This is a genomic window from Candidatus Symbiopectobacterium sp. NZEC127 (assembly GCF_025962675.1).
Taxonomy (GTDB): domain Bacteria; phylum Pseudomonadota; class Gammaproteobacteria; order Enterobacterales; family Enterobacteriaceae; genus Symbiopectobacterium.
On record NZ_JAGFPG010000004.1, the window covers coordinates 172,653 to 230,323 of the forward strand.

A 57,671-nucleotide genomic window follows, 5' to 3' on the forward strand; every position below is an offset into this window, starting at 1 on the left:
TGCGCTGTTGATTGGCTACTGTCGGAGGACACCAGTGCCGGGAGCGTTTTTTCGGTCATGATAACAATACCTTATGCTGACGCTGTTAATGGCTTCATTTGGGAAGCCTGAACGTAATGGTTTGAATCGCGTAACCCTTGATCGCGACATTGCCGCGTTTGGCCGGAATAAAGCGCCATTGCTGCACCGTCTGGACCGCGGCATTATCCAGCAGCGTTGACTGGCTGGACGCCGTGACCTGGACTTCCCCCGCTTTGCCATTTTCCAGGACCAGAATCCGCAGCGTCACGCTGCCCTCCTGGCGGCGGCGAAGTGCCAGCGTAGGATAATCCGGTGCCGGGTTTCCCAGGCTCTGCATGCCAGAAACGGCTGGCGTAACGCTTTCTCCCCCGCTGCTGCCTTGTGGGTTGCCTTTGGCCTGAGTGCTGCCCGTTGCGGTTTCTCCCGGTGTGGTGCTGGGGGCGCTGCTGTTATTGGTGCTGGCAGGCGCTGCCGTCTTGGTCACCGCACGGGGTATTGGCTTGGCTTTGACCACCGGCGTGGGTTTGGCAACGGGCGGTTTACTCACCACTTTCTGCTCGGGTTCCGGCGGAGTAACGGCGTCTTCATCGACATGAACACGCTCGGACTCCTCGGGCTCCATCGGGAGCGGTTCTGGCGCGGGTTGAGGGGTACTCTCCTGCGCCTGCGATGCGCTGGCGGTGTCAGTCAGATCCACCATGACGGATTGCTCGCCCCTGGCGGCAATCATGGGCGGGATTTCTGCCGAACGAATACCGGGCGGGTGCAGTAGCAGCCAGAGCAGCGTGCCGTGCAACAGCAGGGCGACTACCGATAGCGCCATCACCTCAGTGCGAGAGATAAATCTGTGTTGATTTTTTGCTTCCAGAAACATCACTGGCCTTCACCATTACCACAGGGCAAAAGAAGACATCAGCACAGCACCGCAGGGTTGCCGGGACGCTGCGCCAATGTCGTTTAGGAACTCAACTCATTGGAAGTGATAGCTGAAGTCCAGCCACCATTGACGTCCGTAAGGGTCGTAATTTCCTGTTGGATAATTAGGCCAACCGGCAGACTCATCTTTCTTCACTTTGTCGAGCACATTGTTGACGGTGAGGCCGACGCTGGATTGCGGTGTGGTTTTATAGCGAACGCTGGCGTTGACGACGGCCCACGGAGTGAGGCGGCCGGTCCCCGCGGCGTTGGCAACGCTACCGTACCGATTAACGAACACGGTTGAGGTAAAATCATTGATATTCCAGGTTAAACTGGCGTTGATTTTACTTCTCCAGTTCGCTGACTGGGTGTAATCGTTGCGCAGATCGAGAGTCGGTGCATCATCGGACTCTTTGTAGAAGTGAGAGAGCACCAGCGAATAGCCTATGCTTGAGCTGAAATCACCCCATTGGTTGGCATCCCAACGTGCATTCGCCTTGAAATCCAAACCGCTGGTGCGTTCGCTTGCCGCGTTGATAGCGTTGATGCGTACCCGCTGCAACTTGTTAGGATCCACCGCGCTGGTGGCGGGATTACGTATAATGCGCGACAGGACTTCCTGGCAATGACTGCCGGTATTGCCGGAGATGCGGCACTGATACTCTTCCTGCAACAGACGGTTGGCATCCACGGTAGTCAGCAGATCCTTGATCTGTACGCGCCAGAAATCCGCTGAGAAATCCAGGTTGCTGCTGGGGGACCACACCACACCATAGCTCCACGATCTACCGTGTTCTGATTCAAGATCGCTGGTGCCGCTTTGGGTGTAGTTCACCGCATTCGGATCGCACGCCCCTTCGATGCCTTGCGCACAGCCGTAGTAGTCTTTCTGTCCAGAGAAGTAACCGTTGCTGTCAGCCTGGTAGATATAGTTGAGGTCTGGGGCGCGGAAACTGGTGCTGTAGTTGCCGCGGAACAGCAAGCTTTTCACCGGACGCCACTCCAGCCCGGTATTGTAGGTAAAATCTTGCTCTGAGCGTCCGCTGAATTTGTATTGATCCCAGCGGCCTGCGGTTGATGCCAGCAGTGTATCGGTCAACGGAATGCTCAGTTCAGCACCGAGCGCGTAGCGGTCTCGATCGCCACCGGAAACCGACCCTGGGGTGGTGTTATAAAAGGTGCCGTCATTAAGACGTCGATCGGGGCGCACGGAATACGATTGCTTGCCGTATTCTGCAACGCTGGCGAACCCTACCGGACCGGCAGGTAAGTTAAACAGCTCACCGTTGGTGGTAAAGCTGTAGGTTTGCGACTCGGATTTACTTTTTTGCTTCAGCACGCCGCTGTATCGGGCCCACTCTTCGCGGGTGAGCGGCCTATCGAGGCGCGATGCATCCGGCGCATAGACGGGGTAGCCATCCTGTTCACCCAACTGTGGCCCCAGGTAGAAATCCTTAATTCCACTTAACGGGGTATAGCGCGTGCTGCGATCGCTGGTGTATTGCGAACGGGTGTAAGCGACTTCATAATTCCAGTCGCTGCTACCTATTTTATCCGCGAAACCCAGCGTGCCAGTCCAAGTGGTTTCGCGCCATTCGCTGTTATTACGCTCCCGTCCACCGATCTCCTCGGGAGAAAAAATACGCGCCCAACGTTCGATATTGCCGGTATTGGCATTGTAAAAATCGGGCGAGGTAAAGCTGGGGCCACGGGTATTGGTTTGTGTTTTGTCGAAACCAAATAACAGATTGGCAAACACTTTAGCGGTGTCGTTGAGGTGATAGGCTCCGCTCAGGTAGCCATCGTAGTTTTCTTTCTTCGACTGCACTGTCCAATAATTATTGTAGTATTGGTCAGTGGTGCAGCGCCCGTTTCTGTTCGTTACGTTGCCGCCAAACAGGCCGCCATATCCTTGACACCCAGGGCTGATATACGCGCCGGTTTCCAGATTACGTCGATATCCCACCGTAGAACCGTCGGGATAGCTGTTCATGAAATCACGCTGGCTTCCCCAGATAGGGTCGCGTTTAGTGGCTTCTAAACCGAAGAAACCATCAAAGCGATCCCAGGTTCCACCGCCGCTCAATTGTAATTGATAGTTATCGCCGCCGCCGCGTTCAGTGGTCCCTCCGCGTACATTAACATCGACACCCTGGGCTTTCTCTTTCAGGATAATATTGACCACGCCAGCGATGGCATCCGAGCCGTATATTGCCGAGGCTCCGCTGCTTAATATCTCAATGCGATCGATAATCACGCTGGGAATATTGGCGATGTTGGTAAAGTTCACCGAACCGCCATACGCATTGGGATAATCTGCCAGACGCCGCCCGTTGACCAGCACCAGCGTGTGGTTGGGGCCCAACCCACGTAAATTAAGCGCATTGGCAGCGGGCTGCCAGGTGTTGCCGTAGTCTTCCCCCTGCGTCATCCCGGTATTCTGGGTCTGTGTGGCGATAGCATCATAAACGTTGCGATAGCCGCGTGCCTTCATCTCTTCCCCGGTTATCACCGTAACCGGAGAGGGGCCTTCCGCTTGCGCTCTGGGTATGCGAGAGCCGGTAACCGTAATCTTGTTGAGGTTCTGATCCGGAATGGCGGTATCACGGGTCGCTGTATCGCTGACTGACGCCGCCGCAGGGGCGATAGGTTCTTCTTCTGCCGCCGCCGCCACCGGTTCTTCTGCGGCGTGCAGATAAAACGGTATTGGCGTCAGCAACGATATTGCCAGCGATAAATAGAGTTTATTGCGGATAATCCTTGTTGTTTTTTTTAATAACATTGCATTTAAGCCCGACATCCTCCCTCCTGATAAATTTGTCAGATATACCTAATGTGTGAGTGTTATTAGAGCGTCAGTATTCAAGGCAAAACACTGCCGAGCCGATTTTAAAAAATCAGCTGTCAGCGTTGAAAAGGCCCCATTAATTAAATAGGACAGTGTTAAGTTTTTATATTAAATACAACAACGTTTTGTTAACATAATTTCAATTTGTAAATATCCACTGAAAGTGTCGGGCATTGTGTCTTTGCTTCGTTAGCTAAGGAAGTAATTAAACTGAGTTAGTATTTCTGAATTCTGTATTTAGCGTTATTGAATTAAATAACGTGAATAATATTCATAGGCAATCAGTGAGAATGTTCTGGTCGCGTGAGCCAGGCGTGGATTTAATAAAATACGCTAAGGAAGGACATGGTTTTAAGTGAATTAGAGGGGTAATAATTTCTTGTTGGGATTATTACCTGATGTGACAGGTGATTTGCCAGCAATAAAAAAAGAACCCGATGCCACAGCACCGGGTTCTTCGGCAGAATCAAACCGCCAGTGCACAGGCGGTTAAGGAAAAATGGCCATTACAGCTTATCGGCGTTTTCCGTCAGGTATTTGGCAACGCCATCTGGCGATGCGCCCATACCGGATTTGCCTTTTTCCCACTGCGCCGGGCACACTTCGCCGTGCTCTTCGTGGAATTGCAGGGCATCAACCATGCGCAGCATTTCGTCAACGTTACGGCCCAACGGCAGATCGTTAACGACCTGATGGCGAACGACGCCTTGTTTGTCGACCAGGAAAGAGCCGCGCAGTGCCACGCCCGCATCTGGGTGCTCAATGCCGTAGGCTTTCTGGATTTCACGCTTCACGTCGGCGACCATGGCGTATTGCACCGGGCCGATACCGCCGCTTTTCACCGGCGTGTTGCGCCAGGCGTTGTGAACGAATTCGGAGTCAAAAGAGACGCCAACCACTTCCACGCCACGATCTTGAAACTCTTTGTAGCGGTGGTCAAAGGCGATCAGTTCTGACGGGCAGACGAAGGTAAAGTCCATCGGCCAGAAGAAAATCACTGCCGCTTTACCGCTGATGTGTGTTTTCAGGTTGAAGTTTTCAACGATTTCGCCGTTGCCCAATACGGCAGCAGCGGTGAAGTCAGGGGCTTGACGCGTTACCAGGACCATAATAACTCCTGTAAAAGTGATTAAGGGGAAGAGAAACCAAAAACAACAAGCAGTATAGGGTTTCTTCTTCTGTGAATACAGACTAACAGACCGATTGATGAGATAGGTTTTGTCTATTGAATTGATTGGTGATGCCCAGCATAAATCGACAGATTTACAGTTGTTGCAAGCGAGCCTGTTCCATCATGCGTGGATAGAAGCACCAAAAATAGTCTTCAAAGGCGGTGTAGTGACGCTCGATATCCTCAAACGAGCCTGCCAATGCCGCCAACCGGGGACGCCGTATTGCCATGCGTTGCAGCACATCGGCAATAAAGGGTAACTCGGCGTAGCGCTCCAGCCAGCGTTCGCGCCACAAATAGTGATTCAGGTTTTGAAAGCGTTCCGGCGTCTCTGCCAGATGCGGCTCTATCTGGGCGCGAGCCGTATCAACAAACGCTTCCAGCGATTGCTGCGGACACACGCGCGTCCAGTGACGGGCAAGAAAATGGTCCCACAGCACGTCCAGCGTGATGGGGGCCACGCGGCGGTAATCGGCGCTGAAATGGGCGGCAGCGGCTTTTACTTCGGCCTGACTATCGGTCAGCATATCGATGCGGCGGTGCAGGCGGATACCCGACACCACGTCATCGCTAAAGCCCTGCTGCGGGTTACCGCGCACAAAGTCTGCCATCAGGTTGCCGAGAAGCGAACTGTCGGCTAGCGTGGCTAAGTGAAGATGAGCAAGAAAATTCATTCTGCCAGTTTACATCAATTTCGTGCGCCGTTTGCTTATTTGTTGCAGCCGCGCGCTTACGGCTCTAGACTAGACCGCCGTTTTTTTACCTGTTCCTGTCGAACACTCTTTTATAAAAAGCACAACCAAGTGAATAGCCATGCGAGTCTCTGATTTTTCGTTTGAACTTCCCGAAACGCTTATTGCGCACTATCCGCAGGCGCAGCGTAGCGGTTGCCGATTGCTGTCGCTGGACGGTCCGACGGGAGCCCTGACCCATGGTGTTTTCACCGATCTGCTGGATAAGTTGGCACCGGGCGATCTGCTGGTGTTTAACAATACGCGGGTCATTCCGGCACGTCTGTTTGGCCAAAAGGCCAGCGGTGGCAAGATTGAGGTGCTGGTCGAGCGCGTACTGGATACGCGGCGCGTGCTGGCCCATGTCAAAGCGTCCAAGGCGCCCAAGCCGGGAACGGAACTGTTGCTGGGAGACGATGGCAGCGTCAAGGCTGTGATGGCCCTGCGCCACGATGCGCTGTTTGAGCTGCACTTTGACGATACGCGCGATGTGCTGACGATATTAAACGACATCGGCCACATGCCGCTGCCGCCTTATATTGACCGACCGGATGAAGACGCCGATCGCGAACTGTACCAAACGGTGTACAGCCAGCGTCCCGGCGCGGTTGCCGCACCGACGGCGGGCCTGCATTTTGATGATCCGCTGCTGGCTGCGCTGCGTGAGAAAGGCGTTGAAATGGCGTTTGTCACCCTGCACGTCGGCGCAGGCACTTTCCAGCCGGTGCGGGTTGATACCCTCGAAGATCACATCATGCACGCGGAATATGCTGAAGTGCCGCAGGACGTGGTCGATGCCGTGCTGGCGTGTAAGGCGCGCGGTAATCGCGTGATCGCCGTTGGTACCACCTCGGTGCGTTCATTGGAAAGTGCAGCGCAGGCGGCGCAAGACGCGCTGATTGCCCCTTTCTTCGGTGATACCCGCATTTTTATCTATCCCGGCTATCATTATCGCGTGATCGACGCGCTGGTGACCAACTTCCATCTGCCGGAATCAACGCTGATCATGCTGGTGTCTGCGTTTGCAGGCTATCAGCACACCATGGCGGCTTACCGTGCGGCGGTGAGCGAGCAGTATCGCTTTTTCAGCTACGGCGACGCCATGTTTATCACGCGCAATCCTGCTGCCGAGGCGGAGCAGGTCGTCAGTGCAGTGGACGACGGCGCTTGAGTTTTTAAAAGCAAAAGTATAACCGCGTCGCAGAGTACGATCTGTTGGCGTGTTGACTGACTTACCAATGACAACATCGGACTGTTTTTCTGGTGCTGGAGGCAAAGTGAAATACGAATTGTTGCAAACCGATGGCCGTGCGCGCCGTGGTCGTCTTGTTTTTGACCGTGGCGTAGTGGAAACCCCGGCGTTTATGCCGGTTGGCACTTACGGTACGGTAAAGGGCATGACGCCCGAAGAAGTGAAAGAGACTGGCGCACAAATCCTGTTGGGTAACACCTTCCACCTGTGGCTGCGCCCAGGACAGGAGATCATGAAATTGCACGGCGATCTGCATGATTTCATGCAGTGGCACGGCCCGATCCTGACGGATTCCGGCGGTTTTCAGGTGTTTAGCCTGGGTGACATCCGCAAGATCACCGAAGCGGGCGTGCACTTCCGTAACCCGATCAATGGCGATGCGATTTTCCTCAGTCCGGAAAAATCGATGGAAATCCAGTACGATCTCGGCTCTGATATCGTGATGATTTTCGATGAATGTACGCCTTATCCTGCTGATTGGGATTATGCCAAACGTTCGATGGAAATGTCATTGCGCTGGGCGAAACGCAGCCGCGATCGTTTTGATGAACTCAATAACAACAACGCGTTATTTGGTATCATTCAGGGAAGTGTTTACGAAGATTTACGTGATGTCTCCGTAAAAGGGCTGGTAGAGATTGGCTTTGATGGGTACGCTGTGGGCGGCCTGGCAGTCGGTGAGCCAAAGGCGGATATGCACCGCATTCTGGAGCATGTTTGCCCGCAGATCCCGGCGGATAAACCCCGTTATCTGATGGGGGTCGGCAAGCCTGAGGACTTGGTGGAAGGCGTACGGCGCGGCATCGACATGTTTGACTGTGTGATGCCAACTCGCAATGCGCGCAACGGCCACCTGTTCGTCACCGACGGTGTGGTAAAAATCCGCAATGCGGTACACAAGGATGACACTCGTCCGTTGGATGAGCACTGTGATTGCTACACGTGTCGCAATTATAGCCGCGCTTACTTGCATCATCTCGACCGTTGCAACGAAATACTCGGCGCGCGCCTCAATACCATCCACAATTTGCGGTATTATCAACGGTTGATGGCGGGTTTACGTCAGGCCATCGAAGAGGGTAAATTAGCGCACTTTGTGGCAGATTTTTACCAACGGATTGGCAAGCCAGCGCCGTCCCTTGCTGAAACGGCGGAAGGTCAACACGACTGACAACGCGGTTTCGTACCTGCTGCGCGTGATGTGTACGGTTGAAACGTTTTAGGCACATTTGGATTTCATATACTTTTGCACACGTTTGGTTTGATAACAAAGAGGATAGTTAAATGAGTTTTTTCATTTCTGATGCTGTGGCTGCAACTGGCGCTCCGGCTCAAAGTCCGTACTCTCTGGTGATTATGCTGGCTGTTTTTGGCCTGATTTTTTACTTCATGATTCTGCGTCCTCAGCAAAAGCGCGCTAAAGATCACAAGAAACTGATGGACTCCATTTCCAAAGGGGATGAAGTGCTGACGACGGGCGGTCTGGTGGGTCGTGTGACGAAAGTCTCTGATACCGGGTATATCGCCATTGCATTGAACGACACCAATGAAGTGGTTATCAAACGTGATTTTGTGGCTGCCGTATTGCCAAAGGGCACCATCAAAGCCCTGTAATTTTTGATTTTCCCGAAGGGAACTGCCGTGTTAAACCGTTATCCTTTGTGGAAGTACCTGATGCTGACCGTGGCCTTGCTCATCGGTCTGCTTTATGCACTTCCTAACCTGTATGGTGAGGATCCGGCGGTACAAATCACTGGCGCGCGAGGCATCGCCGCCAGTGAGTCAACGCTGATCCAAGTCCAGAATGTCTTACAAGAACAACAGATCGCCAGCAAATCGCTCGCGTTAGAAAGCGGCGCGATCCTTGCCCGTTTCTCCACCCCGGATATTCAGCTGCGCGCCCGTGAAGCGCTGGTGAACGCATTGGGTGAGAAGTATGTCGTGGCCTTGAACCTGGCCCCTGCTACGCCAAACTGGCTGCGCGTGCTGCGTGCAGAACCCATGAAACTGGGTCTGGACCTGCGTGGCGGCGTACACTTCCTGATGGAAGTGGATATGGAAACGGCGTTAGGTAAACTGCAAGAGCAGACCATGGATTCCCTGCGCAGCGATTTGCGTGAAAAGGGCATCCCTTACGCCACGGTGCGTAAAGCCGACGAAAATACCGTTGAGATCCGTTTCCGCGATGCGGCAACGCGTAACGAGGCTATTTCGTATCTCAGCACCCGTCATCGCGATCTGGTGTTTAACGCCAGCGGCGATAACCTGATGCGTGCGATGATGAGTGCCGAGCGCCTGCGTGAAGCGCGCGAATACGCCGTCCAGCAAAACATCAATATCCTGCGTAACCGTGTTAACCAACTGGGTGTGGCCGAACCGCTGGTACAGCGCCAGGGTGCGGATCGTATCGTGGTTGAGCTGCCCGGTATTCAAGACACCGCGCGTGCCAAGGAAATTCTGGGTGCGACAGCAACGCTGGAATTCCGTCTGGTAAACAGTTCTGCGGACGTGACAGCAGCGGCCAATGGCCGTGTTCCGGTTGATTCTGAAGTGAAAAACATGCGTGATGGCACCCCGGTGGTGCTGTACAAGCGTGTGATCCTCACCGGTGACCACATTACCGATTCCACCTCGGGTGCCGATGAATACGGTCGTCCGCAGGTGAATATCTCGCTGGACAGCGCGGGCGGCAACGCCATGTCCAATTTCACCAAGGACAGCATCGGTAAACCGATGGCAACCCTGTTTGTGGAATACAAGGACAGCGGGAAGAAAGATGCCACGTCGGGTCGTTCCATTCTGGAAAAACACGAAGAAGTGATCAACGTCGCGACCATTCAGTCGCGTCTGGGTAACAGCTTCCGTATTACCGGTATCGATAACCCGAACGAAGCGCGTCAGCTCTCCCTGTTGCTGCGTGCCGGTGCGTTGATTGCGCCGATCCAGATTGTTGAAGAGCGTACCATCGGGCCAACGCTGGGGATGCAAAACATCACCCAGGGGCTTGAAGCCTGCTTGTGGGGGCTGGTGGCATCCATCCTGTTTATGGTGGTGTTCTACAAAGGGTTTGGTGTCATTGCAACCACCGCGCTGGTGGCTAACCTGGTGCTGATCGTCGGGGTGATGTCACTGTTGCCGGGGGCGACGCTCACCATGCCGGGGATTGCCGGTATCGTGTTGACGCTGGCGGTAGCGGTGGATGCCAACGTACTGATTAACGAACGTATCAAAGAAGAATTCAGGAACGGGCGCACGGTTCAGCAAGCCATTCATGAAGGGTACAAAGGTGCGTTCTCCAGTATCGTCGATGCCAACCTGACAACGATGATCACGGCAGTGATTCTGTACGCTGTGGGGACCGGTTCAATCAAGGGCTTTGCCATTACAACGGCGATTGGGGTTGCGACCTCGATGTTTACCGCTATTGTCGGCACCCGTGCGATTGTGAACCTGGTTTACGGCGGCAAACGCGTTAACAAGCTGTCTATTTGAGGAGTGCGTCGTGGCACAGGAATATACTGTTGAACAGCTCAACTATGGTCGTAAAGTCTATGACTTTATGCGTTGGGATAACGTCGCGTTCGTCATTTCGGGCACTTTGTTAATCCTGTCACTGATTGTTATGGGTGTGCGCGGGTTTAACTGGGGGTTGGATTTCACCGGTGGTACGGTGATTGAAATCAACCTGGAAAAACCGGCCGATCTGGACTTGATTCGTGACTCGCTGGAAAAAGCCGGTTTTGCCGATCCGTTGATTCAAAACTTCGGCAGCAGCCGCGATGTGATGGTGCGCATGCCGCCGAGCGTGGGCACGTCAGGTCAGGAACTGGGCAACAAAGTGGTTAGCGTGATTAACCAGGGCACGGAACAGAGTGCAACGGTGAAACGCATCGAGTTTGTTGGGCCGAGCGTAGGTAACGATTTGGCGCAAGACGGTGCCATGGCATTGCTGTCCGCGTTGATCTGTATCTTGATCTACGTAGGATTCCGCTTTGAATGGCGTCTGGCGTTGGGGGCGGTGCTGGCATTGGCGCACGACGTGATCATCACCATGGGGGTGTTCTCGCTGTTTCAAATCGAAATCGATTTGACCATCGTGGCATCGCTGATGTCGGTTATCGGTTACTCGTTGAACGACAGCATCGTGGTATCGGACCGTATTCGTGAAAACTTCCGCAAGATTCGCCGCGGTACGCCTTACGAAATCATGAACGTGTCGCTGACGCAGACGTTGAGTCGTACCTTGATGACCTCCGGCACCACGCTGGGTGTGGTATTGATGCTCTACATTTTCGGTGGCGCGATGCTGGAAGGCTTCTCGCTGGCAATGCTGATCGGGGTGTCTATCGGTACCATCTCCTCCATCTACGTGGCCTCGGCGCTGGCGCTGAAGCTCGGGATGAAGCGCGAACACTTGCTGGTGCAGAAAGTCGAGAAGGAAGGGGCGGATCAACCCTCCATCCTGCCTTAAGCCTGTACGATAATGTTGAGAAAATCCCTGCCGCGGCAGGGATTTTTTTTGCATCAAGGACGGTTGGTTTCAACCTGATGCAGACGTATAAACCCGAGTTGCTCCGGCGTTACACCGCTCAGACGTACGCCAAATACGGCTTCGGTTTTGGGCAAGAGGGGGGCATCGAGCGCCAGCGCCTGTGTTTGGGTTTCGCTGGGCAACGGCTTGTTACTGACCGGATCGAGCTGACCCCAGTCGAGTTGCGCGTGAAACGCAGGCAGTGCTGCACCTTCCAGCAGCCGAACGTGCAGCAGCGCTTGAGTGCCATTCGCCTCTGATTCAATATTGCTCAGGGAAACGCTCAGTTTGCCAATGTTGCTTTGCAAAATTGCGCTACTTTTCGCACTGGGTAGCAGATACACGCCGTGGGTCGAGTGACTGTTTAAGCTATTTTGCTGCTCCAGGGCTATCGCCTGGGCCGTCAGAGTTTGTAACTGCCGGTTAAGCTGCCCGACTTCCCGTTGCAGCGTAGGGGTTTGCGGCGGCGCTGAACAGCCCGCCAGCACCAGTATCAAGAGGCCAGATGCACGATAACAGTTATTCATTCAGGTTTTTCCCTCATTGCATTATGCCTTTTTTCGTGTCGTCTTTACGTGGCAAGTATATAAGCGTAGTGGCGAATGAGAGTTAAATCATGCTGCGTTTATACGGGCACCTATGCAAATATTGGTCTGTAAGCGCTGGATATTTGGGTTAGTCAGTCAAATCAGGGTAAACTAGGCGCAAGAGAAGCTAATCATCGGGATATGTTATGCACTGCCCATTCTGCTCCGCTGTTGATACCAAAGTTATTGATTCTCGTCTGGTCGGCGAAGGCACGCAGGTGCGGCGCCGCCGTCAGTGTCTGGTGTGCAATGAGCGCTTTACCACGTTTGAAGTGGCGGAGCTAGTGATGCCCCGGGTGATCAAAAGCAATGACGTTCGCGAGCCCTTCAACGAAGAAAAATTGCGTAAAGGGATGCTGAAAGCGCTGGAAAAGCGGCCGGTCAGTGCGGATGACGTTGAAAACGCCCTCAATCATATCAAATCTCAACTGCGCGCCACCGGTGAGCGTGAAGTCACCGCCAAGATGATCGGCAACCTGGTGATGGATGCCCTGAAGCGCCTGGATAAAGTCGCTTATATTCGTTTTGCCTCCGTATACCGCAGCTTCGAGGATATTCGGGAGTTTGGCGAAGAGATTGCTCGGTTACAGGATTAGTCATATGGAACGGCAAGATGAATTCTGGATGGCGCGCGCGCTTGAATTAGCGCGGCGCGGGCGCTTCACGACCTCGCCAAACCCTAACGTTGGCTGTGTGATGGTGCGCGACGGTGAAATGGTCGGCGAAGGTTATCACCTGCGCGCCGGTGAACCGCATGCGGAAGTGCATGCGCTGCGCATGGCGGGTGAACGGGCTCGGGGAGCCACCGCCTATGTGACGCTGGAGCCGTGCAGCCATCATGGGCGCACGCCGCCCTGTGCGGATGCGCTGATTGCGGCGGGCGTAGTGCGCGTCGTTGCGGCGATGCAAGATCCCAACCCTCAGGTGGCCGGGCGCGGTTTACACCGTTTACAGCAGGCGGGTATTGCCGTCAGCCACGGTCTGATGATGCAAGATGCCGAGCAGGTCAATCTGGGCTTTCTGAAACGGATGCGCACCGGCGTTCCGTATGTCCGTCTTAAGGTGGCCGCTTCGCTGGACGGCCGTACGGCGATGGCGTCCGGAGAGAGCAAGTGGATTACCTCTGCCGAGGCGCGTCAGGATGTGCAACGCTTTCGCGCACAGAGCGCCGCTATCCTTAGCAGCAGCGCTACCGTGCTGGCGGACGATCCGCTGTTGACGGTGCGCTGGGAGATGTTGGATGCCGATACGCAGCAACAGCTTCCCGATGTGCCGCTGCCACAGCCCGTGCGCGTGATAGTAGACAGCCACGGCCGCGTAACCCCTCAGCACCAACTGATCCATCAACCGGGCCAAACCTGGTTGGCAAGTACCCAGCCGAACCCTAACACGGCATGGCCTGAGAGCGTGACGCACCTGACACTGCCAGAGCACGGGGGCGGTGTCGATGTGGTTGCGCTAATGATGACGCTCGGCAAGCGCCAGATTAATTCGGTTTGGGTTGAAGCCGGTGCCACGTTGGCCGGTGCGCTGTTAAATGCGGGCGTGGTCGATGAACTGATCGTGTACATGGCCCCGAAACTGTTGGGGCAAGATGCCCGGGCCCTGTGTGTGCTGCCGGGGTTGACGCAGTTGGCGCAAGCGCCTGCATTTACGCTGACGGAGGTCTGCCAGGTTGGCCCCGATCTCCGCCTGCGCTTGATACCACAATCCTGACGCCGATATCCTGCGGTTTTGGTTTGCTCTGGCCTCAATGGGGTGTGGCAGACAAAACCGGATACGCCGTCGCAAGAATGTGATAGAATCCGCCCCCCTGCGGGGTATTAGCATGCGATTATGATTATAAGGAACGCTATGAACGTCATTGAAGGTGTTGTTGCCACCCCTGATGCCCGCGTCGCGATTGCGATTGCCCGTTTCAACCATTTTATCAACGATAGCCTGCTGGAAGGCGCTATCGATGCGCTGAAGCGTATTGGTCAGGTTAAAGATGAAAACATTACCGTCGTCTGGGTGCCGGGTGCCTATGAGCTGCCGTTGACGGCGCGCAAACTGGCGAAAAGTGGCTACGACGCCGTTGTGGCGCTGGGGACGGTGATCCGTGGTGGCACTGCGCATTTTGAATATGTTGCGGGTGAATGCAGCTCCGGGCTGGCCGACGTTGCTATGAACAGCGATATCCCGGTGACGTTTGGCGTTTTGACGACAGAAAGCATTGAGCAGGCGATTGAACGCGCTGGCACCAAAGCGGGCAATAAGGGTGCAGAAGCTGCGCTGACCGCACTGGAAATGATTAACGTATTGAAAGCTATCAAATAAGTTTGATTAAGAAAGGGGTATTCCGTGAAACCTGCTGCTCGTCGCCGCGCTCGTGAATGTGCGGTTCAAGCGCTGTATTCCTGGCAATTGTCAAAGAATGACATTGCTGATATTGAACTGCAATTCCTGAGTGAGCAGGATGTCAAAGACGTCGACATCAGCTACTTTCGCGAGTTGCTGGCGGGCGTCGCCATGCAGGCAGAAAAACTGGATGCATTGATGGCACCCTACCTGTCACGTCAGCTCGAAGAGTTGGGCCAGGTGGAACGCGCCGTGCTGCGTATTGCCCTGTTTGAACTGAGCAAGCGCGACGACGTCCCTTACAAAGTTGCCATCAACGAAGCCATTGAACTGGCGAAAGTGTTCGGTGCGGAAGATAGCCACAAGTTTGTTAACGGCGTATTGGATAAAGTCGCTCCTACAGTGCGCCAAACCAAGAAGTAACGCTCAGGGCCGGAATACCGGCCCTGTTCGCGATTGTCTTTGACGGAAACGGTTATGGTTTACGGTGAGTTTGATCTGATTGCCCGCTATTTCAATCGCGCGAACGCCTACAAGGCGGGAAATCCGCGTCGCGACGTGGAATTGGGGATTGGCGACGATTGTGCGTTGCTCACAGTGGCAGAAAAGCAGCTTTTAGCCGTCAGTACGGACACGCTGGTGTCTGGCGTGCATTTCCTACCGACTATCGATCCTGCTGATTTGGGTTACAAATCGCTGGCCGTTAACTTAAGCGATCTGGCGGCCATGGGGGCCGATCCTGCCTGGCTCTCCCTGGCCATTACCTTGCCTGAAATTAACAGTGCGTGGCTGGCGGCCTACAGCGATAGCCTGTTCACGCTGCTGGATTACTATGGCATGCAACTGATTGGCGGCGATACTACACGTGGCCCGCTGAGCCTTACCTTGACCATCCATGGATTGGTGCCCGCTGGTCGTGCGCTCACCCGTGCCGGTGCCCGCATTGGCGATTGGATCTACGTGACGGGAACGCTGGGTGACAGCGCCGCCGGGCTGGCGATTTTGCAACAGCGCTTACAGGTCAGTGATAGCGCGGCGCGCCAGTCGTTGGTGCAACGCCATTTGCGTCCTCAGCCGCGTATTCTGCAAGGTCAGGCGTTGCGCACGCTCGCCAGCGCGGCTATCGATCTGTCGGATGGATTGATCTCGGATTTGCGCCATATTTTAGCCGCCAGTGATTGCGGCGCGCGCGTGCAGCTTGATGCCATCCCTTATTCATCGGCGATGATGCAACACGTTGAACCCGAGCAGGCGATGCGCTGGGCGCTGTCTGGCGGGGAAGATTATGAACTGTGCTTTACCGTGCCGGAAATTAATCGCGGGGCGATCGATATGGCGTTGGGCCAACTCGGCGTGGGCTATACCTGCATTGGTCAGATAGCTCCCTCGTCGGAGGGACTACGCTTTTTCCGTGGTGACAACGCAGTGGAACTGAACTGGAAAGGCTATGACCACTTCAGCCAATGAACGAGAAGCAAAGCGCGTTGCTAAGCAGCGCTTGCGCCTGAGCAATCCCTGGCATCTGCTGGCAACCGGGTTTGGCAGTGGACTCTCTCCCTGGATGCCGGGCACGGTAGGATCGCTGGCAGCGATCCCGGTGTGGTACCTGCTCTCTTTCCTGCCCTGGCAACTGTATTCGCTGACTATCATGCTCAGCATTTGTATCGGCGTTTACCTGTGCCATCAAACGGCCAAAGACATGGGGGTGCACGATCACGGCAGCATCGTCTGGGATGAGTTTGTCGGGATGTGGATCACGCTGATGGCCATTCCGGATGAACAGTGGCAGTGGGTGCTGGCAGGATTTGTGGTGTTTCGTATTCTGGATATTTTCAAACCCTGGCCGATACGCTGGTTCGATCGTAACGTGCACGGCGGCATGGGTATCATGATTGACGATATTGTGGCAGGGGTTATCTCCGCCGGCATTATCTACTGGATCGGGCACCACTGGCCGCTATTTTCCTAAACGGAAGACATGATGGCTGACCGGGGCTGCTGCCCCGGTCGATACAACTATTTCAGCCATTCATCAATGCGACGCTCGATGCCCGCCGCATCCAGCCCCAGATCGTGGCGTACTTCTTCCTGTGTCCCTTGTGGGATAAAGCGGTCCGGCAGCCCCAAATTTAACACCGGAATGGTCAGACGCTGCGCCATCACTACCTCATTTACGCCGCTGCCCGCACCGCCCATCAATGCGTTCTCTTCCAGCGTGACCAGCAGATCGTGGCTTTTTGCCAGTTCAGCGATCAGCGCTTCATCCAGCGGTTTGACGAAACGCATATCGACCAATGTCGCATTGCGCTTTTCGGCGACCAACTGCGCTTCCGGCAGCAGTGTGCCGAAGTTGAGGATGGCAACCTTCTCGCCCGTGCGCCGTACCACTCCTTTACCGATGGGCAGTTCCTGCAACGGTTCAAGCGTGGCACCCGTTCCGGTACCACGTGGGTAGCGCACGGCACAAGGACCGTCTTGATAACGGTAGCCAGTAAACAACATCTGACGACATTCGTTCTCATCGCTCGGCGTCATGATAACCAGATCGGGAATGCAACGCAGGAAGGACAAATCGAACGCCCCCTGGTGCGTTTGTCCGTCGGCCCCGACAATGCCACCGCGATCGATAGCAAACAGTACCGGCAGGTTCTGGATGGCGACGTCATGAATCACCTGATCGTAGGCGCGTTGCAAAAAGGTGGAGTAGATTGCCACCACCGGTTTGTACCCGCCCAGCGCCAAACCGGCGGCAAAGGTGACGGCGTGCTGCTCGGCAATGGCAACATCGAAATATTGCTGTGGGTAATCGCGCGAGAAGCGCACCATGCCTGAGCCTTCGCGCATCGCGGGTGTCACCGCCATCAGCTTGCTGTCTTTGGCGGCAATTTCACACAGCCAATCACCGAAAATGGCAGAGTAGGTGGGAAGGCTCGCCTTACTTTTAGGCAAGGTGCCGCTGGCCGGATCAAACTTGGGCACGGCATGCCAACTGATAGGATCTTGCTCTGCGGGGGCATAGCCACGGCCTTTTTTGGTCATGATATGCAGCAACTGTGGGCCTTTCAGGCTACGCATGTTTTTCAGGGTTTGTGCCAGCCCAACCACATCATGACCATCGACCGGTCCGATGTAGTTAAAGCCGAGCTCTTCAAACAGCGTTCCTGGCACCACCATGCCTTTCAGGTGTTCTTCCGTGCGTTTGACCAGCTCTTTGATCGGCGGAATACCGGACAGCACTTTTTTCCCGCCTTCGCGCAGGGTGGAGTACAGTTTTCCCGACAACAGCTGTGCCAGATGGTTATTGAGCGCGCCAACGTTCTCGGAAATGGACATCTCGTTATCGTTCAGCACCACCAGCAGATCGGAACGGATATCGCCCGCGTGGTTCATGGCTTCAAAGGCCATACCTGCCGTCAGTGCGCCGTCGCCGATAACGCACACGGTGCGGCGTCCTTTGCCTTCGCGTTCGGCGGCAACCGCCATGCCTAGCCCGGCGCTGATCGAGGTGGAGGAGTGCCCGACGCTTAACACATCATACTCACTCTCGCCGCGCCAGGGGAACGGGTGCAGGCCGCCTTTCTGGCGGATGGTGGCAATGCGATCGCGGCGACCGGTGATAATTTTGTGAGGATAGGCCTGATGGCCGACGTCCCACACCAGATGGTCAAATGGCGTGTTGTAGACATAGTGCAGCGCCACGGTGAGTTCAACGGTGCCGAGCCCAGACGCAAAGTGGCCGCTGGAGCGGCTAACGCTGTCCAGCAGATATTGACGAAGTTCATCGCACAGTTTGGGCAGGCTGTCACGCGGCAGCATGCGCAATTCGTCAGGTGTTTCCACTAAAGCCAGTGTAGGGTACTTTGCAATATCAAAACTCATTTGCGACTCATTCTGAGGTGTAATCCCCGTTCTCTTTCAAGCGGCGAATGGAGTGTCCATCCGGGCGTTGTCACCGTGCGACACGCTTGAAATCCACTGGGTGATGTTGAAATTATTTATCTCGTTCGACGATATAATTCGCCAATGCCCGTAGTACCGTGGTATCGAGCGGCGTTGCGCTGGCCGCTTGCAGTTCATCCAAAGCAGCCAGTGATTCCTGATAGAGATCCCACGCCTTTGCCCGCGCACTGTCAAGCCCGAGCAAACCGGGATAGGTGCTTTTGCCCAGTTGCTGGTCGGCCCCTTGTCGCTTGCCGGTGGTGGCGCTGTCGCCGACCACATCAAGAATGTCATCCTGCACCTGAAAGGCCAGACCGATGGCATTGGCATAGCGATCGAGGTGGGGCAGGGCCGCACGACCCGCAGTGCCAGCGCTGAGCGCGCCGAGCCTGACTGCCGTGCGAATCAATGCGCCGGTTTTGTGGCGATGAATTTGCTCCAGCTCGGCCAGATTAACCTGCTGACCTTCCGCCGCCAAATCCAGTGCTTGCCCGCCGCACATGCCCGCCACGCCGCTGGCTTGCGCCAACTCTGCAACCATTGAGAGCCGATCGCGGTCACTGACTTCCGGCATGGGCGCGTCAGCCAGAATGGAAAAAGCCAACGTTTGCAGCGCATCTCCGGCCAGAACCGCAGTGGCTTCGCCAAATTTAATGTGGCAGGTGGGTTGACCACGACGCAGGTCATCATCGTCCATGGCTGGCAAATCGTCATGGATCAGCGAATAAGCGTGGATAGATTCCACTGCGGCAGCCGGTGCATCCAGGCTGCTCAACGGAATGCCGAAAAGTTGCCCGGTAGTATAAACCAAAAAAGGCCGAAGGCGTTTGCCTCCCAGCAGCGCACCGTACGCCATGGCGTCAACCAGTGGACTGCCCTGAAACGGCAAGTCGGAAATAAAACGGTTCAATGCCTGATTCACGCGATCGGCATGGGCGCTTAACTGCTCAGCGAATTCCGTCATAGTGGCTTACTGTTCGGGTTTGTGGTGCCCGGAGTGAAAGGGGACAGCCCGGCATCCGGCTCGTCGCTTAGCAGGATCTGCACGCGTTGCTCTGCTTGTTGCAACTGCAACTGTCCCTGACGTGCCAACTGAATGCCATTTTCAAAGGCGCTCAGCGCGGCTTCCAGGGGCAAATCGCCCGACTCAAGGCGGGTGACAATCTGTTCCAACTGTTGCAGCGCATTTTCAAAACTCAGCGCTGAGTCGGCGGTGTTCAGCGTTTCGCTGTTTGCCTCTGTGTGAGGCGACGTTTTTTTTGCAGGCATGACCTATTTTACATCCTGATCGCTAAGTGATGCTGTTCTTTTAGTGTCGTTAATCGTTACTGTTCGGTACCGGCCCATCGCACAGATAAGCACATCCTTCCTGCGCGCAGCGCGCGAGAAGATGATATACTCCGCGCCCTGGATGCTATTGGTAAAATCACCCAATGGAACGAGTTTACCGATAACGTGAATGTAGCACTCGGGTTAACACATACGCCCATTTGACCAAGTAACGACAGCCATCATGAAGTTTATCATTAAATTGTTCCCGGAAATCACCATCAAGAGTCAATCTGTGCGGTTGCGCTTTATTAAGATACTTACCGGTAACATTCGTAACGTGCTTAAGCAGTATGACGACCAACTGGCCGTCGTCCGTCATTGGGATCATATCGAAGTCCGCGCCAAAGAGGAAAGCCAACGCGAAGAGATTCGCGATGCGTTAACCCGAATTCCCGGCATTCATCATATTCTGGATGTTGAAGACCACGCTTACACCGACGTACACGACATTTTTGAACAAACGCTGGCGCTTTATCGTCCGCAGCTGGAAGGGAAAAGTTTCTGTGTACGCGTGAAGCGGCGCGGTAAGCACGACTTCTCTTCGCAGGATGTTGAACGTTACGTGGGCGGTGGACTGAATCAGCACATCGACAGCGCGCGCGTTAACCTCACTACGCCGCAGGTCACGGTTCATCTGGAGATAGAACAGGATCGTTTGCTGCTGATCAAAGGGCGTTATGAAGGCATTGGTGGTTTCCCCATTGGTACGCAAGAAGATGTGCTGTCACTGATTTCCGGCGGGTTCGATTCTGGTGTGTCCAGCTATATGCTGATCCGCCGTGGCTGTCGCGTGCACTACTGCTTTTTCAATCTGGGCGGTGCCGCGCATGAAATTGGCGTTAAGCAGGTCGCACATTATTTGTGGAAGCGCTTTGGCAGCTCGCATCGCGTGCGCTTTGTCGCCATTGATTTTGAACCCGTGGTGGGCGAGATCCTGGAGAAAGTGGATGATGGCCAGATGGGGGTGGTGCTTAAACGCATGATGGTGCGTGCCGCCTCGCGTATTGCAGAGCGTTATGGCGTCCAGGCGTTGGTAACCGGGGAAGCGTTAGGGCAGGTTTCCAGCCAAACCTTGACCAACCTGCGTCTCATCGATAATGCGTCGGATACGCTGATTCTGCGCCCGCTGATTTCACACGATAAAGAGCACATCATCAAGCTGGCGCGTCATTTAGGCACGGAAGATTTTGCCAAGACCATGCCTGAGTATTGCGGGGTGATTTCCAAAAGCCCGACGGTAAAAGCGGTCAAATCCAAAATCGAAGAGGAAGAAGGCAAGTTCGACTTTGAGATCCTGGACCGTGTGGTCTTTGAAGCGCGTAATATTGATATTCGTGATATCGCCACCCAGTCTTTACAAGAGGTCGCGGAAGTTGAAACCGTGGCATCGCTTTCTGCTGACGACATTCTGCTGGATATTCGCTCTGTGGATGAGCAAGACGATCGTCCGCTTGCGCTGCCCGGCGTTGAAATCAAATCGCTGCCGTTCTACAAGCTCAGCACTCAGTTCGGCGACCTTGATCAGGGCAAGACCTATCTGCTGTACTGTGAACGCGGTGTGATGAGCCGTTTGCAGGCGTTGTATCTGCGTGAGCAGGGGTTCAGTAACGTGAAGGTCTATCGGCCTTAGCCGCTTCGCATCCTCCTCCGCATAGGCGGAGGAGTGAATCACAGAAGATTGAGAGCTTCACTCCCGGTAATCATAAATTCCCGGTGGCAGCACCAGCTGTGCAGCCACTTCTGCCGCCTTAGCGCGTCCTGACAGTAAATCAATCAGCTTTAAGGCGAAATCCATGCTGGTGCCGGGGCCCTGGCTGGTCAGCAGATTGACGCGTGGATCGAATACCACGCGCTTATCCATCCATTTTTCAGGCGCAATTTTCTCTTTTAACGTGGGGTATCCGGTCATGTTGCCGACCGGAAACAGCTGGTGGTGTTCCAGCACCAGTGCAGGAACGGCACAGATGGCGGCAATGATTTTCCCTTCCTGATGCTTTTGGCGAATACATTCCACCAGTAACGGGCTGTCGCGAAAGCATTCCGCCCCTTTGACGCCGCCCGGTAACACGATGGCGTCAAACGGGTTATCCGCAACGGAAACCAGCGGCGCATCCGCCACCAACCTTGCGCCGCGCGAGCAGGTCACCGTGGTAGCGCCATCGCTGGCGACGCTGGCTACAGTGATAGCAATACCGGCGCGTACCAGCAGGTCGAAGGTAGTGACGGCCTCGGTTTCTTCGCTACCAGGAGCCAGACAGAGGAGTACCGATGCGGTCATATTCGCTTTCCTTTAGCTTGATCATTTCAAATAAACGGCTGTTTTCAGGCAACGTTAACCCGTGGGCACGGGCGCGTTGCAGCAGATAGCCGGTAATATAGTCAATCTCGGTATGGCGCTGGGCACGGATATCTTGCAGCATGGAGGAGGTATTCTCTGCAGTATTCTGGATCAATTGTTCCACGTACAGTTTCACCTGCTCCAGCGAATCGGGATGGCCTTCGCGCTCCATGACGCGCACGATCTCCCGACACAGCAGGTCTATCTGCTCTGGATAAGCGCTTAGCGCCCCATTTTTGCAGTTATAGAGTACGGTTAACGGATTGATCACGCAGTTCGCTGCCAGTTTACGCCAGCACGTCACGGCAATGTTATTGTACCAGGCGACATCCGGCAGCGCCTGATGCAGCAATGCTGCCAGCGCAGAATGCGTATCGCTGTGAGGAACCGCCCCACGGCTGTTACCGCTGGTAATGGCACCAATGTGCGTGGTTCCTCCGGCAACGTGTACTACCAGCGTCGCATCGCGTCGGGCGGCGTGGGTGGTGACCCCTTGTAACAGCGCTTGGGTCAATACCGGCAACTCCTCCCGGGTGCCCATGCCATTGTGTAGCAACAGAATGGTACAGTCGGGGTCGATGGTCGGTAATAAGGCGCTGACGGCATCGGAAACCTGCCAGGCTTTAAGGGTTACCAGCAGCAGTTCGCTCTGCATCAGGTGCTCGGGATCGTTTGTCGGTAGCATCAGATTGCACAGTTTTCCGTCCAGCATTTGTACATTGACAGCACAAAACGGGGCGGGGAAACGCATCCATCCCTGAACGTCGTGGCCTTGCTGATGTAATGCGGCAAGCCAAAGCTGACCCAGTGCGCCGCAACCCAGCACGGTAATTTTCATCTGAGGTTTCCTTTATCGATGCGCGCAGTGTGACGGCGGCGGTTATCTTTTGGTTGATTCATTCTGCCCGACAATTACGTATTATGGCGCGTGAGAAAGGGACTGCAAGCGTCAGGTCGGGTGGATGTTGTTTCTCCGCGGAGAACAGGTATCATGCATGCCACATAACCCTATTCCTACGCATAAATCAGGGAGAATTGATTATGCCATCTTTCGATATTGTATCGGAAATCGATATGCAGGAAATCCGCAACGCGGTTGAGAATGCGTCACGTGAACTGACTAATCGCTGGGATTTCCGTAACGTACCGGCGAGCTTTGAGCTGAATGAGAAAAACGAACAGATCAAAGTGGCCAGCGAGTCCGATTTTCAGGTGCAGCAACTGGTTGATATCCTGCGCGAAAAACTGGTGAAACGGGGTATTGATGCGGGTGCGTTGGAGGTTCCTGAAGAGATGGAACACAGCGGCAAGACCTACAGCGTTAACGCCAAACTGAAGCAGGGCATTGAGCCTGAACAGGCGAAAAAAATCGTCAAGCTGATCAAAGACAGCAAGCTGAAAGTGCAAACCCAGATTCAGGGTGACCAACTGCGGGTTACCGGCAAAGCGCGCGACGACTTGCAAAGCGTCATGGCGTTGATTCGCGGTGCCAATCTGGGGCAACCTTTCCAGTTCAACAATTTCCGCGATTAATCGCCAAGGGCCAGCGATGCTGGCCCGCTGTGACTCACGCTTGCCCGATCAGCGCTTCGAGCTGTTGGCGGTTGGTTTTCTGACGATCGATTTTAACATAGGCGCTGCGCTCCTCCGGCACCACGATGGCTTCCGCCACGCCGGGGTGTATGCGTATCTTCTGTGCCAGCGCTGAATCGTCCAGTGCTTCGTCGGGCAGTGCAATACGCAAACTGCTCAGATAGGGCGGCTCCTTCATGCTGATGCCGACAATCAGCCATAACGCACAGAGCAGCGCCCCTGCGGCAAACACCCAGGCCGCACCGTGGAATTGAAACAGTGCGCCGCCCATGCTGCCGCCGATAGCAACGCCGATAAATTGGGTGGTGGAATAGACCCCCATGGCGGTGCCTTTATAACCCGCCGGGGCCTCTTTGCTGATCAGCGAAGGCAGCAGCGCTTCCATAATATTAAAAGCCAGAAAAAATAGCTGAACGCCCGCCACAATCGGCCAGAATTGGCTGCCCGCCATCCATAAAACCACCTCTGCGGCTAACAGCACGATGATACAGCCGACAAACACCCGCTTCATCTGCCGCTTCACTTCAGCATAAATGATAAAGGGCAGTACGCAGACAAAGGAAATCAGCATGGTGTACAGGTACACCTTCCAGTGTGACTCCGCGGGCAGGCCCGCCTGTTCCAGCACGCGCGGCAGGGCGACAAAACTCGCCATCAGCAGGATATGCAGACACATGATGCCGATATTGAGTTTCACCAGCCGACTGTTACCGAGCACCTGGCGAATGCTGCCGCGCACGATGGCGGATTCGCGATTGAGCGCATGGCTAGCGGCGTTGGGGATCAGCGTCAGGGTGATGACAATACCGAGCGATGCGAGCAGGGCCATGCACCAGAACAGCGATTGCAATCCCCAGGCGTGCGCGACGATTGGGCCAAGCACCATGGCGATGGCAAAGGTCACGCCGAAACTGATGCCGATAAAAGCCATTGCTTTGGTGCGATTTTGTTCGCGAGTGAGATCGGACAGCAATGCCATGACAGCGGCAGATATTGCCCCCGCGCCCTGCAACGCTCGACCAAGAATAATGCCCCAAATTGTGGTGCTGAGGGCGGCAACCACGCTGCCGAGCACAAACATCAGCAGACCGATAACGATGAGCGGTTTTCGCCCGACGCGATCGGAAAGTAACCCAAAGGGCACCTGAAACAGCGCCTGCATCAGGCCATAGATACCAATCGCAAGGCCAATCAGCGATTCGCTGGCCCCTTGCAGCGCCATGCCGTAGGTCGTGAGCACCGGCAAAACCATAAACATGCCGAGCATCCGCAGGGAAAAAACCGCACCTAAACCCCAGGTTGCGCGCCGTTCTTTCGGCGTCATTATATTGTCAGTGAGGGACGTATCGTTCATGAAAACCTCAAAATTGCGTTGGCGCTATTGTAGTGCCTTACTCATCGGGCCGTAAATGGTGGCATTGTTACTTGATTTGGCGCGCCGTCATAAAATGACATATTAAATGCAGCAAAACGTGGGGAAGGGCGAAAAAAAACAGACGATGGGCATCGTCTGTTTTTTCAAGGTGCGAACGGTAAACGTTAGCGCAGTGCGGTGATCAGCACATCCTGCATCGGCGTCATCGAGTCGACAGACATCATCACGCTCAGTGATGTGATGGCTACAATTGAGAACACAAACAGTTTGCGCGCCCACACTTTGTCATCATTGGGTTTTTTGTAGCCCGACAGCGCCATGCCTAACCACCAGATGCTCACGGAGGCGGCCACCACCAGGTATTTATACCCGGCATAGCCTCCCAGCGACAGCATCAGCGTTGCTACCATAAACGCCACGATATACAGCGTAATATGGTTTTTAGCCACGGAAATGCCTTTCACCACCGGCAATACCGGAATGTTGGCAGCCTGATAATCCTTGAAACGGAAAATGGCGATAGCGTAGGAGTGCGGCATTTGCCACAGGCTGAAGATCAACAGCAGGATCAACGCGCCCGCATCAAACTGGTTGCTCACGGCACAATAGCCGATAACCGGCGGCGCGGCACCGGACAGGCTGCCGATCAGCGTGCCGTATACCGAATGGCGTTTCATATACAGACTGTAGACGCCTACGTATACCGCAAAGCCCATTACCGAAAGCCACATGGCCAGCGGGTTTGCCGCCACGTAGAGCAACGCAAAACCGGCAATACCTAACGCCGCCGCATAACCCAGCGACACCTTGACGGAAATCAGCCCCTTCACCATCACTCTGTTTTTGGTTCTCTCCATCTTTTTGTCAATGTCACGGTCGATCACGTTATTGAAAACGCAACCGGACGCAACCACCAACGACACCCCAAACAGGGTAGCGATAAAGAGGGGGTAATCGATGCTGCCTTTGGACGCCAGCAGAAATCCCCCGATAACAGAAATCAGGTTGCCAAAAATGATCCCTGGTTTTGTGACTTGTAGGTATTGCTTAATCATCATGTCTGGCTCGATTACGGAATCATCATATTGTGGTGCGCGCTCAGCATAATCCAGATGGATCCTACTACCACGATGGCGATAATCAGAATGGCGAACACCAACGCTACCACGTTCCAGCGCTGCTCAGAAGAACTGTTCAGGTGCAGGAAGTAGACCAGGTGAACCAGTATCTGTACCACGGCACAGCCAACCACACCGGCCATGATCACGCTGGGGGAGGCGGCACCCGCCATCACCAGACCAAACGGGATCACGGTCAGAATGACCGACATGACAAAGCCGATGACATAAGACTGTACGCTACCGTGGCTGGCGCCGTGATCGGTCGTTGAATGACTCATTACATCGCCCCCATCAGATAAACTACGGTAAAGACACAAATCCATACCACGTCAAGGAAGTGCCAGAACAAGCTCAGGCACATCAAACGGGTTTTCACGGTAGGGGTGATGCCCCAGCGTGAAACCTGAATCATCATCACCACCAGCCAGATAAGGCCTGAGGTTACGTGGATTCCGTGGGTGCCGACCAGCGCAAAAAAGGCTGACAGGAACGCACTGCGATCCGGGCCGTACCCTTCTGCGATCAGGTGATGGAATTCATACACTTCCATCCCGATAAACACCAGACCAAACAGGAAGGTGATAGCCAGCCAGGTGTTGATGCGCGCTACATTGCCTTTGTACATGGCGATCATCGCCATGCCGAAGGTGATACTGCTCAACAGCAAAGCGAAGGTTTCGACCAGCACAAACTTGAGATCAAACAGATCTTTTCCGGACGGACCGCCCGCCGTGCCGGTTACCAGCACGGCATAGGTGGCGAACAGCGAGCCGAAAATGATCAAATCGCTCATGAGGTAAACCCAGAACCCCAGCACCTTGGTGCCGCTGGCGTCGTGGTGCCCATGCTCGGCATGGGCGTCATGAGCAGCGTGATGATGCGTCAGAGTTTCAGTTGTCATGTTTCACACCTGCTTTGCTGATATTGTCGAAGTGCTGGTTTTCAATCTCTTCGATCTGCTTGACCGGAACGTAGTAATCCACATCACGGTTAAAACTGTGCACAATCCAGGTCACGATCATGCCGACGAAACCGGCAATCGCCATCCACCAGATATGCCAGATCATCGCGAAGCCGAATACCAGGCTGAACGCCGAGATAATCACGCCAGCGCCGGTGTTTTTCGGCATATGAATTTCTTCATAGCTGACCGGTTTCTTGTAGGCTTCACCGCGCTCTTTCTGTTCCCAGAAGGCATCGCGTTCCTGAACGTTCGGCACGATGGCGAAGTTGTAGAACGGCGGCGGAGAAGAGGTTGCCCACTCCAGCGTGCGGCCACCCCACGGGTCACCGGTCAAATCGCGGTTTTGGTCGCGATCGCGGATACTGACATAGAACTGCATCAGTTGGCACAGTACGCCAAGGCCAATCAGGGCGGCACCGACAGAGGCGACGACCAGCAGTGAGTGGAATTGCGGATCGATCTGTTGGCTAAGGCGACGGGTCATACCCATAAAGCCCAGCACATACAGCGGCATAAAGGCAGTGAAGAAGCCGATAATCCAGAACCAGAACGCGCGTTTGCCCCAGGTTTCGTTCAGCGTGAAGCCAAACGCTTTCGGGAACCAGTAAGTAATACCGGCAAAAATACCAAACACCACGCCGCCGATGATGACGTTATGGAAGTGCGCAATCAGGAACAGACTGTTGTGCAGCACAAAGTTGGCACCCGGCACTGCCAGCAGCACCCCAGTCATCCCACCGATGGTAAAGGTGATGATAAACCCGGTGGTCCACAACATGGCGGAGTTCGGTTGGATGCGGCCCTGATACATGGTGAACAGCCAGTTGAAGATTTTCACCCCGGTCGGGATGGAAATGATCATGGTGGCGATACCAAAGAAGGCGTTAACGTTCGCGCCGGACCCCATGGTGAAGAAGTGGTGCAGCCAGACGATAAACGACAGCACGGTAATGGCGATGGTCGCCCACACCAGCGAGGTATAGCCGAACAGGCGCTTCTTACAGAAGGTGGCAACCACTTCGGAGTAAACGCCGAAGATAGGCAGCACCAGAATGTACACCTCAGGATGGCCCCAGGCCCAGATGAGGTTGATGTACATCATCATGTTGCCGCCCATATCGTTGGTAAAGAAATGGGTGCCCAGATAGCGATCCAGGGTCAGCAACGCGATGGTGACGGTCAAAATCGGGAATGCGGCGATGATCAGCACGTTGGTGCACAGTGCCGTCCAGGTAAAGACCGGCATTTTCATCAGCGTCATGCCCGGTGCGCGCATACGGATAATGGTCGCGAAGAAGTTGACGCCGGTCAGCGTGGTGCCCAGACCGGAGATCTGTAGACTCCATATCCAGTAATCGACCCCTACGCCGGGACTGTACTCCTTGCCTGAAAGCGGCGGATAGGCCACCCAACCGGTTTGCGCAAATTCACCAATACCCAGCGACAGGTTGATCAGGACAACCCCCACCACGAACAGCCAGAAGCTGAGCGAGTTAAGGAAAGGGAAGGCCACGTCGCGCGCGCCGATTTGCAACGGCACCGCCAGGTTCATCAGACCGACCACAAACGGCGTTGCCACGAAGAAAATCATGATCACGCCGTGCGCGGTAAATATCTGATCGTAGTGGTGTGCATTCAGGAAGCCTGCCTCACCGGCAGACGCCAACACCTGCTGACCGCGCATCATGATGGCATCGGCAAAGCCGCGAATCATCATGATAAACGCGACGATCATATACATGATGCCGATGCGCTTGTGGTCTACCGAGGTGAACCATTCCGCCCACAGCCACTTCCATTTACCGAAATAAGTGATGGCCGCCAACAGGGCGAGGCCGCCGACGATGATGCCGGCCACCGTGACCATGATAATGGGTTCATGATACGGAACCGCATCAAGAGTTAGTTTTCCGAACATCGTCTTATCCCTCGGCGCCTTGGTGCGAGGCGTGCTCGCTCATGTTCATATTGTCACCGTGTTGCATGCCGCCTTGCTGCGTTTCGCTTTCAGCGTGGTGATGAGCAGGTGCGCCGCCACTTTGCGTGAATTTGCGAATCAGGTTTTCAAACAGCTCAGGTTGCACGCTGGAGAAGTACTCGACCGGGTGGAATTCGCTGGGTTTGGCCAGAGTATTAAACTCTTCCATGCTGTTCAGCGTTTTGCTGGACGCGCGCACGGTGGCAACCCACTGGTCGAACTCCTGCTGGCTTGGCGTGGCAATGGCGGTAAATTTCATGCCAGAGAAGCCTTTACCGCTGTAACCACCGGAAATACCGTCATATTTACCCGGTTCGTTGGCGATAAGATGCAGCTTGGTTTGCATGCCAGCCATGGCGTAGATCTGCCCACCCAGACGCGGGATGAAGAAAGAGTTCATCACGGTATCGGAGGTGATCTTGAAGTTCACCGGTACGTTGGTCGGGAACGCTAACTCGTTGACCGTGGCGATACCCAGTTCTGGGTAAACAAACAGCCATTTCCAGTCGAGGGAAATCACTTCGACGGTAATCGGCTTGGCATCGGAGACCAGCGGTTTATACGGATCCAGTGAATGGGTGGTTTTCCAGGTAATGGTACCCAGAATAAGAATGATGATGATGGGAACTGTCCATACCACCGCTTCAATCTTGTTGGAATGCGACCAGTTCGGGGTGTATTTCGCCTTGGTGTTGGAAGCACGGAACTTCCAGGCAAAAGCGATGGTCATCACGATTACCGGAATAACCACGATCAACATCAACCCGATTGCCGTCAGAATCAACGACCGTTGCTCCAACCCGACCTGTCCTTTGGGGTTCATCAATGCCATATCACAACCGCTCAGCAGTGCTGCGGCAGCGAATAAAGACAACATCCCAAAAATTTTATTGTATTTCCTGAGTCTCATCTAGCGACCTCAATAACAAGGGCTCTATTGTCATTTCATGCGAGCGGGCATTTTACGGTAAGGTTACTGCACTGTAAACATGATTAAGGTTATGTCAGCGCTTTGTTGCTGATTTTTGCCCTGAATGTCACAATTACCTTGTCGTTAGGAAAAATTTATTAAAAACAGTCAATTAAAATTTATCCCGTAGAGAAGTATGGATGGATAAAAAAAAATTACAACCCACCTAATGGGTAATTTTCCCTCGAAAGAACATCGCTTGCTCTAACACGTTTTCTCAACAATTAAATAGCCGAGAAAAAGCAAGCCAACGCTAAAATAACATTGGCCGATGTCAGACTATTGGAAAAAAAATAATACGATTGGGTGATAACCACGCGTGTTTATCGCTATTTGTGCGTATCGGCAGCGTGTGAATTTCTCAAGGATAAATAGTCGAGAAAACTCCCCAAAAGCGTGCCAGCGATTACCAAAATACACCCTAGCATCAGAAGGTTATCATTGATTGCTTCAACCGCATTGGCTCCCAGTGCGTGGGCGATGGTCAAGGTCAACCAGATGAATAACAAGGCACATCCGGCAGCCAGCATACGCAGCGCGAAGCGGTAGTGGCGGGGATAGGTCATGCGTACCATGAATGTGCCGGTGCGTTGGGTGTACTCCAGGGTTTGTCGGCATACCAGCAGCAGGACTAATCCCGGCACTGAGACAGCAATGGTAAATAAATAGAACCAGGCCCAACCGTGGGTTTCTACAAACCAGCCTGCAATCGGGCCAACGTAGACGCGCCCGACGGCCGAGAGAGCGGAAAGCAGCGCAAACTGAGTGGCGGAAAATGACGTGTTGCATAAGGTCATCAGTAACGCAACGAATGCTGCCGTGCCCATCCCGCCGCACAGGTTTTCCAGAAAGATAACTCCCGCCATGCTAACCAGATGTTTGGTCGTGATCGCCAGCACCCAGTAACCTGCGTTAGAGACAGCCTGCAAGATGCCGAATAGCAGCAGCGCACGGAACAAGGTCATGCGTTGCATTAACAACCCGCCGTACAAGGCACCAATAATGGTGGCGAGTAACCCCAACGTTTTGTTGACCAGTCCGACGTCGCCGGCATTGAAGCCTACGCCGCGAATCAGGAACGGGGTGCTCAGGCTCATGGCAAAGGCGTCGCCCAACTTATACAGCACGATCAGTAATAAAATCAGCCAGGCGTTATTGCGCGAAAAGAAGTCGCGCAACGGAGCAAACATTGCCTGTTCAAGGGTGCGCGGTGCCGGGGCATCCAAGACCGGCTCTGGAGCACGTAAGGTGGCGATGATACCCGGCAGCAGCAGCAGTGCCATCAGCACATAGGTGGCGTGCCAGCCGAGGTAGCGATCGGCCAGCCACAGCGCTAGCCCACCGGAAACCAGCATGGCCAAACGGTAACCCAGTACGGAAATGGCCGCGCCCGAGCCTCGCTGATCGGCGGGCAACAGGTCGGTTTTGTAGGCGTCAAACACGATATCCTGCGAGGCCGAGCAAAATGCCACCAGAACGGCAATTGCGGCTAACCACCACAGATGCTTACCAGGCTCGAGCAGCGCCATTGAGGCTATCAATCCGATCAATAGTACCTGAGTGACCAGCAGCCAGCCACGGCGACGGCCGAGGAAGGGTGGGGTGTAGCGGTCCATCATCGGTGCCCACATAAACTTGAAAACATAGGCTTGTCCCACCAGGGAGAAGAAACCAATGGTTTTCAAATCGACGTTAGCGACGGTCATCCATGCCTGCAACGTACCGGAGGTGAGCGCCAGCGGTAGCCCGGACGCAAAACCCAACAGCAGCAGTGACAGAGAATACGGCTGACGAACAAGAGTAAAAAAGCGATGTAGCATGGCAGATCCTTTCCTCTATCCCACCGAGCAGGATAGAGGAAAACAGCGTGGGAATTATCGGGCGTTAGCCTTAATGAAGCCACTGACAGTGGTGTCTTGTGCCATATCATTGATGACATCGCCCAATACCGTATTGACAGCGTTGGTGATTTTTTCGTTGGTCGCGGTCAACGCGCCTTGAACGTTATAGGTTGAGCGGTAGTTTTTGACCTGTTTGTTGCCGTTAGCCGCCTGAGAGATGATCGAAATATCCGCGCGTGCGGTGATATTATGACGCAGGTTGCCTTCTGAAACGTCAGCATACAGCTGGTTTACCACGATTTGCAGCGCAATCGGGCCACCGGTACCGATCATGTAACCGCGTGCAGACATTTGTTTTTCCAGGGCTTCTTGCAACAGGAAACGCAGGTCGCGCGAAGGGGTCAAAACGATCAGTTGCCCGTCGCGGTTGATTTTAGCCAATGCCTGATCGGCTCGCTGATCGGCCCCGTTGATGCTGACGGTCACGCCCATCAGGGTTGGGTCTTGCGCTGGCACATTAATTTTAGGAGAGACATCAAGCGTGTTGCTTTGATTGGCGCATCCGGCGAGCATCAGCACGGCCAATACGGGAAAAAACAGTTTTTTTAACATTGTGCATTTTCTCAGTAATGATTAGGGTGGTTCGCTGGTAAAAAATTCCCGTTATCATACCATTGCCCGCAGCGGGTGAAAGGACGAATTCAGGGGAAATACTCTGGAAATGGCCATTTTTTCGGCGCGATGCGGTGAGATATTGCGATCGCCGGATTGACAGATAGTGTGTTCACCGCATTTTGCTGCCAGTGGAATATACTGTCTGGCGAGATCAACAAGCAACAAAGGACGACGTCATGCATGCCACCATTGAGGCGAAATTGCGCGCAGCTTTTGCCCCCACGCATCTGGATGTGATCAATGAAAGCCATCAACACCGCGTGCCTGCGGGTTCGCAAAGCCATTTTAAGGTGGTGCTGGTGAGTGAAACCTTTACCGGACAGCGCACCATTGGCCGCCATCGTGCAGTGTATGCCACGCTGGCGACGGAACTGGAAAATGGCCTACACGCGCTGGCGCTGCATACTTATACGCCGCAAGAGTGGGCCGATGCGCAGGGTCAAGCCCCTAAATCGCCTGCCTGTGGCGGCGCAGGTATTGACGCCTGAAGGGTGTCAAAGAGGGATAAAAAGTGGCGCATAAGAGGTGACCGACATCAAAGCGCGCTTATCTTGTCACAATAGTCTGCGCGCTGTTCTCGACTCACTCCCTCTATGCCGCTATAATGCCGCGTCTTATTTTCCGGAAATGTCATCGGGACGCTTCTGACGACAAGGAACGGGGTTCAGATACCAGCTGTTGCTGTCCCGGTTCTGTGGGGTTATGTCCAAACCGACACCCATGCGTATATGGTTTTGGAGCTGACCGAGCACTGTGATTTTTTGAGGTAACAAGATGCAAGTTTCAGTTGAAACCACCCAAGGCCTTGGTCGCCGCGTAACAATTACCGTCACTGCGGATAGCATTGAAGAAGCGGTAAAAAAAGAGCTGGTTAACGTTGCTAAAAAAGCGCGCGTTGACGGTTTTCGTAAAGGCAAAGTGCCGATGAACGTTATCGCTCAGCGTTATGGTGCCTCCGTGCGTCAAGACGTGTTGGGCGATCTGATGCAGCGTCATTTCGTTGACGCCATCATCAAAGAAAAAATCAATCCCGTTGGTGCACCGAACTATGTGCCGGGCGAATACAAGCTGGATGCCGATTTCACCTACGCGGTAGAGTTTGAAGTCTATCCGGAAGTAGAGCTGAAAGGCCTGGACACCATCGAAGTAGAAAAACCGCTGGTTGACGTGGTTGATGCTGACGTTGATGCCATGCTGGAAACGCTGCGCAAGCAACAAGCCACCTGGAAAGATACCGATGCTGCCGCTGGCGCAGAAGATCGCGTAACCGTTGACTTTACCGGCACTATCGACGGTGAAGTGTTTGACGGTGGTAAAGCGTCTGATTTCGTTCTGGCCATGGGCCAGGGCCGCATGATCCCAGGCTTTGAAGAAGGTCTGGTGGGTCACAAAGCCGGTGATGAGTTCACTATCGACGTGACCTTCCCAGAAGACTACCACGCTGAAAACCTGAAAGGGAAAGCGGCTCAGTTTGCTATCGTTCTGAAGAAAGTGGAAGAGCGTGAACTGCCAGAACTGACCGCAGATTTCATCGCACGTTTCGGCGTGGCGGATGGCTCTGTTGACGGTCTGCGCGCTGAAGTGCGTAAAAACATGGAGCGCGAGCTGAAAGGCGCAGTGCGTAACCGTATCAAGTCTCAGGTGATCGACGGTCTGGTGAAAGCCAATGACATCGACGTTCCTGCTGCACTGATCGACGGCGAAATCGACGTTCTGCGTCAGCAAGCGGCACAACGCTTTGGTGGCAACGCCAAGCAAGCAGCTGAACTGCCGCGTGAACTGTTCGAAGAGCAAGCCAAACGCCGCGTTGTCGTGGGTCTGTTGCTGGGCGAAGTGATCAGCACCAACGAACTGAAAGCGGATGACGCTCGCGTTAACGCGCTGATCGAAGAGATGGCTTCTGCCTACGAAGATCCGCAAGAAGTGGTTGCTTACTACAGCAAAAACAAAGAGCTGATGAACAACATGCGCAACGTTGCTCTGGAAGAGCAAGCGGTTGAAGTGGTGTTGTCTAACGCGAAAGTGGTTGAGAAAGCCGTCAGCTTCAACGATCTGATGAACCAGCCTGCTACGGCGTAATTCGCTGTCTGGCTTCGGTCGGTTATCTTTGCCAAAAAAGCCCGCGCCTCTGGCGTGGGCTTTTTGTTATCACTGATTTATGTTTGAAAGCCTTATCCGTCACGGATAGGCCAGATTGCACTATGATAAGGCTAGGCGTGCGTGGCATTGAAACGTTTCGCGAGTGATAAAATCTGCATTGTCGCTTGGGCATGCAACATCTTATTTTCTATGCAAAACGTGGTTTGATATGCAAAGCATTGTAAACGCGGTGGGCACGATACCCCTTTAATCTAAAATAAAGGATAGTGTAAGCTTGAAATAGCGCGCAATGCCCCAACTAGAAGAAACAGAGGCGCGTGGTCATGGATTTTGGCGAGTCGGTGTCGTTCTTGAGGGATACGTGGGGCCGTGATGGTCAACCGCCGTTATCTCAAGTAGAATCTGATACATGGCACCAAAAGCATTTTATCGAGGAGAGGTGAATGTTATACAGTGGCGAACAAGAAAAATTAGCACCCCAGATGGCTTTGGTGCCGATGGTGGTAGAACAGACTTCGCGCGGGGAACGTTCTTACGATATTTTTTCCCGACTGCTTAAAGAACGCATCATCTTCCTGACCGGTCAGGTGGAAGATCACATGGCCAACCTGATCGTTGCTCAGATGCTTTTCCTGGAAGCCGAAAATCCGGAAAAAGATATTTATCTGTACATCAACTCTCCGGGTGGCGTGATTACCGCAGGGATGTCGATTTACGACACCATGAAATTTATTAAACCGGATGTCAGCACCATCTGTATGGGACAAGCCTGCTCGATGGGGGCTTTCCTGCTCACTGCCGGTGCCAAGGGCAAGCGTTTCTGCCTGCCGAATTCGCGCGTGATGATTCACCAACCGCTGGGCGGATTCCAGGGTCAGGCGACGGATATCGAAATCCATGCGCGTGAAATACTGAAAGTGAAGCAACGTATGAATGAGCTGATGGCTGAACATACGGGCAAACCTCTCGAAGTGATAGAGAGTGACACTGAGCGTGACCGTTTCCTCTCTGCCCATGAAGCGGTAGAGTATGGATTGGTTGACGCCGTGATGACACACCGCGAATAACGCCGCCAGCCATAGCGTACCTGTGGTTCACGAATGCGCGCTTGCGCGTGATTCAGGTTGTAGTGATATCGCTGTTGGGCCTGCGGGCAAGAGATAAAAGAAGAGGTTTACTGATGACAGACAAGCGCAAAGACGGTTCAGGGAAGTTGCTGTACTGTTCTTTCTGCGGCAAAAGCCAGCATGAGGTCCGTAAGCTGATTGCCGGGCCGTCAGTGTATATCTGCGATGAATGTGTCGATCTGTGCAATGACATCATTCGCGAAGAGATCAAGGAAGTGGCTCCGCATCGTGAACGCAGTGCGTTACCCACGCCCCATGAAATTCGCCGTCACCTGGATGATTATGTGATTGGTCAGGAGCAGGCGAAAAAGGTGCTGGCGGTTGCGGTTTACAATCACTACAAGCGCTTGCGCAATGGCGACAGCAGCAACGGCATCGAACTGGGCAAGAGTAACATTCTGCTGATTGGTCCGACCGGGAGTGGTAAAACCCTGTTAGCCGAAACGCTGGCCCGTTTCCTGGATGTGCCTTTCACCATGGCGGATGCCACCACGCTGACCGAAGCGGGCTACGTGGGTGAAGATGTGGAAAACATCATCCAGAAGCTGTTGCAAAAATGCGATTACGACGTACAGAAGGCGCAGCGCGGTATCGTGTACATCGATGAAATCGACAAGATTTCGCGTAAGTCCGATAACCCCTCCATCACCCGCGACGTGTCGGGCGAAGGGGTGCAGCAGGCCCTGCTGAAACTGATTGAAGGCACCATCGCTGCGGTACCGCCGCAAGGTGGGCGCAAGCATCCTCAGCAAGAGTTTTTGCAGGTTGATACCTCCAAGATCCTGTTCATCTGTGGTGGCGCATTTGCTGGCCTGGATAAAGTGATCGAGCAGCGCGTTGATACCGGTCGCGGTATCGGCTTTGCCGCAACGGTGAAAGGCTCGGCGCAAAAGGCTACCGAAGGCGAATTGCTGGGTCAGGTAGAACCGGGCGATTTGATCAAGTTTGGTCTGATTCCCGAATTTATCGGCCGTTTACCGGTGGTCGCGACGCTGAGAGAGCTGAGCGAAGATGCGCTGATCCAGATCCTGCGCGAACCGAAAAACGCGCTGACCAAACAGTATCAGGCGCTGTTCAATCTTGAAGGGGTTGAGCTGGAGTTCCGCGAAGAGGCGTTGACGGCGATTGCCAAGAAAGCCATGGCGCGTAAAACCGGCGCACGCGGTTTGCGCTCCATCGTGGAAGCGGCGTTGCTGGACACCATGTACGACCTGCCCTCCATGGAGAGCGTCGATAAAGTGGTGATTGATGAATCGGTGATTGCCGGTCAATCAGAGCCGATGCTGATCTACGGCAAACCTGAAGCACAGCAGGCTTCTGGCGAATAAATCGTCAATTGAACGTCTGACATAAGTTAAAAATGGGGGATTTTATCTCCCATTTTTTTTTTCGCATGTTCTGGTCGTTGAATGTCGGATATCTATCCCCATATACTCCAATACTTGTTGGCGAAACCCGTGACATCCGCGTTTCACGAGATTCCTTTAACCTGGCGGAAACGAAACTAAGAGAGAGCTCTATGAACCCTGAGCGTTCCGAACGCATTGAAATCCCCGTATTGCCTTTGCGCGATGTGGTGGTTTATCCGCACATGGTCATTCCGTTGTTTGTTGGCCGGGAGAAATCGATTCGTTGCCTTGAAGCCGCGATGGATCACGATAAAAAGATCATGTTGGTGGCACAAAAAGAGGCTTCAACGGATGAACCCAGTATTAACGATCTTTTCTCGGTAGGCACGGTCGCCTCCATTCTGCAAATGCTGAAACTGCCGGACGGCACGGTCAAAGTGCTGGTCGAAGGGTTGCAGCGCGCGCGTATCACCACATTGTCTGACGGTGGCGAACACTTTGCCGCCCAGGCGGAATATCTCTCGTCGCCAGCGATTGAAGAGCGCGAGCAAGAAGTCCTGATGCGCACGGCGGTCAATCAGTTCGAGGGATACATCAAACTGAACAAGAAAATCCCGCCTGAAGTGTTGACCTCGCTGAACAGCATTGAAGATGCAGCGCGTCTGGCGGACACCATTGCCGCTCACATGCCGCTGAAACTGGCTGATAAGCAGTCCGTGCTGGAAATGTCTGATATTACGGAACGCCTCGAATATCTGATGGCGATGATGGAATCGGAAATCGACCTGTTGCAGGTGGAAAAACGTATTCGCAGTCGCGTGAAAAAGCAGATGGAGAAAAGCCAGCGCGAGTACTACCTCAACGAGCAGATGAAAGCGATTCAAAAAGAGCTCGGTGAGATGGACGATGCGCCGGACGAACACGAAGCGCTGAAACGCAAGATTGAAGCGGCCAAGATGCCGAAAGAAGCGCGGGAAAAAGCCGAAGCCGAGCTGCAAAAACTGAAGATGATGTCACCGATGTCCGCTGAGGCGACGGTGGTGCGCAGCTACATCGACTGGATGGTTCAGGTGCCGTGGAATGCGCGCAGCAAGGTGAAAAAAGACCTGGTCAAAGCGCAGGAAACCCTGGATACCGACCACTACGGTCTGGATCGTGTCAAAGAGCGTATTCTTGAATATCTCGCGGTACAAAGCCGTGTCAGCAAAATCAAGGGGCCGATTCTGTGCCTGGTCGGGCCGCCGGGGGTGGGGAAAACCTCTCTGGGGCAGTCCATCGCCAAGGCAACGGGGCGTGAATACGTGCGTATGGCGCTCGGCGGCGTGCGTGATGAAGCGGAAATTCGCGGTCACCGTCGTACTTATATCGGCTCACTGCCGGGCAAACTGATCCAGAAGATGGCCAAGATTGGGGTGAAAAACCCGCTGTTCCTGTTGGATGAGATCGACAAGATGTCGTCCGATATGCGTGGCGATCCGGCCTCTGCGCTGCTTGAAGTCCTGGATCCTGAGCAGAACGTCGCGTTCAACGACCACTATCTCGAAGTGGACTACGATCTGTCTGATGTGATGTTTGTTGCTACCTCTAACTCGATGAACATTCCTGCGCCGTTACTGGATCGTATGGAAGTCATTCGCCTGTCTGGCTACACCGAGGATGAGAAACTCAACATTGCCAAGCGCCATTTGCTGCCGAAGCAGATTGAACGCAACGCATTGAAGAAAGGTGAATTGACCGTCGATGACAGTGCTATCTCCGGGATTATCCGGTACTACACGCGTGAAGCTGGCGTGCGCAGTCTGGAGCGTGAAATCTCCAAACTGTGCCGCAAAGCGGTAAAAACGCTGTTGATGGATAAAACCGTTAAGCATATTGAGATTACGGGCGATAACCTTAAAGATTTCCTTGGCGTTCAGCGCTTTGACTATGGCCGCGCGGATGAAGAAAACCGTGTTGGGCAGGTCACTGGGTTGGCCTGGACGGAAGTCGGCGGTGATTTGCTGACCATTGAAACCGCGTGCGTGCCGGGCAAGGGGAAATTGACCTATACCGGTTCACTCGGGGAAGTGATGCAGGAATCTATCCAGGCGGCGCTCACCGTAGTGCGTGCGCGTGCTGAACGACTGGGTATCAATGCCGATTTCCATGAAAAACGTGATATCCACGTGCATGTGCCGGAAGGGGCAACGCCCAAAGATGGTCCAAGCGCTGGGATCGCCATGTGTACCGCGCTGGTTTCCTGCCTGACGGGTAACCCGGTGCGTGCCGATGTCGCGATGACCGGGGAAATCACGCTACGGGGTTTGGTATTACCGATCGGGGGCTTGAAAGAGAAGCTGTTGGCAGCCCATCGCGGTGGCATTAAGACGGTATTGATCCCTGACGAAAACAAACGCGACTTGGAAGAGATCCCGCCGAATGTGATCGCCGATCTGGACATTCACCCGGTTAAACGTATCGAGGAAGTGCTTGCGTTAGCGTTACAAAATCCGCCAGACGGTATGCAGCCGGAGCCTGTCAAGGCCAAGCGAGCGCCTGCCAAGGCGAAAGCGGTGCCCGCCAAGACCGTGAAAGAGTGACCTATCGCAAAAACCCTTGAGAAAAATCACGCTGGCAGCAGAAATGGCGCTTGCCAGCGTTTTTTTGTACCGCTAAGTTATGGCACTGTTAGTCTTAGCCAGTACGCTGTGCTAAGGTTTGACAGGATTGAAAAAAGCTACGTGTCGCGTTTTGGGGATATCCAGCGCGACAACAGGATTTCAGAGGGGATGAGAGAGTGAACAAGTCACAATTGATCGACAAAATTGCCGCAGATGCTGATATTTCCAAAGCGGCAGCAGGGCGTGTGTTAGATGCAATTATTGGTTCTGTTACCGATTCTCTGAAAGCAGGGGATGACGTTGCACTGGTAGGATTTGGAACGTTCTCCGTGCGTGAGCGTGCTGCTCGCACTGGGCGCAATCCGCAAACGGGCAAGGAAATCAGCATTCCAGCAGCAAAAGTACCGGGCTTCCGTGCCGGTAAATCGCTGAAAGACGCCGTTAACTGATTATCTCGTCACAGGTTTGTGCTGTAATCCGAGTACGTTACCAAACATTACCTGACGCCACGGTGTCGGTAAGGTAAGATAAGGGGCGCATCATTTTATGATGTGCCTTTTTTATGACGGGCGAACACTGCCCATCACCCTGCGGGGCGTCGCGTTGCGGCGTAACGTCTTTCCCGCTCCTCTCTCTGGCAGTTCATGCTCTGGCATTACGGTTCGCCAGCAGCGCAGGGAAGCGTGGTTTTAGCCAGCGCAGGGCGTGTTATCCATACTACAGCGGAGTGTTGTCACATTATGATGGACAATTTACGCGCGGCCGCTAATAACGTCGTGCTGAAAATTATTCTGGGCTTGATCGTCGCCTCCTTCGTATTGACGGGCGTGGGTGATTACCTTATCGGCGGTTCTAACGATTACGCCGCCAAAGTTAACGGGCAGGAAATCGGTCGTGCGCAGTTTGAACAAGCGGTGCAAAACGAGCGTAGCCGCATGCAGGAACAGTTGGGAGATAACTTTTCCGTGCTGGCAGGCAATGACGGTTATATGCAGCAGATGCGCCAGCAGGTGCTCTCACAGCTGATCGATGAGGCGCTGATTGACCAATACGCCCGCAAGCTTGGGCTCAACATCAGCGATGCACAGATCAAACAGGCAATATTCGCGGTTCCCGCTTTCCAGACCAATAACCAGTTCGATAACGAAAAGTACCTGGATCAGGTACGTCGTTTGGGCCTGACACCGGATCGCTATGCGGAATTGCTGCGTAAGCAACTGGTTACGCAGCAACTGATTCAGGGGCTGGGGGCGACGCAATTCTCGCTGCCAAAAGAGATCGACAGTCTGGTGGCGCAGGCCGCACAGGATCGTGTGGTGAGAACGGCAACGATTGACGTGGCCGCCATTGCCAAAACGCTCAACGTGACGGATGAAGAGATTAAGGGCTATTACGACAGCAACAAGAGCCGTTTTATCGACCCGGAAGCCTTCAAAGTCAGCTATCTGCTGCTGGATGCCGCACGCGTTATGGACAGTGTGAAACTCACTGATGCTGATATCGCGGCATTCTACGAGAAGAACAAGCAAGAATTTACACAACCTGAGCGTAAGCGCTTTAGCGTTATTCAGCTTAAAACCGAGGCGGACGCCCGTGCCGTGTTGGATGAGCTGAAAAACGGTGCCGATTTTGCCGCACTGGCAAAAGAAAAATCGCAGGATGTGGTCTCGCGCCGTAACGGTGGCGATCTGGGCTGGATGGATGCCAATGCCACGGTCGATGAATTGCAGCAGGCAAAACTGACCGAAAAAGGCCAAATATCCGAGCCAGTAAAATCCTCTGTGGGCTACCTGATTGTACGTCTGGATGACATCCAGGCCGCGCAGGTAAAACCGTTGAGTGCGGTGCGCGATGACATTGCGGTCAGAGCAAAACGTGAAAAAGCGCTGGATGAATTCTTTGCCGTGCAACGTAAAGTCAGCGAAGCGGCAAGCAATGACAATGAATCGTTGGCATCAGCGGAAGAAGCAGCCGGTCAAAAAGCCACTGCAACGGCCTGGTTTAGTCACGATCAAGTGCCTGCTGAGCTGAATTTCCCGCAGGTGACGCAGGCTATTTTTGGCGGCACCCTGTTAGGGGATAACGGTGCACCGGGCAGCAACTCCGATGTTATCGGCGTAGAGGGCGATCGCGCGATCGTGCTGCGTATCACCGATCACCGTGCAGAAACGCCGCGTCCTCTGGATCAGGTGCGTGACGAGATTGTACAAGTGCTGAAAGTGCAGAAAGCGCAGCAGCAGGCTAACCTACAGGCTGAAAAAATCCTGGTTGACCTGAAACAAGGTAAAGATGACTCGCTGAAAGCGGCCAACCTCAGCTTTAGTGCGCCAGAGACCTTGTCCTCCGTTTCTCAGGGCAACGTGTTGGCAGAAAGCGTGTTTGCCTTGCCCGTACCGCAAAAGGACAAGGTAAGCTATGGTGTTGCACGCGATCAGGCAGGCAATGTGGTACTGGTTGCGCTGGATAGCGTGAAACCCCACACCATTACTGATGAGCAGAAAGCACAGTTTACCAGCCAGGTTGAGCAGAGCGCGGTGACAACGCTGTTTGATACCTTGGTTTCCAGCTTGCGCACTGAAGCGACCATCAAATTAGGTGCCGCCGCTCAGGAGCAGCAACCGCAATAAGCGCAGCCAACGCATCTGCAACGTGAAGTATGAAGGGTATATGCATTAATTTGTAATCCGCTGTAATAACAAAAGGCCGCTTTCGCGGCCTTTTCCACATTTGCACGCTGTGGTTTGTGTCATCTCCCTTATTTCGGCACCCTGTACCTGCCAATTAATCAATAGGGAGATACCGTATGAAAAGGAAAGGAATGTCAGCGCTGTGTTTGTGTCTGGCCCTGGGATTATCCGCTTTCACAGGTGGGATACTGGCGAATACGGGAGATGCGGCAGCAAACAGCGGTGCCTCATCGGCCCCGGCAACCGCATCGACGCAGGACACCGTAAATATCAATACGGCGACCGCGCAGCAATTGACTCAGCTACAAGGGATTGGCGCGCGCAGAGCGGAGGCGATTGTTCAATATCGCGATGAGAATGGCCCTTTTACCGATATTGAACAGTTGCAGGAGGTGCCCGGCATCGGGCCGACGCTGATTGAGAACAACCGAGCCCGCCTCGTGTTGTAAGCATCAGATTGGTGGCAATCCTGCCCTCGGTTGCCATGCCTGCACGGCAGTGCGGTTATTCACTGCCGTTATTTTCTGCTAACCTTAGCAGCAGGTCCAACCAGTTTGTGGCGTTAATCTGTTTAGGAGTCATTACGTGGTGCATACCTTTATTACCGTTCGCGGCTTTCACATCGATGTCTATCAGCATGTTAATAACGCGCGCTATCTGGAGTTCATGGAAGAGGCACGCTGGCAATGGCTGGAGAATTTGCCCGCTTTCCAGTGGATGCAACAGCACGACATTGCGTTTATCGTGGTCAATATCAACATCAATTATCGCACCCCGGCGGTATTAGGGGACGTGTTGCGTATAGAAAGCGCGCTGTTGCACCTGAATGCCAAAAGTGGGGTGATTAGCCAAAAGATGGTGCGTACTGTGGATGAGGCTTCGGTGGTCGATGCTACCTTAACCTTCGTATGTATCGATCTGACAACGCAAAAGGCATTGCCGCTGGAAGGCGAGCTGCTGGCGCATTTGCAGGCGTTTATGCAGCCGCCATCACCCGAAGATTCAGCGGTAGCCTAGTGAGGGCGGGGTGCCAGGTGAGCGCCTGCTTGCCCCGCTATCCGGTGATATTATTGCAAACCTGTTTTGCGTTTCATTGATGCCATCACCCCGACCCGATCCTGTTGGTACTGCGCTAAGCCGTTTGCACGCAAATGGCACGCCGCACAGTGGCCGCAGCCGTCGCCCTGAATACCGTTGTAGCAGGTTAGCGTCTGGTTGCGTACCGTATCCAAATGGTGGTAGTGGTCAGCCAACGCCCAGGTTTCCGCCTTGTTGAGCCACATGAGCGGCGTAATAAACTGAATATCACGGGCGATACCGAGCACGATAGCCTGATTCAAGGCTTTGACAAACTCATCGCGACAGTCAGGATAGCCCGAAAAGTCGGTCTCACAGACGCCAGTGATCACCGATTGAGCACCGACCTGGTAGGCGTAAATGGCAGCCAGCGTAAGAAACAGAATATTGCGCCCGGGCACGAACGTGCTGGGAATGCCGGACGCAGAGGCGTCGTAATCCGGCACGGCGATATTGTCGCGCGTCAGGCTACTGACAGCCAACTCATTGAGTAAACCGACGTCCAGCACTTTGTGCGCTTTGGCACCCAATTGGTTGGCAAGCGCGCGCGCAATATCGATTTCCGCCCGGTGGCGCTGACCGTAATCGAATGTGACACAGTGCACTTCATCATACAGGCTAAGTGCCTGAATCAGGCAGGTGGTGGAGTCCTGCCCGCCGCTGAAAACGACAACCGCGCGTTTTGTCATTGCTGTACCTTTGATGCTCAAGGGCAATGTGCCCTGTGTGACGTAAAAGGTACATGCTATAGCAAAACCGCGTCGTTTTCAGCGTTAACGCGGTATCAGGCCAAAATCAGCTCGGGCTGACGTTGCACTTGCCCTGCGTTGAGCTGTGCCAGATACGGGCTGATATCGCCGATGTGTTGCGCTACCCATTCGGCGTTGTAATAGGTATCCAGATAACGCTCCCCGCTGTCGCACAGCAAGGTGACAATCGCCCCTTGTTTGCCCTGCGCACGCATCTGGTTAGCCAGTTGCAACATGCCCCAGACGTTAGTACCGGTGGATGCGCCTACCTTGCGCCCCAGAATGCCCTCCAGCCAATACAGGGTGGCAATGCTGGCCGCATCCGGCACCTGCATCATGCTGTCGATCACGTCAGGAATAAAAGACGGTTCTGCGCGTGGGCGACCAATCCCCTCAATTTTACTGCTGCAATGCCCCGTCAGAGCGCGGTCACGCTGGTGGTAGTAGTCAAAAAACACCGAGTTCTGCGGATCAACCACCATCAACTGTGAGTCGATACCCTGATAGCGGATGTAGCGCCCTAAGGTGGCTGAGGTGCCGCCAGTGCCTGCACTCATCACGATGTAATCGGGAACCGGATAGGGTTCACGCGCCATCTGACGGAAAATGCTGTCAGCGATATTGTTATTGCCGCGCCAATCGGTAGCGCGCTCGGCATAGGTAAACTGATCCATATAGTGACCGTTCAGTTCACGGGCCAGTTGCTCCGATGCGGCGTAAATCTGACTGGATTGCTCAACGAAGTGGCAGTGTCCACCGTAGAAGGTAATCTGTTCCACTTTACGTTTGGCGGTACAGCTGGGCATCACGGCAATAAAAGGCAGGCCCAACAGGCGGGCAAAATAGGCTTCCGAGATAGCTGTGCTGCCGGAGGACGCTTCAATAATGGGCGTGCCTTCCTTTATCCAGCCGTTACACAAGCCATACAGAAACAGGGAGCGCGCCAGACGATGTTTCAGGCTGCCGCTCGGGTGCGTGCTTTCATCTTTGAGATAGAAGTAAATCCCTGGATAGTGCGGTAACGTCAGGCGAATCAGATGGGTATCGGCTGAACGCTGAAAATCCGCTTCGATAGCGCTAATGGCCTGTTTCACCCATGCCGTTGTCATGATATTGCTCTCTTTACCTGTTTTGCATTTATAGGGATAGCCTATCCGTTTTTGCAGAAAAAAGGATTGTTTTTTTAAACTTCAATTGGTGTTTTAAGGGTGTGAATTTCTTTTATATTTCTTTATTGGAGATTATTTTTCTCTTATTTTGAATTTATATGGAAATTAACGTGTTTTTATCGTCCTGGCGAGCGATGATAGAATGAAAAAGAGCGGGTTTTCCCGCACTTTGGTTGCCTTTTCATTCTGTTGCGCGTGAAATAGGGTAAAAATGATTCTGGAATGCCGCTATGCTGGATAAAATCGATCGTGCACTGCTCAACCTGTTGCAACATGACTGCACCTTGTCGTTGCAAACGCTGGCCGATGCGGTGCATTTGACATCGACCCCCTGCTGGAAACGTCTAAAACGTCTGGAAGAAGAGGGCTATATCCGTGCTCGCGTTGCGTTGCTGGATAATGAACGTCTCGGGCTGGGGTTGACGGCTTTTGTGCTATTAAAAACGCAGCAGCACAATAGTGCCTGGTATGAAAAATTTTCCCAAGTGGTGTCCGATATGCCCGAAGTGTTGTCCTTTTATCGCATGGCGGGAGAATATGATTACCTGATGCAGGTTCAGGTCGCCGACATGAAAAGCTATGATAATTTTTACAAACGTTTGGTCAGTGGCATTCCCGGCCTGATTGATGTGACCTCCAGTTTTGCCATGGAGCGGATAAAGCACACCACCGCACTCCCGATCGTGCCATGATGAATCTCCTCTCTGAGATTCTGCCTTTGGAACAGCGCTTGCCGCCTTGCTGCAACCCGAATTATTTCGGGTATAAATGATGACGCGCATAAGCTTTCTGTATAATGGGCCTGTGATGTTTCGCAGCCCTTTCTGGAAAATGGAATAACAACAGCGTGCGACTTTTTGCTCAATTGGCCTGGTATTTTCGTCGAGAATGGCGGCGATACCTCGGGGCCGTGGTTCTTCTTATCATTATCGCCATCCTGCAACTGCTGCCACCCAAGCTGGTTGGTGTGATTGTGGATGGCGTTACGCGCGATGTGATGCCAGCGGCGACGGTGATGAAATGGATCGGCGTGATGCTGCTGATCGCCGTCATGGTGTACCTGTTGCGTTACGTGTGGCGCATCTTTCTGTTTGGCGCTTCATACCAGTTGGCCGTGGAGCTGCGTGACGATTTCTACCGCCAGTTGAGCCGCCAGCATCCTGCCTTTTATCTGCGCCATCGCACCGGCGATCTGATTGCCCGTGCCACTAACGATGTCGATCGCGTGGTGTTTGCCGCCGGGGAAGGGGTGTTGACGCTGGTGGATTCCATGGTAATGGGATGCGCGGTGTTGGTGGTGATGAGTACCCAAATCAGCTGGCAGCTTACGCTGTTGGCGCTGTTGCCGATGCCCATCATGGCGTTGGTGATCAAACACTATGGTACGCAACTGCACCAGCGCTTTAAGGGCGCGCAGGCGGCCTTCTCTTCGCTTAACGATCAGGCGCAGGAAAGCCTGACCAGTATTCGCATGATCAAAGCCTTTGGGCTGGAGGATTACCAGTCGAACCGTTTCGCAGCTGTGGCTGAGGATGCGGGGCAAAAAAATATGCACGTAGCTCGGGTCGATGCGCGTTTCGATCCGACGATTTATATCGCCGTCGGTTGCTCGCACCTGCTTGCCGTTGGCGGCGGCAGTTGGATGATTATTCAGGGGACGTTGACGTTAGGACAACTGACCAGTTTCGTGATGTACCTGGGCCTGATGATTTGGCCGATGCTGGCGCTGGCGTGGATGTTCAACATCGTGGAGCGCGGTAGTGCGGCTTACGGGCGCATTCGTCAACTGTTGAATGAAGCCCCGGTGGTAGCAGACGGTGAAGCATCACTGCCACCGGGCCGCGGTAGCCTGGAGGTTGATATTCACGCCTTTGCTTATCCGCAACAGTCGCGTCCGGTGCTCGACCGGGTGGCGTTCACGCTCGCGCCGGGCAACATGCTGGGACTGTGTGGCCCCACCGGTTCTGGTAAAAGTACGCTGTTGGCCTTGATCCTGCGCCATTACGATCTTGATGACGGCGAGATTCGTTTTCATGGTCTCCCACTCGCGACGCTGAATCTGGATAGCCAGCGCCAACGTTTTGCGGTGGTCGGGCAAACGCCATTTTTATTCTCTGACACGGTGGCGAACAATATTGCACTCGGCAACCCCGGTGCCACGCTGGCGCAGATTCAACATGCTGCACGTCTGGCCAGCGTCCATGACGACATTACGCGCTTACCGCAAGGCTATGAAACGCAAGTGGGTGAGCGCGGCGTGATGCTTTCCGGTGGACAAAAACAGCGTATTGCCATTGCGCGCGCGCTGCTGCTGGACGCGGAGATCTTGGTCCTTGATGATGCGCTGTCGGCGGTTGATGGGCGCACCGAGCACCACATTTTGCAAAACCTGAAACGTTGGGGGGAGAAACGCACCCTGATTATCAGCGCGCACCGTCTTTCTGCCCTCACCGAAGCCGACGAAATTCTGGTTTTGCAGCAGGGTAGCGTGGCGCAGCGCGGCAACCATGGCGCGTTAGCGTCGCAAGCCGGGTGGTATCGCGACATGTTTCGCTATCAGCAGTTAGAGGCGGCGCTGGATGAAGAGCCGGTCAAGGGAGAGATGACAATTGGCTAACGCAAAGCAGTTATGGCCGACGTTAAAGCGGCTGTTGGCGTATGGTTCCCCGTGGCGGAAATCCCTGTTGTTGGGCGTGGTGATGCTCTGGGTGGCGGCGGCGGCCGAGGTGGCTGGACCCGCGCTGGTGAGCTATTTCATCGATCATCTGGTAGCAAAAGGCAATATTCCTCTGGCAATGGCGGGGGGCTTGGCGGCGGTTTACATCCTGCTGCAATTGTCCGCCGCGCTATTGCATTATGTGCAATCGCTGCTGTTCAACCGCGTTGCGGTCGGGGTAGTGCAACAGTTGCGTATTGATGTGATGGATGCCGCGCTGCGCCAACCGTTAAGTACCTTTGATACGCAACCGGTGGGGCAACTGATTTCCCGCGTAACCAACGATACCGAAGTGGTGCGCGACCTGTATGTCACCGTGGTTTCTACTGTGCTGCGCAGCATGGCGCTGATCGGTGCGATGCTGGTCGCCATGTTCACCCTTGATTGGCGCATGGCGCTGATTGCCGTGATGATATTTCCCGCAGTGGCTATCGTGATGGCGGTCTACCAGCATTTCAGTACGCCGATTGTGCGGCGACTGCGCCGCTATCTGGCGGACATTAATGATGGTTTCAATGAAGCGATCTCGGGCATGTCGGTGATCCAGCAGTTCCGCCAACAGTCGCGCTTTGGTGACAAACTGGGGGCCTCAAGCCGTGCGCATTTCCAGGCGCGGATGCAGACGCTGCGTCTGGATGGCGTGCTGTTGCGCCCGCTATTGAGCCTGTTTTCCGCCATGGTGCTGTGCGGGCTGTTGATTCAGTTTGGTTTCAGCTCGGTGGGCACGGTAGGCGTTGGCGTGCTCTATGCCTTTATCAGCTATCTGGGGCGTCTTAACGAGCCGCTGATTGCGCTGACCACCCAGCAGTCCATGTTACAGCAGGCGGTGGTGGCCGGTGAGCGTATCTTTGAACTGATGGATGCGGTACAGCAGTCCTACGGCGAAGATACACGCCCATTAGCGGCGGGCAGCATCGAGATGGACAACGTTTCTTTTGCCTACCGGGATAATCAGCGTGTCCTGAACCATATCAGCATGCAGGTGCCAGCGCGCGGCTTTGTGGCGTTGGTGGGGCACACCGGCAGCGGCAAGAGCACGTTAGCGAGTTTGCTGATGGGGTATTATCAGCCGGATGAAGGGGAAATTCGTCTCGATGGCCGTCCGCTGACGTCGTTATCCCATCAGGTATTACGACAAAATGTCGCAATGGTGCAACAAGACCCCATGGTTCTGGCGGATTCACTCTATACCAACGTTACGCTGGGGCGTGATATTCCTGAAGCGGATGTGTGGCGCGTGCTGGAGATTGTGCAGCTCACTGCGCTGGCAACGGCACTGCCCGAGGGCATACACACCACCATCGGCGAGCAAGGTAATACGCTTTCTGTCGGGCAGAAGCAGCTCCTTTCTCTGGCCCGCGTGCTGGTGAAACCGCCCAAAATACTGATTCTCGACGAAGCGACGGCCAACATTGATTCCGGCACCGAGCAAGCGGTTCAGCGCGCATTGCGTCTTATCCGTCACCACACCACGCTGGTGGTGATTGCGCATCGTCTTTCCACCGTGGTCGAGGCTGACAACATACTGGTGCTACATCATGGTGAAACGGTAGAGCAGGGCGCACACGAGCAATTACTGCAACGTCGCGGGCGTTACTACCAGATGTATCAACTGCAACTGGCGGGGCAGGAGTTGGCTGCCAGCGAGGATGAACCGGTTTCCGTCGTCTGACAAAAGACACACTGCCTGTCGCTGTCGTTTTTTATCCGCGCACCATCAACAGGCAGATGATTTTCATTTTTCCATGTCATGCACCGCAATTACGCGTCATGCACCAAATGGGTGCGTGACCTGTGCGCAACATCACATCTTTATCCTTTCCTTTTACTTCGCCAGCCGTGTTCCACGTTATTTCCCCGCGCAATTATCGGTTCCTTTCATTTGTGGCACAGCCTTTGCTTTATCCCTGTCGTGAAGGTTATTCGAAATGGTGGCGGGCGTAAGTCTGAACTCAATTGGTAAGGGGAAGATAATGAAACTGGTTACTGTGGTGATAAAACCATTCAAGCTGGAAGATGTGCGTGAAGCCTTATCTTCTGTCGGCATCCAGGGGCTCACCGTCACTGAGGTGAAGGGATTTGGACGCCAGAAAGGCCATGCCGAGCTGTATCGCGGCGCTGAATATAGCGTCAACTTTTTGCCGAAAGTGAAAATTGATATTGCCATCGCTGACGATCAGGTTGATGAAGTCGTTGATGTGATTAGTAAGGCGGCTTACACCGGTAAAATTGGCGACGGTAAGATTTTTGTTGCTGAACTGCAACGCGTTATCCGTATTCGTACGGGCGAAACTGACGACGCCGCACTGTAATGCCTGGCTGACGAAAAATTGGGATGGATGAAAATGAAAATACGTGTCTCTTCATTATTAGGCCTTGCCGCCGCAGCGTTACTTCCGTCGCTGGCAATGGCCGCTGATACACCGGCAATCGATAAAGCGGATAACGCTTTTATGATGATTTGTACCGCGTTGGTCCTGTTCATGACGCTGCCCGGCATTGCGCTGTTTTACGGCGGCCTGATTCGCTCCAAGAACGTGCTCTCCATGCTGACGCAGGTGACCGTAACGTTTGCCATGGTGTGCGTGCTGTGGGTTATCTACGGGTACAGCATGGCCTTTGCGACCGGTAATGCCTTCTTTGGCGGCCTGGATATGTTCATGCTCAAAGGCATCGAGCTGAAATCGCAATCTGGCACTATTTATCAACTGATTCACGTCGCGTTCCAGGCTTCCTTTGCCTGTATCACTGTCGCGCTGGTGGTCGGTGCGATTGCTGAACGTATCCGTTTCTCTGCGGTGCTGATTTTCGCGGCTATCTGGCTGACGTTCTCCTACCTGCCGTTGACGCACATGGTATGGGGCGGCGGTTTCCTGGCGGCCGATGGCGCGCTGGACTTTGCAGGCGGTACTGTGGTGCACATCAATGCCGCGGTTGCGGGGTTGACCGGTGCTTATCTGCTGGGCAAACGTGCTGGTTTCGGTAAAGAAGCCTTCAAGCCGCACAACCTGCCGATGGTGTTTACCGGTACGGCGATCCTCTATATCGGTTGGTTCGGCTTTAACGCAGGCTCTGCTGCTGCCGCGAACGAAATTGCCGGTCTGGCTTTCCTGAACACCGTCGTTGCGACTGCGGGTGCGATTCTGGCATGGGTTATCGGTGAGTGGATGGCACGTGGTAAGCCTTCTCTGCTGGGTGCCTGTTCCGGCTGTATCGCGGGTCTGGTTGCTATCACACCCGCCGCGGGAACCGTGGGCGTCGGTGGTGCGCTGATTATTGGTCTGGTCGGTGGTTTCGCTGGCCTGTGGGGCGTGACGGTACTGAAAAAATGGCTGCGCGTGGATGACCCGTGTGACGTGTTCGGTGTGCACGGCGTGTGCGGCATCGTCGGTTGTATCCTGACCGGGGTATTCACCTCCGCGTCTCTGGGCGGCACCGGCTACGCAGAAGGCGTTACCATGGCGCACCAGGTTTGGGTGCAGCTGTTCAGCGTGATCGTTGCGTTCATCTGGTCCGGCGTTGCTGCCTTCATCGCGTTCAAAGTGGCAGACCTGGCCGTTGGCCTGCGTATACCGGAAGAACAAGAGCGTGAAGGCCTGGATGTTAACAGCCACGGCGAAAACGCTTACAACCAGTAATTTCACAGGATATGAAAAACGCGGGCCTAGGCCCGCGTTTTTTTTGTTCAGGATTGAGGATAGTGCGCAACGCCCCTCTTTTTAAGGCGCATCATGCCGCCGCATGACCCCCTCCTGCACCGTTGAGGCCACCAGAATCCCCTCCCTGGTGTAGAATTGCCCACGCACAAAGCCACGGGCACCGGAGGCCGACGTGCTTTCTACGGTGTAGAGCAGCCAGTCATCAAGGCGGAAAGGGCGGTGGAACCACATGGAATGGTCGATGGTCGCAACTTGCATACCCGGCTCAAGAAATCCGACGCCGTGCGGTTGCAAGGCGGTGAGCAGGAAATTGCAGTCTGATGTGTAGCCCAGCAGGTATTTATGAATGCGCTCGTCATCGGGCATGGTGCCATTGGCCCTGCACCATACGTGGCGAACGGGTTCATCCACCTGACCTTTGAGTGGGTTATGAAATTTTACCGGACGCATTTCGATGGCGCGCTGTTGCAGAAATTTGTCACGAAACTGCTCAGGCAGTAGATGTACCATGCTCTGTGCAATCTCTTGTTCCGACGGCAAGGATTCTGGCGCAGGGACTTCAGGCATGGTGTTTTGATGTTCAAAGCCGCTCTCCTGACGCTGAAAAGAGGCGGTCATAAAAAAGATGGGCTTGCCGTTTTGGATGGCGCTGACGCGCCGTGCGCTAAAACTGTTGCCATCACGCAGGTTCTGCACATCGTAGACAATCGGTTTTCGGCTGTCTCCCGGCAATAAAAAGTAGCTGTGGAAGGAGTGCAGCCCTCGGCCCGCCTCGACGGTCTGTTTGGCCGCATACAGCGCCTGGCCGACCACCTGTCCGCCGAACACCTGGCGTAACCCTAAATCTTCGCTTTGTCCCCGGAAGAGTCCTTCCTCAATCTTTTCCAACTTCAGCAATTCGAGAAGATGCTGTAGTGCATGGCTCATGGATACTCTCCCTTGGTGGAAATAGGATGTTGGTAATGCGTAACGGTAAGTCATCAAACCGATAACGGCGGTCAGTAGGGTTCAGCATAGGTATTTTCGAAAAATGATAAATTCAGAATGTTGAACACTGCCAAATGGCTAATGTAGGTCATACTTTCATTATCGCGTCGGTGTAAGCATGCAGCGCAAAACCGTTACATTGTGCGTTGCTGCAAATCCCTGACGTCGTTACAGACAATAACGAAAGGAGACTCGCCAATGAAATTATGGCATATCTTAGGTAGTATCACGTTATCTGTCGTGCTGACTGGCGCGGCGTTAGCCGCGACAACGGTCACCGATTCTCCGACCGCTTCACAAACCCAGCTCGCCATGCCGGCGGTCAGCGGCACCATTAATCTGCATCAGCGCATCGCGCTGCCGCCCAATGCAGCCTTAACGGTTACCGTTTCTGATGCCACCGTGCCGGATACGCCGTCGCGCGTGCTGGCGCAAAAAGTGGCGTGGACGGACGGCAAACAGGCACCGTTTATCTTCTCCTTGCCGTATAACCCTGCCGACGTGCAGCCGAATGCGCGTATTCTGCTCAGCGCCGCGGTGACCATTGATAACCGCGTTGTGATGGCGACGCAGGATTTCCCCGCAGTGATCACCAACGGTGTGACGCGCGCGGATTTGCTGTTGATTCCGGTGGAGTCGGTTGCACTGCCAACCCATTCGCAGGGAGGCCTATTGACCCCCAGTGCGCCAACACCGCTAAACACTGAGGGATAACACCTCATGGCTCTCAGGGCGTTTCGCCCTGCCAGCCATAGCGCGCGAGATCGATGTTGCCCTGACGTGTAAAGGTTACCCCTTCGGCCCTGAGCGCTTCGCGTTGGCGAAGGTAATCCGGGCCAGTTAGCGAAATTTCACCATGGCGATTTATCACCCGATGCCAGGGAAGTGAGCTGCCTTCGGGCAGCTTTTTTAATACGCCGCCGACCTGACGGGCAGCGCGTGCGGAACCCGCCAGGCGCGCTACCTCGCCGTAGGTGGTAACCTTGCCCCAGGGAATGGCGGCTACGACATGAAAAACGCGCTGGCGAAAGTTATCCTGCTCCATCGCTGCTCCTGTAAATACTACGATGAATCAACATAGTGGCACAGCTGCGCGGGCTTGCAAATGTGCGTTTCACTGGCCGAAAGGCTGAAATCGAATAAGAAAACACCGGTCGGCAGCGGTCAACTTGCAATTGAGGTGCGCATACCCGATAATGCCCACGCTCTGTACCACGCAGAGCCAACGAATCAATGGAGGCCCTGTCGGTTCTCCCGCAACATTACCCTGTGGACTCGGTCAGGTCCGGAAGGAAGCAGCCGCAGCAGGAGACGTGTGTGCCGGGATGTAGCTGGCAGGGCCTCCACCCTTTATGTTCACTTCTTTTTTTATTTTCCGCGCTTTTTTATTCTCATTGGTTTCATTCTGTTCTGCGTATTGAATACGTTTATTGATGACATCCGTTGCTGATGATTTGTTCTGTTCGTATTAACGCGTAGGTGGATAAGCATGACAAGATATTGTTGCCTTGGGATAAGTAGAGGAATTTCACGGTAATAAAATAAAATTGCACCAAAAAAAGGCAATGGAGGCGACCAATATTGAGATCAATGCAGGTGATTTACAATTGTGATATTTACGTAAGCAAAGGGCTTGGAGAAAGTAAAACGCCAGCGATAACGCTGGCGTAAGATATTCACCCTAAATCATTTAGGTATATACCTGTCATACTACAATTTGCATCTGCGTTGGCTGCCTTCACTCATCCGAATCACTGACGTGAGTATGCTCATCGGTGTTGCTTCTCTTGCTGCCTGGCTGAAAATCAAATTATTAGGGTATATAAACACAATGATTTAGCGTACGTATTTCCAAACGGCGGTAGGGACCTTGTCGTAAAGCTTGTTCATCGTCAGCTCCGCTAAACGATGATCGGCGGCGGAATAAAACATTTCCAGCTCATCGCTAGACAACTCATACTTGTTCTTCTCGATAACGCGTTCAAGCGTGTCGATCGTTGTACACTTGCGTAAGCGCATCAAATAATCAATTTTTTTCATGGCGACCTTTATCAAAACAATACCAGCACCTGGTGGTTAATTAATATAAAAGCATCTATTGCTTAAGATTTAGCAGATGAACAGACGTTCTCCTGTGAGAACATTCCTAATAACGTGGCTTTGGAGCGTTGCCAGCGTTGCAGTTCGGCACCATTAATCCCATAGTTACTGAACAACGCATAGGTGTCATCTAAATACTGCTCGACCCGTTTTGAAAGCTCGTCTTCATCGGGGTATTTTATTTTAAATGTCAGAATAAATGTAGCTATATGCTCAATCAATTCATTTAATTGGAGATTGATCGCAGATGTTGGGTCATTGACCCAGCCATGACTGCTATCCCCCAATGTGGCGATGCTTTCGTCACAGAGATTTTCACACAAGAATCGGAGTTGGGCAATATCATAATGTTTCGGTGAGTACTCATCCATATCGTTCACTCCGTCATGCTGTTATTCCACATTACCCCAGCTTGCCTTTGAAACCCGCAACGCTGATGGAACGTAATAGAAAACCCTGACAACAGTTGGTGACTCCTTGGGTTAAGTGATGAAATAAGCTCACATTTATCCTGATGGAGAGTGCGGATTACACGACATATCGCACCACCCATACGCTAACTATAGCAAAAGAATCACAGATTATCGCAAAAAATAAGTAAGGTTTTTGACCCTATTTAATCAGATAGACCCTCGGTATAGCCGATATATATAATAGGTGATACCGTGTTTCATAATATTACTTTATTAAATTATCTTACAAATTAGAGCGAGAATTATCTTATAAAGGTTACTTGGGTAGCTATATCATCACGAGGAGAAAGGAAATTACGGGTGTGGGTAACTGGCAATGGACTTTTATTAACGCGTTGATATGTAAAAAAAAGCCCTGGACAGGTCTAGGGCTTGAACGGTGTGTTGCTGTCATTATCAGCGTTTTTTCTTTCTGCCTTGCACGGCCTTAAAACGTGGATTTGTCTTACAAATAACATAAACCCGTCCGTGCCGACGTACAACTTTACAATCTTTGTGGCGCGTTTTCGCCGAACGTAGTGAACTGAGAACCTGCATACTTTCTCCCGCTGGAAATTACATATTTCGCTATTTTAAGAAATGGCCAAAACGCTTGTTAAAGCGTGCCGTACTTCCTTCTTTGGCATACTCTTTTTGTTTCCCGGTGTAATAGGGATGCGATGCTGACGATACATCAATGGTGACATAGGGATAGGTTACGCCGTCCCGCTCGATGGTACGATCTGTCTGGATGGTTGAGCCGACCATAAAATACGCATCAGCACTGGTATCGTGAAAAGCCACGGTACGGTAGTGCGGGTGGATATTCGCTTTCATGAAAAACCTCATTGTTATGTTATAACATAACTCATTGTGCGCTTCTTCGGGCACAAGATCAACCCTGTTGTGTCTGAGGGTTTAACGCGGCAAGGGCAGGGGGCGGTCAACACTGGCAGGCAAAAAAAAGGCCGCTTGCGCGGCCTTTGGGGGAATAACTCAGTTACGGTTTTTCAACGATATGGCTGTGTTCGATATCTTCATTTTTCTTGCTAAAGCGGCGGCGTACCACCACAAAGAAGACAGGAACAAAGAAGATCGCCAACACCGTTGCGGTAATCATCCCGCCCATTACGCCAGTACCTACGGCGTTCTGTGCGCCGGAACCGGCACCGGAGCTGATGACCAACGGCACTACGCCGAGAATAAAGGCCAACGAGGTCATCAGGATGGGGCGCAGACGCATACGTACGGCATCAAGCGTCGCTTCCACCAGGCCTTTGCCCTCTTTCTCCATAAGATCTTTGGCGAATTCAACGATAAGAATAGCGTTCTTCGCCGATAGACCAATGGTGGTCAGTAGCCCTACCTTAAAGTAAACGTCGTTCTCCAGCCCGCGCATGGTAGCGGCCAGCAGCGCACCGATGATACCCAACGGCACCACCAGCATAACGGAGAAGGGAATAGACCAACTCTCGTACAGCGCGGCCAGACACAGGAACACCACAATCAGAGAAATGGCATACAGGGCCGGTGCCTGGTTACCCGACAGACGTTCCTGATAAGACATCCCAGTCCAGTCGTAGCCAATACCTTCCGGCAACTGTTTGGCGAACTCTTCCATCAGGGCCATTGCTTCACCGGTACTCTTACCCGGTGTGGCTTCACCCTGAATCTGCATGGACGGCTGTCCGTTATAGCGTTCCAGACGCGGTGAACCGTGCGTCCAGTGGCTTTGCGAGAAGGAGGAGAACGGCACCATCTGGTTATTGCTGCCGCGAACATACCAGCGCTCAATATCGCTTGGCAGCATACGGAACGGCGCATCAGCCTGCACATACACTTTCTTCACGCGGCCACGGTCAATAAAGTCATTGACGTAGCTGCCGCCCAGCGCGGTTGCCAGCGTGGCGTTGATATCCGACAGGGACACACCCAGCGCCTGGGCTTTTTCCTGATCGATATCGATACGGAACTGCGGAGTATCTTCCATGCCGTTTGGACGAACACCGACCACGGTATCAGGACGCTGTGCGGCCATTCCCAGCAGTTGGTTACGCGCCGCGGTCAGCTTCTCATGCCCCAGGTTAGCCTGATCCAGCAACTGGAAGTCAAAACCGGTTGCGGTACCCAGCTCAACGATCGCCGGGACGTTAAAGGCGATAACGATCGCTTCCTTGATTTGCGAGAATGCGCCGTTAGCCCGACCGGCAATGGCACCGACTTTGTTTTCAGCACCAGGACGTTCGCCCCAATCTTTCAAGCTGGCAAACACCAGACCGGCGTTCTGTCCACGACCGGAGAAGCCGAAACCGTTAACGGTAAACACCGAGTTAACGTTGTCTTTCTCATTCTCCAGATAGTGCTTGGTCACACG

At 53.7% G+C, this 57,671-nt stretch carries 56 protein-coding genes and 1 other RNA gene (2 of these 57 cut by a window edge); 29 read left to right on the top strand and 28 right to left on the bottom strand.

Translation table 11 applies throughout. The features are described from left to right. The 5 genes from J5069_RS16480 to J5069_RS16500 form a co-directional block, all read right to left on the bottom strand. Positions 1-59: the start of a MotA/TolQ/ExbB proton channel family protein gene (locus J5069_RS16480; protein WP_264644907.1), read on the bottom strand. It extends 784 nt beyond the left edge of the window; only the first 59 of its 843 coding nucleotides appear in the window; it begins with the start codon at positions 57-59; the stop codon falls past the left edge of the window. 35 nt (positions 60-94) lie between these two features. Continuing rightward, complete coding sequence (locus J5069_RS16485; RefSeq protein ID WP_264644908.1) at positions 95-895, bottom strand: energy transducer TonB; 801 nt, start codon at positions 893-895, stop codon at positions 95-97. A 96-nt stretch (positions 896-991) separates the two neighbouring features. Then, complete coding sequence (locus J5069_RS16490) at positions 992-3,739, bottom strand: TonB-dependent receptor plug domain-containing protein (RefSeq protein WP_264644909.1); 2,748 nt, start codon at positions 3,737-3,739, stop codon at positions 992-994. A gap of 554 nt (positions 3,740-4,293) precedes the next feature. Beyond that, positions 4,294-4,896: a peroxiredoxin C gene (locus tag J5069_RS16495; RefSeq protein WP_264644910.1), complete on the bottom strand. Its 603-nt coding sequence runs from the start codon at positions 4,894-4,896 to the stop codon at positions 4,294-4,296. Between the two features lie 154 nt (positions 4,897-5,050). Then, on the bottom strand, positions 5,051-5,632 hold the full coding sequence (locus J5069_RS16500) for an ACP phosphodiesterase (protein WP_264644911.1): 582 nt from the start codon (positions 5,630-5,632) through the stop codon (positions 5,051-5,053). A gap of 139 nt (positions 5,633-5,771) precedes the next feature. Here J5069_RS16500 and queA point away from each other — a divergent pair, with 139 nt between their 5' ends. The 5 genes from queA (at position 5,772) to secF (ending at position 11,412) form a co-directional block, all read left to right on the top strand. Continuing rightward, positions 5,772-6,860, top strand: a complete 1,089-nt coding sequence (gene queA, locus J5069_RS16505; RefSeq protein ID WP_264644912.1) for a tRNA preQ1(34) S-adenosylmethionine ribosyltransferase-isomerase QueA — start codon at positions 5,772-5,774, stop codon at positions 6,858-6,860. 106 nt (positions 6,861-6,966) lie between these two features. Beyond that, positions 6,967-8,112 carry a tRNA guanosine(34) transglycosylase Tgt gene (gene tgt / locus J5069_RS16510; RefSeq protein ID WP_264644913.1) on the top strand — a complete coding sequence of 382 codons (1,146 nt, stop codon included), beginning with the start codon at positions 6,967-6,969 and terminating at the stop codon, positions 8,110-8,112. A gap of 113 nt (positions 8,113-8,225) precedes the next feature. Further along, positions 8,226-8,555 (top strand): preprotein translocase subunit YajC, encoded by a 330-nt coding sequence (yajC, locus tag J5069_RS16515; protein WP_264644914.1) that lies wholly within the window; start codon positions 8,226-8,228, stop codon positions 8,553-8,555. A gap of 27 nt (positions 8,556-8,582) precedes the next feature. Beyond that, positions 8,583-10,433: a protein translocase subunit SecD gene (gene secD, locus J5069_RS16520; protein WP_264644915.1), complete on the top strand. Its 1,851-nt coding sequence runs from the start codon at positions 8,583-8,585 to the stop codon at positions 10,431-10,433. Between the two features lie 10 nt (positions 10,434-10,443). Continuing rightward, a complete protein-coding gene (gene secF, locus J5069_RS16525; protein ID WP_264644916.1) occupies positions 10,444-11,412 on the top strand; it encodes a protein translocase subunit SecF in 969 nt (322 codons plus the stop codon). Between the two features lie 53 nt (positions 11,413-11,465). On the opposite strand, the gene J5069_RS16530 is transcribed toward secF, so the two are convergent. Then, entirely contained in the window at positions 11,466-11,999 is a 534-nt protein-coding gene (locus J5069_RS16530; RefSeq protein ID WP_264644917.1) for a DUF3251 domain-containing protein, read from the bottom strand. Positions 12,000-12,205: 206 nt separating this feature from the next. Here J5069_RS16530 and nrdR point away from each other — a divergent pair, with 206 nt between their 5' ends. From nrdR to pgpA, 6 genes are all read left to right on the top strand, one after another. Further along, positions 12,206-12,655 carry a transcriptional regulator NrdR gene (gene nrdR, locus J5069_RS16535; RefSeq protein WP_222158287.1) on the top strand — a complete coding sequence of 150 codons (450 nt, stop codon included), beginning with the start codon at positions 12,206-12,208 and terminating at the stop codon, positions 12,653-12,655. Between the two features lie 4 nt (positions 12,656-12,659). After that, positions 12,660-13,775 carry a bifunctional diaminohydroxyphosphoribosylaminopyrimidine deaminase/5-amino-6-(5-phosphoribosylamino)uracil reductase RibD gene (gene ribD, locus J5069_RS16540; RefSeq protein WP_264644918.1) on the top strand — a complete coding sequence of 372 codons (1,116 nt, stop codon included), beginning with the start codon at positions 12,660-12,662 and terminating at the stop codon, positions 13,773-13,775. 138 nt (positions 13,776-13,913) lie between these two features. Beyond that, on the top strand, positions 13,914-14,378 hold the full coding sequence (gene ribE, locus J5069_RS16545; RefSeq protein WP_264644919.1) for a 6,7-dimethyl-8-ribityllumazine synthase: 465 nt from the start codon (positions 13,914-13,916) through the stop codon (positions 14,376-14,378). A gap of 24 nt (positions 14,379-14,402) precedes the next feature. Next, positions 14,403-14,822 (top strand): transcription antitermination factor NusB, encoded by a 420-nt coding sequence (gene nusB, locus J5069_RS16550; protein WP_222158284.1) that lies wholly within the window; start codon positions 14,403-14,405, stop codon positions 14,820-14,822. 54 nt (positions 14,823-14,876) lie between these two features. Further along, positions 14,877-15,866 carry a thiamine-phosphate kinase gene (gene thiL / locus J5069_RS16555; RefSeq protein ID WP_264644920.1) on the top strand — a complete coding sequence of 330 codons (990 nt, stop codon included), beginning with the start codon at positions 14,877-14,879 and terminating at the stop codon, positions 15,864-15,866. Further along, positions 15,847-16,368: a phosphatidylglycerophosphatase A gene (gene pgpA, locus J5069_RS16560; protein ID WP_264644921.1), complete on the top strand. Its 522-nt coding sequence runs from the start codon at positions 15,847-15,849 to the stop codon at positions 16,366-16,368. The genes thiL and pgpA overlap by 20 nt, the downstream gene beginning before the upstream one ends. A gap of 47 nt (positions 16,369-16,415) precedes the next feature. Here the strand turns inward: pgpA and dxs are convergent, their stop codons facing one another. From dxs to xseB, 3 genes are all read right to left on the bottom strand, one after another. Beyond that, the gene (gene dxs / locus J5069_RS16565; protein ID WP_264644922.1) at positions 16,416-18,278 is read right to left on the bottom strand and encodes a 1-deoxy-D-xylulose-5-phosphate synthase; all 1,863 of its coding nucleotides are present in this window, start codon (positions 18,276-18,278) and stop codon (positions 16,416-16,418) included. Between the two features lie 112 nt (positions 18,279-18,390). Next, entirely contained in the window at positions 18,391-19,302 is a 912-nt protein-coding gene (gene ispA / locus J5069_RS16570) for a (2E,6E)-farnesyl diphosphate synthase (protein WP_264644923.1), read from the bottom strand. Continuing rightward, complete coding sequence (xseB, locus tag J5069_RS16575; protein WP_264644924.1) at positions 19,299-19,607, bottom strand: exodeoxyribonuclease VII small subunit; 309 nt, start codon at positions 19,605-19,607, stop codon at positions 19,299-19,301. Before xseB ends, ispA begins: the two co-directional genes overlap by 4 nt. A gap of 244 nt (positions 19,608-19,851) precedes the next feature. Between xseB and thiI the strand changes: the two genes are divergently transcribed. Beyond that, positions 19,852-21,300, top strand: coding sequence for a tRNA uracil 4-sulfurtransferase ThiI (thiI, locus tag J5069_RS16580; RefSeq protein ID WP_264644925.1), 1,449 nt, complete (start codon positions 19,852-19,854; stop codon positions 21,298-21,300). 57 nt (positions 21,301-21,357) lie between these two features. Here thiI and yajL read toward each other — a convergent pair whose 3' ends face one another. Then, positions 21,358-21,948 carry a protein deglycase YajL gene (yajL, locus tag J5069_RS16585; RefSeq protein WP_264644926.1) on the bottom strand — a complete coding sequence of 197 codons (591 nt, stop codon included), beginning with the start codon at positions 21,946-21,948 and terminating at the stop codon, positions 21,358-21,360. After that, positions 21,911-22,846, bottom strand: coding sequence for a 2-dehydropantoate 2-reductase (panE, locus tag J5069_RS16590; RefSeq protein ID WP_264644927.1), 936 nt, complete (start codon positions 22,844-22,846; stop codon positions 21,911-21,913). Before panE ends, yajL begins: the two co-directional genes overlap by 38 nt. A 203-nt stretch (positions 22,847-23,049) precedes the next feature. Between panE and J5069_RS16595 the strand changes: the two genes are divergently transcribed. Continuing rightward, positions 23,050-23,541, top strand: coding sequence for a YajQ family cyclic di-GMP-binding protein (locus J5069_RS16595; protein ID WP_264644928.1), 492 nt, complete (start codon positions 23,050-23,052; stop codon positions 23,539-23,541). Positions 23,542-23,575: 34 nt separating this feature from the next. Here the strand turns inward: J5069_RS16595 and J5069_RS16600 are convergent, their stop codons facing one another. The 8 genes from J5069_RS16600 to J5069_RS16635 form a co-directional block, all read right to left on the bottom strand. Next, positions 23,576-24,955, bottom strand: coding sequence for an MFS transporter (locus J5069_RS16600; protein ID WP_264644929.1), 1,380 nt, complete (start codon positions 24,953-24,955; stop codon positions 23,576-23,578). Between the two features lie 185 nt (positions 24,956-25,140). Then, positions 25,141-26,031: a heme o synthase gene (gene cyoE, locus J5069_RS16605; protein WP_264645080.1), complete on the bottom strand. Its 891-nt coding sequence runs from the start codon at positions 26,029-26,031 to the stop codon at positions 25,141-25,143. A gap of 14 nt (positions 26,032-26,045) precedes the next feature. Beyond that, positions 26,046-26,375 carry a cytochrome o ubiquinol oxidase subunit IV gene (locus tag J5069_RS16610; RefSeq protein ID WP_222158272.1) on the bottom strand — a complete coding sequence of 110 codons (330 nt, stop codon included), beginning with the start codon at positions 26,373-26,375 and terminating at the stop codon, positions 26,046-26,048. Beyond that, entirely contained in the window at positions 26,375-26,998 is a 624-nt protein-coding gene (locus J5069_RS16615) for a cytochrome o ubiquinol oxidase subunit III (RefSeq protein WP_264644930.1), read from the bottom strand. Before J5069_RS16615 ends, J5069_RS16610 begins: the two co-directional genes overlap by 1 nt. Next, positions 26,988-28,979, bottom strand: a complete 1,992-nt coding sequence (cyoB, locus tag J5069_RS16620) for a cytochrome o ubiquinol oxidase subunit I (protein WP_264644931.1) — start codon at positions 28,977-28,979, stop codon at positions 26,988-26,990. Before cyoB ends, J5069_RS16615 begins: the two co-directional genes overlap by 11 nt. A gap of 4 nt (positions 28,980-28,983) precedes the next feature. Continuing rightward, positions 28,984-29,949 (bottom strand): cytochrome o ubiquinol oxidase subunit II, encoded by a 966-nt coding sequence (gene cyoA, locus J5069_RS16625; RefSeq protein WP_264644932.1) that lies wholly within the window; start codon positions 29,947-29,949, stop codon positions 28,984-28,986. 389 nt (positions 29,950-30,338) lie between these two features. Beyond that, a complete protein-coding gene (gene ampG, locus J5069_RS16630; protein WP_264644933.1) occupies positions 30,339-31,829 on the bottom strand; it encodes a muropeptide MFS transporter AmpG in 1,491 nt (496 codons plus the stop codon). A gap of 54 nt (positions 31,830-31,883) precedes the next feature. After that, complete coding sequence (locus J5069_RS16635; RefSeq protein ID WP_264644934.1) at positions 31,884-32,462, bottom strand: lipoprotein; 579 nt, start codon at positions 32,460-32,462, stop codon at positions 31,884-31,886. 239 nt (positions 32,463-32,701) lie between these two features. On the opposite strand from J5069_RS16635, the gene bolA reads away from it, so the two are divergent. The 9 genes from bolA (at position 32,702) to J5069_RS16680 (ending at position 43,405) form a co-directional block, all read left to right on the top strand. Further along, entirely contained in the window at positions 32,702-33,013 is a 312-nt protein-coding gene (gene bolA, locus J5069_RS16640) for a transcriptional regulator BolA (RefSeq protein ID WP_264644935.1), read from the top strand. 286 nt (positions 33,014-33,299) lie between these two features. Further along, positions 33,300-34,604 carry a trigger factor gene (gene tig / locus J5069_RS16645; RefSeq protein WP_264644936.1) on the top strand — a complete coding sequence of 435 codons (1,305 nt, stop codon included), beginning with the start codon at positions 33,300-33,302 and terminating at the stop codon, positions 34,602-34,604. Between the two features lie 464 nt (positions 34,605-35,068). Then, positions 35,069-35,692, top strand: coding sequence for an ATP-dependent Clp endopeptidase proteolytic subunit ClpP (clpP, locus tag J5069_RS16650; RefSeq protein WP_195315240.1), 624 nt, complete (start codon positions 35,069-35,071; stop codon positions 35,690-35,692). Positions 35,693-35,805: 113 nt separating this feature from the next. Next, positions 35,806-37,080: an ATP-dependent protease ATP-binding subunit ClpX gene (gene clpX, locus J5069_RS16655; RefSeq protein WP_264624316.1), complete on the top strand. Its 1,275-nt coding sequence runs from the start codon at positions 35,806-35,808 to the stop codon at positions 37,078-37,080. Between the two features lie 191 nt (positions 37,081-37,271). Continuing rightward, complete coding sequence (gene lon, locus J5069_RS16660; RefSeq protein ID WP_264644937.1) at positions 37,272-39,680, top strand: endopeptidase La; 2,409 nt, start codon at positions 37,272-37,274, stop codon at positions 39,678-39,680. 197 nt (positions 39,681-39,877) lie between these two features. Then, a complete protein-coding gene (gene hupB, locus J5069_RS16665; protein WP_195315237.1) occupies positions 39,878-40,150 on the top strand; it encodes a nucleoid-associated protein HU-beta in 273 nt (90 codons plus the stop codon). Positions 40,151-40,441: 291 nt separating this feature from the next. Then, complete coding sequence (gene ppiD, locus J5069_RS16670; protein ID WP_264644938.1) at positions 40,442-42,328, top strand: peptidylprolyl isomerase; 1,887 nt, start codon at positions 40,442-40,444, stop codon at positions 42,326-42,328. A 176-nt stretch (positions 42,329-42,504) separates the two neighbouring features. Further along, positions 42,505-42,837: a ComEA family DNA-binding protein gene (locus J5069_RS16675; protein ID WP_264644939.1), complete on the top strand. Its 333-nt coding sequence runs from the start codon at positions 42,505-42,507 to the stop codon at positions 42,835-42,837. 139 nt (positions 42,838-42,976) lie between these two features. Next, positions 42,977-43,405 carry an acyl-CoA thioesterase gene (locus tag J5069_RS16680; protein ID WP_264645081.1) on the top strand — a complete coding sequence of 143 codons (429 nt, stop codon included), beginning with the start codon at positions 42,977-42,979 and terminating at the stop codon, positions 43,403-43,405. Between the two features lie 50 nt (positions 43,406-43,455). On the opposite strand, the gene queC is transcribed toward J5069_RS16680, so the two are convergent. Both queC and J5069_RS16690 read right to left on the bottom strand, forming a co-directional pair. Continuing rightward, positions 43,456-44,154 (bottom strand): 7-cyano-7-deazaguanine synthase QueC, encoded by a 699-nt coding sequence (queC, locus tag J5069_RS16685; protein WP_264644940.1) that lies wholly within the window; start codon positions 44,152-44,154, stop codon positions 43,456-43,458. A gap of 95 nt (positions 44,155-44,249) precedes the next feature. After that, positions 44,250-45,323, bottom strand: coding sequence for a PLP-dependent cysteine synthase family protein (locus J5069_RS16690; protein WP_319801684.1), 1,074 nt, complete (start codon positions 45,321-45,323; stop codon positions 44,250-44,252). Positions 45,324-45,613: 290 nt separating this feature from the next. Between J5069_RS16690 and J5069_RS16695 the strand changes: the two genes are divergently transcribed. The 5 genes from J5069_RS16695 (at position 45,614) to amtB (ending at position 51,737) form a co-directional block, all read left to right on the top strand. Further along, positions 45,614-46,075, top strand: coding sequence for an Lrp/AsnC family transcriptional regulator (locus J5069_RS16695; RefSeq protein ID WP_264644941.1), 462 nt, complete (start codon positions 45,614-45,616; stop codon positions 46,073-46,075). Positions 46,076-46,230: 155 nt separating this feature from the next. Continuing rightward, a complete protein-coding gene (locus J5069_RS16700) occupies positions 46,231-48,000 on the top strand; it encodes a SmdA family multidrug ABC transporter permease/ATP-binding protein (RefSeq protein WP_264644942.1) in 1,770 nt (589 codons plus the stop codon). Further along, the gene (locus J5069_RS16705) at positions 47,993-49,771 is read left to right on the top strand and encodes a SmdB family multidrug efflux ABC transporter permease/ATP-binding protein (protein WP_264644943.1); all 1,779 of its coding nucleotides are present in this window, start codon (positions 47,993-47,995) and stop codon (positions 49,769-49,771) included. Before J5069_RS16700 ends, J5069_RS16705 begins: the two co-directional genes overlap by 8 nt. Positions 49,772-50,072: 301 nt before the next feature. Beyond that, positions 50,073-50,411 (top strand): P-II family nitrogen regulator, encoded by a 339-nt coding sequence (gene glnK / locus J5069_RS16710; RefSeq protein ID WP_195315229.1) that lies wholly within the window; start codon positions 50,073-50,075, stop codon positions 50,409-50,411. A gap of 33 nt (positions 50,412-50,444) precedes the next feature. Continuing rightward, positions 50,445-51,737, top strand: a complete 1,293-nt coding sequence (gene amtB, locus J5069_RS16715) for an ammonium transporter AmtB (RefSeq protein WP_264644944.1) — start codon at positions 50,445-50,447, stop codon at positions 51,735-51,737. Positions 51,738-51,818: 81 nt separating this feature from the next. Here the strand turns inward: amtB and tesB are convergent, their stop codons facing one another. Next, entirely contained in the window at positions 51,819-52,685 is an 867-nt protein-coding gene (gene tesB, locus J5069_RS16720; RefSeq protein ID WP_264644945.1) for an acyl-CoA thioesterase II, read from the bottom strand. A 258-nt stretch (positions 52,686-52,943) separates the two neighbouring features. Here tesB and J5069_RS16725 point away from each other — a divergent pair, with 258 nt between their 5' ends. Next, positions 52,944-53,459, top strand: a complete 516-nt coding sequence (locus J5069_RS16725) for a YbaY family lipoprotein (protein ID WP_264644946.1) — start codon at positions 52,944-52,946, stop codon at positions 53,457-53,459. Positions 53,460-53,472: 13 nt separating this feature from the next. On the opposite strand, the gene J5069_RS16730 is transcribed toward J5069_RS16725, so the two are convergent. Then, positions 53,473-53,790, bottom strand: coding sequence for an MGMT family protein (locus J5069_RS16730; RefSeq protein WP_264644947.1), 318 nt, complete (start codon positions 53,788-53,790; stop codon positions 53,473-53,475). A 198-nt stretch (positions 53,791-53,988) separates the two neighbouring features. On the opposite strand from J5069_RS16730, the gene ffs reads away from it, so the two are divergent. Continuing rightward, positions 53,989-54,085: signal recognition particle sRNA small type (gene ffs, locus J5069_RS16735), an RNA gene on the top strand. Positions 54,086-54,581: 496 nt separating this feature from the next. Here ffs and J5069_RS16740 read toward each other — a convergent pair. The 5 genes from J5069_RS16740 to J5069_RS16760 form a co-directional block, all read right to left on the bottom strand. Further along, positions 54,582-54,785 carry an HHA domain-containing protein gene (locus J5069_RS16740; protein ID WP_195315224.1) on the bottom strand — a complete coding sequence of 68 codons (204 nt, stop codon included), beginning with the start codon at positions 54,783-54,785 and terminating at the stop codon, positions 54,582-54,584. 62 nt (positions 54,786-54,847) lie between these two features. Beyond that, positions 54,848-55,216, bottom strand: a complete 369-nt coding sequence (tomB, locus tag J5069_RS16745) for an Hha toxicity modulator TomB (RefSeq protein WP_252319656.1) — start codon at positions 55,214-55,216, stop codon at positions 54,848-54,850. Between the two features lie 498 nt (positions 55,217-55,714). Continuing rightward, on the bottom strand, positions 55,715-55,855 hold the full coding sequence (ykgO, locus tag J5069_RS16750; RefSeq protein WP_195315222.1) for a type B 50S ribosomal protein L36: 141 nt from the start codon (positions 55,853-55,855) through the stop codon (positions 55,715-55,717). Positions 55,856-55,885: 30 nt separating this feature from the next. Further along, positions 55,886-56,134, bottom strand: coding sequence for a type B 50S ribosomal protein L31 (locus tag J5069_RS16755; protein ID WP_222159902.1), 249 nt, complete (start codon positions 56,132-56,134; stop codon positions 55,886-55,888). Positions 56,135-56,297: 163 nt separating this feature from the next. Then, positions 56,298-57,671: the final stretch of an efflux RND transporter permease subunit gene (locus J5069_RS16760; protein WP_264644948.1), read on the bottom strand. The gene runs 1,773 nt beyond the window's last position; the window shows 1,374 of its 3,147 coding nt (coding positions 1,774-3,147); the start codon falls outside the window, past its right edge — the gene reads right to left on this strand; it ends in the stop codon at positions 56,298-56,300.

What these genes read in the sequence shown, in the direction of transcription:
- dxs (WP_264644922.1), bottom strand. Translation starts at nt 18,278, where the DNA reads ATGAGTTTTGATATTGCAAAGTACCCTACACTGGCTTTAGTGGAAACA.
- J5069_RS16610 (WP_222158272.1), bottom strand. Translation starts at nt 26,375, where the DNA reads ATGAGTCATTCAACGACCGATCACGGCGCCAGCCACGGTAGCGTACAG.
- ispA (WP_264644923.1), bottom strand. Translation starts at nt 19,302, where the DNA reads ATGACGGAATTCGCTGAGCAGTTAAGCGCCCATGCCGATCGCGTGAAT.
- cyoA (WP_264644932.1), bottom strand. Translation starts at nt 29,949, where the DNA reads ATGAGACTCAGGAAATACAATAAAATTTTTGGGATGTTGTCTTTATTC.
- yajL (WP_264644926.1), bottom strand. Translation starts at nt 21,948, where the DNA reads ATGACCGCATCGGTACTCCTCTGTCTGGCTCCTGGTAGCGAAGAAACC.
- J5069_RS16500 (WP_264644911.1), bottom strand. Translation starts at nt 5,632, where the DNA reads ATGAATTTTCTTGCTCATCTTCACTTAGCCACGCTAGCCGACAGTTCG.
- xseB (WP_264644924.1), bottom strand. Translation starts at nt 19,607, where the DNA reads ATGCCTGCAAAAAAAACGTCGCCTCACACAGAGGCAAACAGCGAAACG.
- queC (WP_264644940.1), bottom strand. Translation starts at nt 44,154, where the DNA reads ATGACAAAACGCGCGGTTGTCGTTTTCAGCGGCGGGCAGGACTCCACC.
- J5069_RS16490 (WP_264644909.1), bottom strand. Translation starts at nt 3,739, where the DNA reads ATGTCGGGCTTAAATGCAATGTTATTAAAAAAAACAACAAGGATTATC.
- J5069_RS16530 (WP_264644917.1), bottom strand. Translation starts at nt 11,999, where the DNA reads ATGAATAACTGTTATCGTGCATCTGGCCTCTTGATACTGGTGCTGGCG.
- J5069_RS16755 (WP_222159902.1), bottom strand. Translation starts at nt 56,134, where the DNA reads ATGAAAGCGAATATCCACCCGCACTACCGTACCGTGGCTTTTCACGAT.
- cyoB (WP_264644931.1), bottom strand. Translation starts at nt 28,979, where the DNA reads ATGTTCGGAAAACTAACTCTTGATGCGGTTCCGTATCATGAACCCATT.
- J5069_RS16615 (WP_264644930.1), bottom strand. Translation starts at nt 26,998, where the DNA reads ATGACAACTGAAACTCTGACGCATCATCACGCTGCTCATGACGCCCAT.
- ampG (WP_264644933.1), bottom strand. Translation starts at nt 31,829, where the DNA reads ATGCTACATCGCTTTTTTACTCTTGTTCGTCAGCCGTATTCTCTGTCA.
- J5069_RS16595 (WP_264644928.1), top strand. Translation starts at nt 23,050, where the DNA reads ATGCCATCTTTCGATATTGTATCGGAAATCGATATGCAGGAAATCCGC.
- tesB (WP_264644945.1), bottom strand. Translation starts at nt 52,685, where the DNA reads ATGAGCCATGCACTACAGCATCTTCTCGAATTGCTGAAGTTGGAAAAG.
- nrdR (WP_222158287.1), top strand. Translation starts at nt 12,206, where the DNA reads ATGCACTGCCCATTCTGCTCCGCTGTTGATACCAAAGTTATTGATTCT.
- pgpA (WP_264644921.1), top strand. Translation starts at nt 15,847, where the DNA reads ATGACCACTTCAGCCAATGAACGAGAAGCAAAGCGCGTTGCTAAGCAG.
- tig (WP_264644936.1), top strand. Translation starts at nt 33,300, where the DNA reads ATGCAAGTTTCAGTTGAAACCACCCAAGGCCTTGGTCGCCGCGTAACA.
- ykgO (WP_195315222.1), bottom strand. Translation starts at nt 55,855, where the DNA reads ATGCAGGTTCTCAGTTCACTACGTTCGGCGAAAACGCGCCACAAAGAT.
- thiL (WP_264644920.1), top strand. Translation starts at nt 14,877, where the DNA reads ATGGTTTACGGTGAGTTTGATCTGATTGCCCGCTATTTCAATCGCGCG.
- glnK (WP_195315229.1), top strand. Translation starts at nt 50,073, where the DNA reads ATGAAACTGGTTACTGTGGTGATAAAACCATTCAAGCTGGAAGATGTG.
- J5069_RS16635 (WP_264644934.1), bottom strand. Translation starts at nt 32,462, where the DNA reads ATGTTAAAAAAACTGTTTTTTCCCGTATTGGCCGTGCTGATGCTCGCC.
- J5069_RS16730 (WP_264644947.1), bottom strand. Translation starts at nt 53,790, where the DNA reads ATGGAGCAGGATAACTTTCGCCAGCGCGTTTTTCATGTCGTAGCCGCC.
- J5069_RS16495 (WP_264644910.1), bottom strand. Translation starts at nt 4,896, where the DNA reads ATGGTCCTGGTAACGCGTCAAGCCCCTGACTTCACCGCTGCTGCCGTA.
- lon (WP_264644937.1), top strand. Translation starts at nt 37,272, where the DNA reads ATGAACCCTGAGCGTTCCGAACGCATTGAAATCCCCGTATTGCCTTTG.
- J5069_RS16740 (WP_195315224.1), bottom strand. Translation starts at nt 54,785, where the DNA reads ATGAAAAAAATTGATTATTTGATGCGCTTACGCAAGTGTACAACGATC.
- J5069_RS16675 (WP_264644939.1), top strand. Translation starts at nt 42,505, where the DNA reads ATGAAAAGGAAAGGAATGTCAGCGCTGTGTTTGTGTCTGGCCCTGGGA.
- J5069_RS16600 (WP_264644929.1), bottom strand. Translation starts at nt 24,955, where the DNA reads ATGAACGATACGTCCCTCACTGACAATATAATGACGCCGAAAGAACGG.
- J5069_RS16695 (WP_264644941.1), top strand. Translation starts at nt 45,614, where the DNA reads ATGCTGGATAAAATCGATCGTGCACTGCTCAACCTGTTGCAACATGAC.
- thiI (WP_264644925.1), top strand. Translation starts at nt 19,852, where the DNA reads ATGAAGTTTATCATTAAATTGTTCCCGGAAATCACCATCAAGAGTCAA.
- cyoE (WP_264645080.1), bottom strand. Translation starts at nt 26,031, where the DNA reads ATGATTAAGCAATACCTACAAGTCACAAAACCAGGGATCATTTTTGGC.
- J5069_RS16725 (WP_264644946.1), top strand. Translation starts at nt 52,944, where the DNA reads ATGAAATTATGGCATATCTTAGGTAGTATCACGTTATCTGTCGTGCTG.
- ribE (WP_264644919.1), top strand. Translation starts at nt 13,914, where the DNA reads ATGAACGTCATTGAAGGTGTTGTTGCCACCCCTGATGCCCGCGTCGCG.
- clpX (WP_264624316.1), top strand. Translation starts at nt 35,806, where the DNA reads ATGACAGACAAGCGCAAAGACGGTTCAGGGAAGTTGCTGTACTGTTCT.
- ppiD (WP_264644938.1), top strand. Translation starts at nt 40,442, where the DNA reads ATGATGGACAATTTACGCGCGGCCGCTAATAACGTCGTGCTGAAAATT.
- clpP (WP_195315240.1), top strand. Translation starts at nt 35,069, where the DNA reads ATGTTATACAGTGGCGAACAAGAAAAATTAGCACCCCAGATGGCTTTG.
- ribD (WP_264644918.1), top strand. Translation starts at nt 12,660, where the DNA reads ATGGAACGGCAAGATGAATTCTGGATGGCGCGCGCGCTTGAATTAGCG.
- J5069_RS16690 (WP_319801684.1), bottom strand. Translation starts at nt 45,323, where the DNA reads ATGACAACGGCATGGGTGAAACAGGCCATTAGCGCTATCGAAGCGGAT.
- amtB (WP_264644944.1), top strand. Translation starts at nt 50,445, where the DNA reads ATGAAAATACGTGTCTCTTCATTATTAGGCCTTGCCGCCGCAGCGTTA.
- J5069_RS16485 (WP_264644908.1), bottom strand. Translation starts at nt 895, where the DNA reads ATGTTTCTGGAAGCAAAAAATCAACACAGATTTATCTCTCGCACTGAG.
- bolA (WP_264644935.1), top strand. Translation starts at nt 32,702, where the DNA reads ATGCATGCCACCATTGAGGCGAAATTGCGCGCAGCTTTTGCCCCCACG.
- tomB (WP_252319656.1), bottom strand. Translation starts at nt 55,216, where the DNA reads ATGGATGAGTACTCACCGAAACATTATGATATTGCCCAACTCCGATTC.
- yajC (WP_264644914.1), top strand. Translation starts at nt 8,226, where the DNA reads ATGAGTTTTTTCATTTCTGATGCTGTGGCTGCAACTGGCGCTCCGGCT.
- panE (WP_264644927.1), bottom strand. Translation starts at nt 22,846, where the DNA reads ATGAAAATTACCGTGCTGGGTTGCGGCGCACTGGGTCAGCTTTGGCTT.
- queA (WP_264644912.1), top strand. Translation starts at nt 5,772, where the DNA reads ATGCGAGTCTCTGATTTTTCGTTTGAACTTCCCGAAACGCTTATTGCG.